This is a genomic window from Hymenobacter jejuensis (assembly GCF_006337165.1).
GTDB lineage: Bacteria > Bacteroidota > Bacteroidia > Cytophagales > Hymenobacteraceae > Hymenobacter > Hymenobacter jejuensis.
In genome coordinates, this window is sequence record NZ_CP040896.1 from 5,011,977 (window position 1) to 5,069,521 (window position 57,545).

General features: G+C 58.7%; 50 protein-coding genes (1 of these 50 only partly in view). 37 read left to right on the forward strand and 13 right to left on the reverse strand.

From position 1 onward, the window contains the following. A protein-coding gene (locus tag FHG12_RS20640; protein ID WP_139517583.1) for a tachylectin-related carbohydrate-binding protein crosses the window boundary here: on the reverse strand, positions 1-2,047 show its 5' portion. The gene continues 413 nt to the left of window position 1, outside the view; only the first 2,047 of its 2,460 coding nucleotides appear in the window; its start codon is at positions 2,045-2,047; its stop codon lies off the left edge, out of view. A gap of 586 nt (positions 2,048-2,633) precedes the next feature. Between FHG12_RS20640 and FHG12_RS20645 the strand changes: the two genes are divergently transcribed. Both FHG12_RS20645 and FHG12_RS20650 read left to right on the forward strand, forming a co-directional pair. Further along, positions 2,634-3,713 (forward strand): NAD(P)-dependent alcohol dehydrogenase, encoded by a 1,080-nt coding sequence (locus tag FHG12_RS20645; RefSeq protein ID WP_139517584.1) that lies wholly within the window; start codon positions 2,634-2,636, stop codon positions 3,711-3,713. A 60-nt stretch (positions 3,714-3,773) separates the two neighbouring features. Continuing rightward, positions 3,774-4,781 (forward strand): SDR family oxidoreductase, encoded by a 1,008-nt coding sequence (locus FHG12_RS20650; RefSeq protein WP_139517585.1) that lies wholly within the window; start codon positions 3,774-3,776, stop codon positions 4,779-4,781. 129 nt (positions 4,782-4,910) lie between these two features. Here the strand turns inward: FHG12_RS20650 and FHG12_RS20655 are convergent, their stop codons facing one another. The 5 genes from FHG12_RS20655 to FHG12_RS20675 all read right to left on the reverse strand — a co-directional run bounded on the left by FHG12_RS20655 (position 4,911) and on the right by FHG12_RS20675 (position 15,653). Beyond that, entirely contained in the window at positions 4,911-8,264 is a 3,354-nt protein-coding gene (locus FHG12_RS20655; RefSeq protein WP_139517586.1) for a glycosyl hydrolase, read from the reverse strand. Between the two features lie 89 nt (positions 8,265-8,353). After that, positions 8,354-9,361, reverse strand: coding sequence for a nucleoside hydrolase (locus FHG12_RS20660; RefSeq protein ID WP_139517587.1), 1,008 nt, complete (start codon positions 9,359-9,361; stop codon positions 8,354-8,356). A 42-nt stretch (positions 9,362-9,403) separates the two neighbouring features. Further along, positions 9,404-10,969, reverse strand: a complete 1,566-nt coding sequence (locus tag FHG12_RS20665; RefSeq protein WP_139517588.1) for a GDSL-type esterase/lipase family protein — start codon at positions 10,967-10,969, stop codon at positions 9,404-9,406. Between the two features lie 64 nt (positions 10,970-11,033). Beyond that, positions 11,034-12,650, reverse strand: coding sequence for a glycoside hydrolase family 43 protein (locus FHG12_RS20670; protein WP_139517589.1), 1,617 nt, complete (start codon positions 12,648-12,650; stop codon positions 11,034-11,036). A gap of 147 nt (positions 12,651-12,797) precedes the next feature. After that, positions 12,798-15,653: a TonB-dependent receptor gene (locus FHG12_RS20675; RefSeq protein ID WP_165699479.1), complete on the reverse strand. Its 2,856-nt coding sequence runs from the start codon at positions 15,651-15,653 to the stop codon at positions 12,798-12,800. Between the two features lie 536 nt (positions 15,654-16,189). Here FHG12_RS20675 and FHG12_RS20680 point away from each other — a divergent pair. From FHG12_RS20680 to FHG12_RS20785, 22 genes are all read left to right on the forward strand, one after another. Then, the gene (locus tag FHG12_RS20680) at positions 16,190-17,092 is read left to right on the forward strand and encodes a helix-turn-helix domain-containing protein (protein WP_139517591.1); all 903 of its coding nucleotides are present in this window, start codon (positions 16,190-16,192) and stop codon (positions 17,090-17,092) included. Between the two features lie 261 nt (positions 17,093-17,353). Further along, positions 17,354-17,821: a hypothetical protein gene (locus FHG12_RS20685; RefSeq protein WP_139517592.1), complete on the forward strand. Its 468-nt coding sequence runs from the start codon at positions 17,354-17,356 to the stop codon at positions 17,819-17,821. 3 nt (positions 17,822-17,824) lie between these two features. Further along, the gene (locus tag FHG12_RS20690) at positions 17,825-19,312 is read left to right on the forward strand and encodes a glycoside hydrolase family 1 protein (RefSeq protein ID WP_230471222.1); all 1,488 of its coding nucleotides are present in this window, start codon (positions 17,825-17,827) and stop codon (positions 19,310-19,312) included. Between the two features lie 43 nt (positions 19,313-19,355). Further along, positions 19,356-20,309 carry a VOC family protein gene (locus FHG12_RS20695; RefSeq protein WP_230471223.1) on the forward strand — a complete coding sequence of 318 codons (954 nt, stop codon included), beginning with the start codon at positions 19,356-19,358 and terminating at the stop codon, positions 20,307-20,309. Between the two features lie 41 nt (positions 20,310-20,350). Continuing rightward, positions 20,351-21,454: an alpha/beta hydrolase family protein gene (locus tag FHG12_RS20700; RefSeq protein ID WP_139517594.1), complete on the forward strand. Its 1,104-nt coding sequence runs from the start codon at positions 20,351-20,353 to the stop codon at positions 21,452-21,454. A gap of 51 nt (positions 21,455-21,505) precedes the next feature. Next, the gene (hisD, locus tag FHG12_RS20705; protein ID WP_139517595.1) at positions 21,506-22,798 is read left to right on the forward strand and encodes a histidinol dehydrogenase; all 1,293 of its coding nucleotides are present in this window, start codon (positions 21,506-21,508) and stop codon (positions 22,796-22,798) included. Further along, positions 22,782-23,540 carry an SDR family NAD(P)-dependent oxidoreductase gene (locus FHG12_RS20710; RefSeq protein ID WP_174805806.1) on the forward strand — a complete coding sequence of 253 codons (759 nt, stop codon included), beginning with the start codon at positions 22,782-22,784 and terminating at the stop codon, positions 23,538-23,540. Before hisD ends, FHG12_RS20710 begins: the two co-directional genes overlap by 17 nt. Positions 23,541-23,584: 44 nt before the next feature. Beyond that, the gene (locus FHG12_RS20715; RefSeq protein WP_139517596.1) at positions 23,585-24,499 is read left to right on the forward strand and encodes a fumarylacetoacetate hydrolase family protein; all 915 of its coding nucleotides are present in this window, start codon (positions 23,585-23,587) and stop codon (positions 24,497-24,499) included. A gap of 94 nt (positions 24,500-24,593) precedes the next feature. Next, positions 24,594-24,890: an antibiotic biosynthesis monooxygenase family protein gene (locus FHG12_RS20720; RefSeq protein WP_139517597.1), complete on the forward strand. Its 297-nt coding sequence runs from the start codon at positions 24,594-24,596 to the stop codon at positions 24,888-24,890. 52 nt (positions 24,891-24,942) lie between these two features. After that, positions 24,943-25,704: a cyclase family protein gene (locus FHG12_RS20725; protein WP_139517598.1), complete on the forward strand. Its 762-nt coding sequence runs from the start codon at positions 24,943-24,945 to the stop codon at positions 25,702-25,704. Positions 25,705-25,760: 56 nt separating this feature from the next. Further along, the gene (locus FHG12_RS20730) at positions 25,761-26,894 is read left to right on the forward strand and encodes an FAD-dependent monooxygenase (protein ID WP_139517599.1); all 1,134 of its coding nucleotides are present in this window, start codon (positions 25,761-25,763) and stop codon (positions 26,892-26,894) included. A gap of 13 nt (positions 26,895-26,907) precedes the next feature. After that, positions 26,908-27,633 (forward strand): protocatechuate 3,4-dioxygenase subunit beta, encoded by a 726-nt coding sequence (pcaH, locus tag FHG12_RS20735; protein ID WP_139517600.1) that lies wholly within the window; start codon positions 26,908-26,910, stop codon positions 27,631-27,633. 2 nt (positions 27,634-27,635) lie between these two features. Beyond that, on the forward strand, positions 27,636-28,202 hold the full coding sequence (gene pcaG / locus FHG12_RS20740) for a protocatechuate 3,4-dioxygenase subunit alpha (protein WP_139517601.1): 567 nt from the start codon (positions 27,636-27,638) through the stop codon (positions 28,200-28,202). 13 nt (positions 28,203-28,215) lie between these two features. After that, the gene (gene pcaB, locus FHG12_RS20745) at positions 28,216-29,574 is read left to right on the forward strand and encodes a 3-carboxy-cis,cis-muconate cycloisomerase (RefSeq protein WP_139517602.1); all 1,359 of its coding nucleotides are present in this window, start codon (positions 28,216-28,218) and stop codon (positions 29,572-29,574) included. Positions 29,575-29,580: 6 nt separating this feature from the next. Continuing rightward, positions 29,581-30,360 (forward strand): 3-oxoadipate enol-lactonase, encoded by a 780-nt coding sequence (gene pcaD / locus FHG12_RS20750; protein WP_139517603.1) that lies wholly within the window; start codon positions 29,581-29,583, stop codon positions 30,358-30,360. A gap of 9 nt (positions 30,361-30,369) precedes the next feature. Then, a complete protein-coding gene (pcaC, locus tag FHG12_RS20755) occupies positions 30,370-30,756 on the forward strand; it encodes a 4-carboxymuconolactone decarboxylase (RefSeq protein WP_139517604.1) in 387 nt (128 codons plus the stop codon). Positions 30,757-30,760: 4 nt separating this feature from the next. Then, on the forward strand, positions 30,761-32,002 hold the full coding sequence (locus FHG12_RS20760) for a 4-hydroxybenzoate 3-monooxygenase (RefSeq protein ID WP_139517605.1): 1,242 nt from the start codon (positions 30,761-30,763) through the stop codon (positions 32,000-32,002). 24 nt (positions 32,003-32,026) lie between these two features. Beyond that, entirely contained in the window at positions 32,027-33,385 is a 1,359-nt protein-coding gene (locus FHG12_RS20765; protein WP_139517606.1) for a 3-oxoacid CoA-transferase, read from the forward strand. A 6-nt stretch (positions 33,386-33,391) separates the two neighbouring features. Further along, the gene (gene pcaF, locus FHG12_RS20770) at positions 33,392-34,597 is read left to right on the forward strand and encodes a 3-oxoadipyl-CoA thiolase (RefSeq protein WP_139517607.1); all 1,206 of its coding nucleotides are present in this window, start codon (positions 33,392-33,394) and stop codon (positions 34,595-34,597) included. Positions 34,598-34,637: 40 nt separating this feature from the next. Further along, positions 34,638-34,967 carry a DUF3861 domain-containing protein gene (locus tag FHG12_RS20775; RefSeq protein WP_139517608.1) on the forward strand — a complete coding sequence of 110 codons (330 nt, stop codon included), beginning with the start codon at positions 34,638-34,640 and terminating at the stop codon, positions 34,965-34,967. 54 nt (positions 34,968-35,021) lie between these two features. Continuing rightward, on the forward strand, positions 35,022-37,292 hold the full coding sequence (locus FHG12_RS20780) for an NADP-dependent malic enzyme (RefSeq protein WP_139517609.1): 2,271 nt from the start codon (positions 35,022-35,024) through the stop codon (positions 37,290-37,292). A 178-nt stretch (positions 37,293-37,470) separates the two neighbouring features. Further along, entirely contained in the window at positions 37,471-38,001 is a 531-nt protein-coding gene (locus FHG12_RS20785; protein WP_139517610.1) for a TetR/AcrR family transcriptional regulator, read from the forward strand. Between the two features lie 112 nt (positions 38,002-38,113). Here FHG12_RS20785 and FHG12_RS20790 read toward each other — a convergent pair whose 3' ends face one another. Beyond that, entirely contained in the window at positions 38,114-38,701 is a 588-nt protein-coding gene (locus FHG12_RS20790) for a cupin domain-containing protein (RefSeq protein ID WP_139517611.1), read from the reverse strand. A 272-nt stretch (positions 38,702-38,973) separates the two neighbouring features. On the opposite strand from FHG12_RS20790, the gene FHG12_RS20795 reads away from it, so the two are divergent. The 4 genes from FHG12_RS20795 to FHG12_RS20810 all read left to right on the forward strand — a co-directional run bounded on the left by FHG12_RS20795 (position 38,974) and on the right by FHG12_RS20810 (position 42,506). Continuing rightward, positions 38,974-39,699 carry a M48 family metallopeptidase gene (locus tag FHG12_RS20795; protein WP_139517612.1) on the forward strand — a complete coding sequence of 242 codons (726 nt, stop codon included), beginning with the start codon at positions 38,974-38,976 and terminating at the stop codon, positions 39,697-39,699. A 74-nt stretch (positions 39,700-39,773) separates the two neighbouring features. Further along, the gene (locus tag FHG12_RS20800; RefSeq protein ID WP_139517613.1) at positions 39,774-40,691 is read left to right on the forward strand and encodes a DUF5996 family protein; all 918 of its coding nucleotides are present in this window, start codon (positions 39,774-39,776) and stop codon (positions 40,689-40,691) included. 386 nt (positions 40,692-41,077) lie between these two features. Continuing rightward, on the forward strand, positions 41,078-41,413 hold the full coding sequence (locus FHG12_RS20805) for a YbaB/EbfC family nucleoid-associated protein (protein WP_139517614.1): 336 nt from the start codon (positions 41,078-41,080) through the stop codon (positions 41,411-41,413). Then, complete coding sequence (locus tag FHG12_RS20810; RefSeq protein ID WP_230471224.1) at positions 41,394-42,506, forward strand: glycosyltransferase family 2 protein; 1,113 nt, start codon at positions 41,394-41,396, stop codon at positions 42,504-42,506. Before FHG12_RS20805 ends, FHG12_RS20810 begins: the two co-directional genes overlap by 20 nt. Here FHG12_RS20810 and FHG12_RS20815 read toward each other — a convergent pair. After that, the gene (locus FHG12_RS20815; protein ID WP_139517616.1) at positions 42,441-42,659 is read right to left on the reverse strand and encodes a PspC domain-containing protein; all 219 of its coding nucleotides are present in this window, start codon (positions 42,657-42,659) and stop codon (positions 42,441-42,443) included. The genes FHG12_RS20810 and FHG12_RS20815 overlap by 66 nt on opposite strands. Before the next feature lie 243 nt (positions 42,660-42,902). Between FHG12_RS20815 and FHG12_RS20820 the strand changes: the two genes are divergently transcribed. The 4 genes from FHG12_RS20820 to FHG12_RS20835 all read left to right on the forward strand — a co-directional run bounded on the left by FHG12_RS20820 (position 42,903) and on the right by FHG12_RS20835 (position 46,889). Then, positions 42,903-44,630, forward strand: a complete 1,728-nt coding sequence (locus tag FHG12_RS20820) for a tetratricopeptide repeat protein (protein ID WP_165699480.1) — start codon at positions 42,903-42,905, stop codon at positions 44,628-44,630. A 5-nt stretch (positions 44,631-44,635) separates the two neighbouring features. Then, on the forward strand, positions 44,636-45,064 hold the full coding sequence (locus FHG12_RS20825) for a hypothetical protein (RefSeq protein WP_139517618.1): 429 nt from the start codon (positions 44,636-44,638) through the stop codon (positions 45,062-45,064). Positions 45,065-45,158: 94 nt separating this feature from the next. Beyond that, positions 45,159-46,142, forward strand: coding sequence for a pyruvate dehydrogenase complex E1 component subunit beta (locus FHG12_RS20830; RefSeq protein WP_139517619.1), 984 nt, complete (start codon positions 45,159-45,161; stop codon positions 46,140-46,142). Positions 46,143-46,346: 204 nt separating this feature from the next. Further along, the gene (locus FHG12_RS20835; RefSeq protein WP_139517620.1) at positions 46,347-46,889 is read left to right on the forward strand and encodes a DinB family protein; all 543 of its coding nucleotides are present in this window, start codon (positions 46,347-46,349) and stop codon (positions 46,887-46,889) included. Between the two features lie 109 nt (positions 46,890-46,998). On the opposite strand, the gene FHG12_RS20840 is transcribed toward FHG12_RS20835, so the two are convergent. Further along, a complete protein-coding gene (locus FHG12_RS20840; protein ID WP_230471225.1) occupies positions 46,999-47,448 on the reverse strand; it encodes an acyl-CoA thioesterase in 450 nt (149 codons plus the stop codon). 339 nt (positions 47,449-47,787) lie between these two features. Between FHG12_RS20840 and FHG12_RS20845 the strand changes: the two genes are divergently transcribed. After that, positions 47,788-48,996 (forward strand): anhydro-N-acetylmuramic acid kinase, encoded by a 1,209-nt coding sequence (locus FHG12_RS20845; protein ID WP_139517621.1) that lies wholly within the window; start codon positions 47,788-47,790, stop codon positions 48,994-48,996. A gap of 493 nt (positions 48,997-49,489) precedes the next feature. Further along, a complete protein-coding gene (locus tag FHG12_RS20850; protein ID WP_139517622.1) occupies positions 49,490-51,775 on the forward strand; it encodes an ATP-binding protein in 2,286 nt (761 codons plus the stop codon). A 235-nt stretch (positions 51,776-52,010) separates the two neighbouring features. Here the strand turns inward: FHG12_RS20850 and FHG12_RS20855 are convergent, their stop codons facing one another. Together FHG12_RS20855 and FHG12_RS20860 are read right to left on the reverse strand one after the other, a co-directional pair. Further along, on the reverse strand, positions 52,011-52,295 hold the full coding sequence (locus FHG12_RS20855; RefSeq protein WP_139517623.1) for an Imm27 family immunity protein: 285 nt from the start codon (positions 52,293-52,295) through the stop codon (positions 52,011-52,013). Between the two features lie 274 nt (positions 52,296-52,569). Next, the gene (locus tag FHG12_RS20860) at positions 52,570-53,250 is read right to left on the reverse strand and encodes a TetR/AcrR family transcriptional regulator (protein ID WP_139517624.1); all 681 of its coding nucleotides are present in this window, start codon (positions 53,248-53,250) and stop codon (positions 52,570-52,572) included. A gap of 142 nt (positions 53,251-53,392) precedes the next feature. Between FHG12_RS20860 and FHG12_RS20865 the strand changes: the two genes are divergently transcribed. Further along, complete coding sequence (locus FHG12_RS20865; protein ID WP_139517625.1) at positions 53,393-54,274, forward strand: NmrA family NAD(P)-binding protein; 882 nt, start codon at positions 53,393-53,395, stop codon at positions 54,272-54,274. Positions 54,275-54,369: 95 nt separating this feature from the next. Here the strand turns inward: FHG12_RS20865 and FHG12_RS20870 are convergent, their stop codons facing one another. Next, complete coding sequence (locus tag FHG12_RS20870; RefSeq protein WP_139517626.1) at positions 54,370-55,098, reverse strand: class I SAM-dependent methyltransferase; 729 nt, start codon at positions 55,096-55,098, stop codon at positions 54,370-54,372. Between the two features lie 102 nt (positions 55,099-55,200). Here FHG12_RS20870 and FHG12_RS20875 point away from each other — a divergent pair, with 102 nt between their 5' ends. Together FHG12_RS20875 and FHG12_RS20880 are read left to right on the forward strand one after the other, a co-directional pair. After that, on the forward strand, positions 55,201-55,368 hold the full coding sequence (locus tag FHG12_RS20875; RefSeq protein ID WP_139517627.1) for a DUF2256 domain-containing protein: 168 nt from the start codon (positions 55,201-55,203) through the stop codon (positions 55,366-55,368). Positions 55,369-55,433: 65 nt separating this feature from the next. Next, entirely contained in the window at positions 55,434-55,832 is a 399-nt protein-coding gene (locus FHG12_RS20880) for a hypothetical protein (RefSeq protein ID WP_139517628.1), read from the forward strand. 111 nt (positions 55,833-55,943) lie between these two features. Here FHG12_RS20880 and FHG12_RS20885 read toward each other — a convergent pair whose 3' ends face one another. Beyond that, positions 55,944-57,482 (reverse strand): aldehyde dehydrogenase family protein, encoded by a 1,539-nt coding sequence (locus tag FHG12_RS20885; RefSeq protein WP_139517629.1) that lies wholly within the window; start codon positions 57,480-57,482, stop codon positions 55,944-55,946. Between the last annotated feature and the right edge of the window lie 63 nt (positions 57,483-57,545).

Genomic DNA, 57,545 nt, shown 5'->3' on the forward strand with positions numbered 1-57,545 from the left:
TATCGTTGATGGCGTAAAGAATGCCATCGCCGCCCGAAAACACGTGTTTCATGTTCCAGCCCACGCCTACTTTTCGAGGTTTGTTGTCGGTCCACTTCAGGCTGGCAACCCCACGGCCTTCATGACGATGCCACATCAGGTCGCCGGTGTCGGTTACGCCGTACAGGACGCCGTTGCCGCCGGAAAAGATCCGCTTGTAGTTCCAGCCCGTGCTGACCTTTTTACCGTCTTCGAATGCCCAGCGGAAACTGCCGTCAGATCGCCCTTCGTGCCGATACCACAGCAAGTCGCCCGTGGTGGTCAGGGCATACATTACATGCGAAAAGCCCCAGCCCGCTCCTACTTTGCGGGCCTTATCAGCTGCCCACCTGAAACTACCATCGGCGCGGCCTTCGTGCTTAAACCACAGTAAATCAGCGTCTTGGTTAAACCCATAAATCACGCCGTCGCCGCCCGACAAAACATGTTCGAGGTTCCAGCCGGTCCCAACTTTACGGGCCTTATCATCCGCCCAGCGGAAGCTGCCGTCGTTGCGTCCGTCGTGCCGAAACCACAGCAGATCGTCGGCATCGTTGATGGCATAGATGACGCCTTCACTGCCCGCAAAGACCTGCTTCATGTTCCAGCCGGTGCCCACTTTCCGCGGGTTATTGTCGGTCCAGCGGAAGCTGCCGTCCCCGCGTCCGTCGTGGCGGAACCAGAGGAGGTCGTTGTTATCGTTGATGGCGTAAAGAATGCCGTCGCCGCCCGAAAACACGTGTTTCATGTTCCACCCCACGCCCACCTTGCGGCCCGCGTTGTCGGCCCATCGGAAACTGCCATCGCCCCTGCCTTCGTGCCGATACCACAACAAGTCGTTGTTGGGAGTAATCGCGTAGATGACGCCATCACCACCTGAAAAGACGTGTTTCACGTTCCAACCAGTGCCCACTTTCCGCGGATTATTGTCCGTCCAGCGGAAGCTGCCGTCGGTGCGCCCGTCGTGCCGAAACCACATCAGGTCTCCGTTGTCCATCACGGCATAGATGACGCCGTCGCCGCCCGAAAACACGTGGGCCAGCTGCGGGTTGAGCCGTGAAAAAGCGAGCGTAACGGCATTGTTGCCTGCATCATACGCCGCTACCTTCACGGTCACGGCCGCCTGCGGCAAATACATCTGGGCGCCGGCCTGCGCCATCATCGCTCCAATGAGCAGGGTGCTGGCACCCGGTTTGGCGCCGTTGGTAAGGTGCGCGAGCACCCGTCCGGGGGCGCCGTTCGGAAAGCCCTGATCCCAACCTTGGCGCGCCCGATACTCCACAAGCAAGCGTTGGCTGCCGGCAAGACTATCTGCCAAGGCCACCACCGGCGACCCGGCGTAGGCTGTCGGAGGAGCGCCCTGCAAGGGCGTAAGCGCGACGGTTGCCTGGTGAGGAGGCAAGGAAAGCGCGCCCCTCAAATCGTGCGTTACGTGGGGTTGGGCCAAGTCCAGCCACCCGCAGCCGATCAGGGTTGAGGCAGTCATACCCGGCCCGCCAACGGCATGCAAGGGCTCCTCCTCGAAAGTAAACTTGTTGCCCTCATGCCCCATGATGCAATATTGGTCGCCGTACTCTTGAAAGGGCAGGGCGGCAGTGGGCGTATCCAGGTTGGCATGGGTGGCCCCGTACATGTGGCCCAACTCATGGCCCAAAATGGCTGGGTTTAGGCTTTGCGCCGCCATGTGGTTGTACTTCAGTGGGCCAGGCGTGTTCCAGGCTGCGCTGTGGGCATCGGCTTTGTCGATCACCAGCACAAAATGGCCATAGGGCGAAAGATCCACTCCCAGCCCCTGCTCCACGAGGGGCACCACAGTGGCGCCCGCATTGAATTGCAGGGCGTTCCAATCGTCGCTGGTTTGGGGCAGCTCAAACCAGTCGAACACGCGAAATTCGAGTGCCTCCCGCCCACCCGACTGATCTTGTAAATAGCCGGCCACGTTGGTGGTTAGCTGATGAACGCGATCGCGGGTCAAGGTAGTTACCCGCGGTTCGTTTTTGCACTTTAGCAACAAGACGGCTAAGTTCATGATCTATAGATTAAAGCGATTCCTCTACTCGATTCTCTCCAGTGCTTTCATTGGGCGCTCAGCCCAGTCGCAAAGCAACAAAGTACAATTTATTATTAGTAAATTAAAATATATAATTTTTATAATTCATGTTGAACGGTAGCCCGAACGGGCACGCGGGGCATGGATTCACGGGCAAGTCGCGAGAAGTGCAAGCGCTTGGCGTACCGCAGCAATGCGGCAAGCCTTTTCTTATATAACTATCTATATATCAATTGCTTATAAACAAGACCGCATACTACCTCATAGAATTTAAGGCCACTGCAGGCTGATAGTTGTCTGGAAGCGTTGATGCGAAGAACCGTCGAGCGCTTTCGCTTGGGCGATTACTGAATTTTGCCGCTACGTATTTATACAAATGCTTCGCTGTTTGCTTACGGCGGCGGCCAAATTTTCGGCTCAGGCTATATCCCAGCGCCAGCTTAGCGGAGCCCGTTTGGCGACTTCAGCCTGAACCGTAACGTTAGGCCGCAAGGCCGCGTTGAACCGATCACCCCGCCGGCTTCCTCGGTGCCCCTCCCCCAACCAAACCGCCTGCTTTCTTTCTATGCAAACTTTCCCCACGAAAGCCTACGGAGCCACGGGCTCTGTATTCAACAAACTTGCGCCCATGGACATCGAGCGCGCGGCTCCGAAAGCCGACGAAGTGCACATCGACATCCTGTATTGCGGCGTTTGCCACTCCGACCTGCACCAAGTAAAAAACGACTGGCACAATACCATTTACCCCTGCGTGCCCGGCCACGAAATCATCGGTCGGGTGGTCGAGGCGGGCAGCAGCGTGACCAAGTTTCGGGTCGGCGACCTGGTAGGCGTCGGCTGCATGATCGACTCGTGCGGCGTGTGCCCGGCCTGCCAGGAAAAAGAAGAAAACTACTGCGAAGGCCCCGTGAGCTGGACGGCAACCTACAACGGCTACATGAAGCCGCAGAACAAGGACTTCAACACGTTTGGCGGCTACTCGACCAACATTGTGGTGAAAGAAGACTTTGTGTTGCGCATCCCTGAGGGCCTGGATCCGCAGGCGGCGGCGCCCATCCTGTGTGCCGGCATCACTACCTATTCGCCGCTGAAATACTGGAAGGTGGGCCCCGGCCAGAGCGTGGCCGTGGTGGGCATTGGCGGGTTGGGCCACATGGCCGTGCAGCTCGCGCGGGCCCTGGGCGCCTCCGTCACGGCCGTTACGCGCGACAAGGAAAAGCAAGCCGACGCCGAGAAACTAGGCGCCCACGAGGTCCTTATTTCGTCGGACGCGGCCGCCATGAAGGCCCACGAGCTGAAGTTCGATTTCATACTTATCACCATTCCCGACGCCTTCGAGGTGAACGACTACGTCAAGCTGGCCAAGCGCAACGGCGTGATCACGACCGTAGGCTTGCTGGGCCCTTACAAAGCGCCGCTCGACAACCAGGAAGTAGCTATGCACCGGCGGTCTGTGGCCGGTTCCATCATCGGGGGCATTGCCGAAACGCAGGAAGTGCTGGAGTTCTGCGCCGAGCATAACATTTTGCCGGAAGTGGAAATGATCAAGATGCAGGACATCAACGACGCCTTCGACAAGATGCAGGACGAAGAAGTACGCTTCCGCTACGTCATCGATATGCAATCCCTGAAAGGCTCCGAATAGCCATTCGGCAGCCCAAATCAATTCTACCAAACCAACCAGAGCCAACCATCACCTGACACCATGAACGAAGAAAATAAATTCAGCCGACGCCAAGTTATCAACGGACTGGGCGCCGGCTTGGCCGTGGCGGCCGTGGCGCCGATTCTGCCGGCCGAAGGCGCGCCCTTGCCCGCCGAATCGGCGGCCGCTCCCCTCACCGATCCTACCACCAAATACCCCAAGCCGCCCTTCAAAGGCCAGTCGCAGCCCTGGCCGGGGCTAGCGGGCCAGATGGACCCGCGGCCCGACCACGGCGAAACCAGCTACAAAGGCTCCGGCCGTCTGGCCGGGCGTAAGGCCCTGATCACGGGCGGCGACTCGGGCATGGGCCGTGCCGCGGCCATCGCGTATGCGCGCGAAGGAGCCGACGTGGCCATCAACTACCTGCCGGCCGAAGAAGCGGACGCCAAAGAAGTCATTGCCCTTATCAAGAAAGAGGGCCGCAAGGGCATTGCCATTCCGGGCGACTTGCGCGATGAGGCGTTTTGCAAAAAGCTAGTCGATGAGGCCGTACGCGGACTGGGCGGACTCGATATTGTGGTGAGCAACGCGGGCCGGCAACAGGCGCATGCCTCCATCCTCGACATCTCGACCGAGCAGTTTGACTGGACGATGAAGACCAACATTTACGCGCCTTTCTGGATCATCAAAGCGGCCTTGCCGCATTTGCAGCCCGGCTCGGCCATCATCGGCACCACTTCCGAGCAGGCCACCGACCCTTCCGCGGATTTATACGATTACGCCCAGACCAAGGCGGCGACTACCAATTTTGTGCGCTCCCTGGCCAAGCAGCTGGCGCCGAAAGGCATCCGCGTCAACGGCGTGGCGCCGGGCCCCATCTGGACGCCCCTGCAAGTCAGCGGGGGAGCTACGCAGGAAAAGCTGAAAAACTTCGGGGGCGACACGCCCATGGCCCGGCCCGGCCAACCCGCGGAGCTGGCGTCTATTTACGTGCAGCTGGCCGCCAGCGACGCCAGCTATGCCACCGGCCAAGTCTACGGATCGGCAGGCGGCAAGGGCATGCCATAACTATCTGATTATCATATAGTTATTAAAATAAATGCTACAGCACATGCTGTAGCATTTATTTATCGCCGAAGCACAAAACCGGGCGAGCCTAGGCTCGCCCGGTTTTGTGCTTTTGGGCGCATAGTCCGCTTATTGGATGCGTCTTTCCTGTTTCAGAATCACGACCGGCCCCAGCAGCCCCGAGGGCAAAGGCGGCGGCACAGGCAAGACGTTTCCGAAAATGGCGTTGGTAGCGAAGGTAGCACGTTGGCCCACGGGCAGGCGGGCGTCGCCGGCATGCCGATTGGTCCAGAGGTTGGTAACTTTTACTTCCAGCTTGTTGGTGCCCGCTTTCACGGCCGGGCTGATGTCGACTACGAACGGAGCTTTCCAGAGAATGCCCAGCGGCTGACCGTTCAGGCTGACTTCCGCGATTTCCTTCACCTCCCCCAGATCCAGCAGCAGCTTGCCGCCGAGCGCTTTCTTAGCCACCTTAAATTCGTGCTGGTACGTGGCAGTACCAGAGAAATAGCGCAGCGTACTGTCGCCCGAGGCCGTCCACGACTGTAGCGCAGCGGGCCGCCATAACGTGGTGTTATTAAACAATTTAGGAAAGCTCACCTGCCAATTTCCGGCCAGCGTCTGCACGGGCGTCGGCACGGCGTAAGGCACAGCCGCCGAAGATGCCGTGGCGGCCTGCCGAAACACCACGAACACCGACCCGTAGGGCTCCAGCCGCAAGGGCACCGTTGTGAACCCGTCGGCGATTTGGTAGCTCACCGGCTCCCGCAAGCCCGTATCGGGGTGCCAGAGCTCCGGCACGAGGCCCGTCACGCGGAAGCGCACGTCCAGGTTTTCCGGCTGATACTGCTGGTTGGCCACAAAATAGACGTGCTGCCCCTGGTCCTGGCGGTGAATCCAGCTCAAGGTCGTGTTGAGATGGGGCTTGCTGTAGGCCAAGTCTTCGGGTGTTTGCAGCGCCATCAGGACGTCGGCCAGCGGTTTGCCCCAGTACACACGACCTAAGCCGTAGGTATTCAGCAGGTTAGCCTGACCGTCGGTGCCTCCCCAAAGCTCGGTAGCCAAGGTGCGCACCTGCGTATCCACGGCGGGGTAACCGGCCAAACCCGGCGAGGCCACCGGCTTCGGACCCGACACGACCAGGCCCGCGGCCACCAGCTCCTGCAGTTTTTGCAGCAGCGGCAGCGTCGTCTTGGTGAGGCGATCGGGCAGCACCAGCACGCGGTAACTCATGCCGCTGCCCAGCACCAGGCGGCCATTTTCGACTTTGGCTGTGGCCAGCACTTCGGCATTGACGTAGTCGAACTTGTAACCCTCGGGCACGGCTGGGCGCTGGGCCTGCCAGAACGGGGCCGCGGTGGGCGCGTCCTCGCCGATAAAGTAGGCCACGTCGCCCACAAACTGCCCTTGCTGCAACAGGTACGAACAGCGGGCCAGGTAGGCATTCCAGGCCACGGCCTGCTCGGCCCAAGTGTTCTGGCGGGTATAGTTCTGGCCGAAAATAGCCAGCGTAATGCCCGGTTTAAGGCTGTCGAGCGGCTGGTGCACAGAGGTATGGATCACGAAGCGGTTCACCCCCAGGCCCAGATAGTGGTCGGCCATGTACTTAAGGTAGGCGGGCGGGCCGTAGGGCCGCGAGACGTCGGTAAAGGACTCAGTGGCAATGATGGGCTTGCCGTAGATGTGGGCGGCCGAAGCGGCTTCCAACACGTCGGCCTGATGCTCGGCGCGGAACCCACCGGGGTTTTCCGTCCAAAATTCGGCCATCGGAATGTCCACCCGGCCCTTGCTTTTGAGGCCGTCGCCGAGCGTGCCCAGGGCCGCCCCAGGCGCTTCGGCGTAGAGCTTGATGCCTTTTTTATGGGCCAGCTCGGCAATGGTGGTGTAGTGGTTGTCGGCCAAAAGGTCGGAAATCGTGCGGCGCCAGTCCCACAAAAAACGGTCGCTGACCTCGGCGCTGCCCACCACCCGACCGGCCAGCACCGGCAGGAAGGGCGTGGCCGAGTAGCCGTTGCGGGCGTTAAACTCGCGTAGCATCTGGTCGGTCCAGTTTTGCACGCCGGCTTCCCAGCTATCAAGCAGCAGGTATTGCGGGCCAGGCTGGTCACCTACGGCTTTGAGGTAGGGTGCCAAGTAGTTTTCTAAGTAACTGGTAACGTGCGCTTTACTAAACTTATCAACCTCCAGCCCAGTTAGCTCGGGCGGGGCCGGGTGGTTGGTGATGCCAGTGAGTGAGTAGCCCATGCGCAGGATGGCCCAACGGCCGGCCGGCACCTGCCAATCGAGCGAGCCGTCGGGCCGCATCCGGCTGGTTAGGTCTATTACCTGGCCCAACGGTACTGCGCTGGTTGTGAGGGCAGTAGGCACCGACTGGTACTCGTACATTAGGCCAAAAGCTGCTTGGTCTTCCCAGCGGTTTACGCGCGCGCCGGCCAGCACTTCTATTTCGCTTATGGCATACTCTGTCGGAGGCTTGGTGTTGCCCAGCACCGCATTCAGGCCCGCCGAAATGTCGTAGATATCCTTGGCCACCGGCCGCAGCTCAACCCGAAAGAACCGCGCCGTAGTAGCCGGGAAGGAATACGTCAGCTGCGGCGCGGGCCGGTGCACGGCGCCTGGCAGCGTAGTCAGGGGCCAGAAATTCTTCCCGTCGTTGCTGGCCATTACCTGCCCGCTGGCGGGTACGGGATTGAACCCGCCCAGCAGGTGGGCGCCCACCGTCACGGCTTCCGCCCGAAAAGGCTGGGCAAACTCAAGCTGGACCCACGCGGTATTGGTGCCGGGCGCCACCTTTACGATCGTACTCGTACTCAGCCGGCCATCGGTGAGTGAGGTCAGGTTGGCCTTGCCGTCGCTGGCCGTAAGCGTGGGCTTGCGCTCGCGCATGGGCACGTCGGTGGCCGGCAGCCGGTAGGCGACCACCGAAAAATCTTTATAGAACGACGGCGGCTTGGGGGCATCGGGGCCCGCCTGCGGGTCGACTAAGGCGGCGTCCTGCATTGGGCCAGCCACGGCGGGCGGGGCAGATAGCTTGCCCCGGAAAAGCTGGCCGCCCGTTACGCGGGTTTCGCTCCACACCACTTTTTTCATGGCTTCGGCAGGCGACACCATTGGTCCGCCGGTTTCGCTCCAGCCGCCAGCCGCCGAGAGCGTCCACTCCAAGCCCAAGCGCTTGGCCTCGGCGGCGGTGTGGTGAAGGGCGTCTTTCCACACCTCGGACCCGTAGACCACGGGGGTTTTCACTAAGCGCGGCGTGCCCAGGTTGGCTTCAAACTGCTGCATGCCGCCAATGCCCACGCGCTGCATCCACTCCAAGTCTTTGGTGATGCCTTCCTTGGTTACGTTGCCGTTCATCCAATGCCACCACACCCGGGGCTTGGCCGACTGAGGCGGAGCCTGAAAAGCCGCTTGCCACTCCGCGGGCGTTTGCGCCTGAATGGCAGTCGAGAGCAACAGGCAAAGGGCTGTGTATGAATACTTCATGGGTGGAGGCAAGTTGAGTAAATGCCGCAGGGAGTGAACGTTATCGACGTTTTTCCGAATTGTAGAGCAGTAGCTGCGCGCGAGGCGAGCTAGTTTCTCTGCATCTCCAGCTTGGCAAAAAAGTCGTTAAACAGCAGGTTGCTATCGAGGTAAGTATACACCCGAATCAGGCGGCCGCTGGGGTTTGCGTCGTAGGTACCGTGCGCGTTGAGCGTGGGGGCCTGCCTGCGCACGTAGCGGCTCGACGACGGGTCGGCATCCATAGAGGATTGCAGCGCCGTGAGCAGCACCAGCGGGCTGTCGCCCAGAATGTAGGTTTCACCTGTGTTCTCGTGCAGTTGGCTTCCCAGCATCGCAGTGAAGGCTTCGAGCGTATTGTACAGGTAGGTTCCCATGCGCCCTCTGCTCTTCACCCTAGTCACCAACTGCGAATGGGGCAGCAGCAGTTGGCGGTAGGCATCGCGGGGCACTTGCCACAGCGGCAGCCGCGTACGGTTGAACACCGCTCGCGCCGCGCCGAGGTCGGTGGCCGTGTTGAATTCGATCTTTACCGGGCCGGGAGGCGGCAGCGCGAGGTCAGGATATTCTGGGCCACCAATCCAAACGAGCGTAAGCTTGTCCGCAATGCTCGGGGCAAGGAGCGCCGCCGACGCAATTTGGGTGAGGCTCCCGCCACACAGCACGTAAAGTGGTAGTTGGGTGTCGGTGCGCAGCGCCTCTTGCCGAATAAACTCGGCGCCAGCGCTTGAAACGGGCGTACTGTCGTTGGGCATGGGGAGGTTGGCCCCGGCCAAAACAGGAACTTTGCCGGCCATCTTCAGCAGTTTTAGCACTTCCGTTGCTTTCTTCACCGCGTCATCGGCCTGCGTCGTTGAGGGGTCAAAATCCCCCAACCGCGAACCGATTACGGCCCGGACTTCGACCGACGGAGAGAGCAGCAGGTGCACCAATTGAAATAACCCATCGGGGTCGCCATTGAAGTCGTTGTCCACGATGACGCGCATACGAGGCATTACCGCGCGGGAAGCGGTGCCCTGCTCCTTGCTTAAGAGCGGAATCAGACCCAGAAAGAGCAATAGAAATACGTGCTTTTTCATTAAAGCAGGAACAGGGATTTTTAGTAAATGCTTGTATAACAATTACTTAGCAAGAGCAGCCTTAACAGCATTCTCCAGCAGGGGCTCCATTACGCGGTAGCCAGTCAGATTGGGGTGCACGCCATCGGCGGAATAGGCGGCTTTCATGCCCTGGCGCTCGTCGGCCAGCGCCGTGTGGTAATCTACATATACCAACTTATGCTGAGCGGCATACGCTTTTAGCTGCTGGTTGAGAGCGATGATTTTGGGCGCGGGTGCCAAGCCGGGGCGCCACGGAAAGTCGTAGGCAGGCGGCACCGACCCCAGCACCACCCGAATGCCGTGGGCCTGGGCCAGCTCGACCATCGACTGGATGTTGCCCAGCGTGGTGGCCGGGTGATAGGGCCCGGTGTTTTCGGCCACGTCGTTGGTGCCCAACAGAATGGCTACTGCCGCCGGGTGCAAGTCAATTACATCCTGCCGGAACCTGGCCAGCGTTTGCGGAGTGGTTTGGCCACTGATGCCCCGGCCGATGTAGTTGTGCGCCTTGAAAAACGCGGAATCGTCGCGCGCCCAGTTTTCCGTGATGGAATTGCCAATGATTACCACCCGGCGCTCCCCTGCTTTGGGGGCGGGCAGCTTTTGGTTGGCGGCCGCATAGCGTTGCAGGTTGGCCCAATCGGTGCGCAGCAATAGCTCCTGGCGCTTGCGGGCGCCGTCGATGGTCGCCATCGTTACACCCGGCGGCAGGTGCTGGATGGTGAGCAAGCCCTGTAGTTTCAGCCATTCGCCGAAACGATCAATCCAGGTGTCGGTGGGCAGGTTTTGCTGGCGCATACCGAAACCGTGGCCTCCCTTGGCGTAGACGTGCAACTCGGCCGGCTTGCCCACCGCCAGCCAATCGCTATACAGCTGCACGCTTTGCGGCGCCAAGCCGAGTTGGTCGTCGCTGGCGGCAGCGGCAAAAAGCGGCGGCGCATCAGTGGGTACCGGCTGCTTGGGCAGCGCGCCGAGGTAGGCGTATATGGGGGCCAGAAAATCGGGACGGTTGGCAGCCGTGTAGCTGTAGCCCACACCCGCGGCCACGGTACCGCCGGCCGAAAAGCCCATCAGCCCAATCTGATTGGGCAGTATTCCTAATTCTTGCGCGTGGCTGCGCACGTACTCCATTGCCTTTTTGCCGTCGGCAATCGCCAGCGGCACCACCGGCGCGTTGATGGCGTCGAGCTTTTTGCGGTCGCTGAACAGGGCGAAGCTTTCCTTTACCGGGTCGTCGGTGAGGCTGTGCACCAGGCGATACTTCAGCACGAAAGCGGCTACTCCTTTAGCTTGCAGCCACTTGGCCACATCGTTTCCCTCACTGTCGATGGATAGGGTATGAAATCCGCCACCGGGGCAGATGATGACGGCCGTGCCCGTGGCTTGGCTTGGGCTGGGCAAATAGGCCGTGAGCGTAGGCGAGGTCACGTTGTACACCACGCGGGTATTGAACATGTTCTGCGTGTTTTCTTTCTCGGTCCAAGTCCAGGTTTCCGAGCCTGGCGCCTTGCCCGTATACAGCGGAATCACCTGTTGCGCCCGAGCAGTAAAGGCGCAGAAAAGCAGCATGCCCAGCGAAAACTTCTTCATGTGGTGAAAAGGGTTTCTGTTTATTAAAAGCAATGGCGAACAGTCCGAAGGCCGGACTGCCGGCCTACTTCGGCGCGTAATCAAACCAGTCAAACAGGGCGTCAGAGGGAGACTTTTTGCCCGCAGCCGAGGCGTACAGTCCCAGATAAACGCCCGTAAATCCTCCGGCCGTTTCAGAGCTTATCAAATAAGTATCGATCGTTGCGATCTGCTTAAAGCCTTGATTTCCTTGAGCATACGAAAAAGTATAAGCTGGCCGGGTTCCGGTTACGCGCAGTTGTACGGGCCCTGGTGCCAGCGTTACCTCCTTCTCCACATGGCGAATGCGGCCCAGCGTATAAGCCAGCACCAAGTGGCGCTGGCCGCCGGCTTGCCGAACGAAGAGGTCGTAGTGGTGGCGGTTGTTCATCAGCACCGTGAGTCCGGCTTCTTGCCCCGGCACTTGGGGCGTAAAGTCTAGGGCGGTGGTAGCCGTGAAATCGTAGTGCTGCTGGCGGCGCCCCACGAAAGTTGGCGAGCCCAAGGTGCTGTCTAGCGTGGTCGCGTTGCCCCGCAGGCGCAGGAAGCCTTTTTTATCGGTGAGAGAATAGGCTGTCGGGTCGGGATTGCGCAGGAAGTTCCAGGCCCAGCCGAGCTTGCCGGCGTTGAAGTCGTCGCGCACCGGGGCCGCCGGAAACGCATGTTGCGGCAAAGTCGGCACCTTCATGTCCTCGGCTAGCGTACCGTTGCCGTTGACCACCGGCCACTCGCCGGCCGGCCAGCTGACCGGAACTAAGTACGTTTCGCGGCCCAGAATATGGTGATTGCTACGGGGCCCGATCACGCGGAATCCCAACGCGACCATCCACCAAGAGTTGTCCGGCGCTTGCACCAGATCGGGGTGGCCGACGCCCTGAATGGGGTTGTCTTGGGCGCTGACCTGGGCATGAGTCAGAATGGGATTGGCGGGGTTGCTGAGGTAAGGCCCCGCAACGGCCTTGCTGCGCGCAATGGTCACTTTGTGGCCGTATTCGGTCCCTCCTTCGGCAATCAGCAGGTAGTACCAGCCGTCTTTCTTGTACAGGTGCGGCCCTTCGGGGTAGCGACCGCCGGTACCGGGCCAGATGCCGGTTTGCTGGGTCAGGAGCTTGCCGGTAGTCACGTCAATTTCAGCCAGTTGAATACTGGGCACGCCGGCTTGACGACCCGTTGTTGTCAGATATACTTTGCCATTGTCGTCAAAAAACAGGGACGGATCGATGATAAAAGGACCGCCTTCGGCATTGGTTTGAATCCAGATGGGGTCGGACCACGGACCGGCCGGGTTTTTGGCCGTCACAAGGAAGTTCCACCCGCCCATGACGTTGGTCGTGATCACGTAGAAAGTCCCGTTGTGATACCGGATGGTCGGCGCAAAGATGCCCAGCGAAGCTTCAGCTTTTGCCAGCGGCAACTGCGCCGGGCGGCTGAGCACGCACCCGATTTGCTCCCAATTCACCAGATCGGTGCTATGAAAAATGGGCACCCCCGGAAAGTACTCGAAGCTGCTGTTTACCAGGTAGAAATCGGCCCCCACCCGGCACACACTAGGGTCCGGGTAAAAGCCGGGCAACACCGGATTGTGGTACCCCGTGCCAGGCTGCGCCAACGCACCTCCGGCCACCCCCAGGCAAAACAGAAGCGCAACGAGGTGCTTTCTCATGCAAAGCGAATGTCTTTATTGTACATAAGTCTTTTACTATCAAGTACTTATGTAAATATCTAATCAACAGGCCCATTAACGGCAATGCTCCTCTCTTTCCGCCATGCCATGGAAGCACGCGCAAGAGAGGAGCAGTACCGCAGGCTCTTAAAACTTGTAAACGGCCGACAGGAAGTAAGCGCGGGGCATTGAGCCTTGGGTGGCGTATACTGCGTTGGGGTTGGCCTGCACGTACTGGGGCGTAAAGGCTTGGCGGTCGAGCGCGGCCGGGAAGCCGCCGGGGCCTACCCAGCCCAGCACGCCGTAGGTGTTGAAAATGTTGTTGACGTTGCCCTGAAGGCGAAAATGAGCGTTCACATCGTAGGCTACTGTGGCATCAAACTGGCTGAAGCCGGGCAGCTTGAAGGCGTTGCTCACGTTGGCTTGGCGGTCGCCGAGGTAAAACCAGTTCACCTGAGCCAGGAATTTGCCCAGCGTGTAGGTGGGGGCAGCGCTCAGCATGAGCTTGGCATTGTTGTCGGTTTCGTTGCCCGAGTAGCTTACCAGCACATCGTCCTGGGGGCCGGGGCCGTTCGATATCCAGCTGCTGATTTTGGTGGCTTCCGAGGTCTGCACGGTGGCCGTGGCCCGCACCGACAGGTTGGTGGTCAGGGCGTAGTTGGCCTCCGCTTCCACACCGTAGGTCTTGTAGCGGGCAAACTGTACGGGAGGCGTGTAAGTGGTGTTGTCGGCGTTGGTGAAGGTTTGCACCGTCGCTACGTTGCTCAACTGGCTGTAGAAGGGCGTGAGGGCGCCGCTCAGCTTGGCGGTGTTTACCTTGAAGCCGAACTCTAACTGCTCGGTTTTTTGCGAGAAGGCGTTCGGGTTATCCCGCAAAAACGGCGTATTCAATGCAAAGAAATACGTCAGGTCCGGCGACTTACGGCCGTTGGAGTAGCGACCATACAAGGCGTAGTGTTCGCTGAAAGCATAGTTGAGGGCCGCCGTATACGAGAACGTTTTGAAGGTCTGGTCGAAGTTCAACGGGCTGCCGTCGGTGCCGCCGCCGTTGTCGTACAGCGTCAGGGGGTTGCCGTCGCGGCCGCCGTAGGTGGGGTCATTCCGGAGCGGGTTGGCCACGGGCTGCACGTTGTAGCCGGTGTGGTGGGTGTGCTCGTAACGCAGGCCGTAGTCGAAGTTCAGCTTGGGCGTCAGCTTCCAGCTGTGGCCAAAGAAGAGGGCAATCTGCTCTTGGCGGCCGTGGTTGTGGTTGATGCCATCACGGCCCACGTCCACGATGCCGTTGGGGTCGGTCACCTGGTAAGTTTTGCCGTCGAAGCCCGTCAGCGTGATGTTGGTGAGGTGGGGCTGGTTCTGAATGGTGCCAAACCCGATGCCGGCGTCGGTGGCCCCGCCCACACGATCAACCAAGGTATTGGCGTAGAAGCCTCCCAGAGTAAAGCTCATGTTGTCGAGCTTCTTAGTGAGGTCAAAACGATTGAGCACGTTCTGAATGTGCGTGTCCTGATAGAACATGGGCAGGAAAAACAGCGAGTTAGGCTGCACGTTGGCCCCGGGGAAGTTGTTGTTGGCCCCCGGCGTGAAGTTGAAGCCCGCAAACTGTCCGTTGATGATGTTAGGCGACTGTGTAACCGTGCCCAGCACCTGCCCGTTGGTCTGGTCGGTGAAGGTGTAGGTACCAAACCGCCCCAGCAGGTGCGGAATAGCGTAAAACAGCAAGCCCGTGGTTGAAATCGGGGTTACCACCGACGGCGTGTTCACCGTGGTTGCCTGGTTAGAATACCGGAAGTTGTTGGTCAGTGTCAGGTCGTGGCCCAAGTCCTGAGTCCAGAGCAGCCCGATGCTGCGGTCCCGGTTGTAGATTTTATCGGTGGTGTTGAACGTGCGTGTTTCCCCGCTATTGATGGGAAAAGGCACTGAGATATTGGGTAGGTAATACGAGTCGGTGGCCGAAAGGCCCGACAGGATTTTGGGGTCCGAGAAGCTCTGCGACGGAATAAACTCCGCCACCGCGTTGTGGTCGAGCAGCAGCTTGCCGTACAGCTTCAAAGAGCCGGTGGCGTAGTTCTTCACAATGTTGCCCCTCGCCTGGCCGCCGTTGTTCATCTGGTAGCCGGGGTAACGGGCGCCCTGCGAGGTGCGGTAAAAACCGCCGATGCTGTAAGTCAGGTCTTTGGCCGCATTTAGCGAGCCGCTCAGATTGGCGTCGGCGCGGTAATAAGGGTTTTTGCCGTTTCCTTCCAAGCCAAATTTGGTGCGTATTTCCGCCTCCGTTTTCTGACCGCCGGTTTTCGAAACGTAGTTGAAGATTCCTCCCGGCGAGTTAGTGCCCAGAATAGAAGCGGTGCCGCCCCGCACCGCCTCCAGGCGGGCCACGGTCACGTCGGCGCGCAGGTAATTGTCTACGCCCAAGTTCACGTTGGTTACCGGCAGCCCGTCTTCTTGCAACGACACGTAGTAGTACCCGTTGGCATTGTCAATCGAGCCCGCCGAAATGCCGCGCGTGTATACGGTGTTGTTGATCTCGCCGCGCGCTTGGTTCACGTACACGCCCGGCACGGTTTTGAGCAAATCGGCGGCGCTGGTAGGTGCCAGCAGCTGCATTTGCTTAGCGTTGAGGGTCGAAATGGCGACCGACGATTCCATCTTGGTGCGTTGGTCGAACACGCCCGTCACCACCACTTCATCCAGCGACTTGCTGTCGTCGGTCATGCTGATGGTCAGGTTGTCACCCTGTTTATCCAAAGGCACCAGCACCTCTTTCGTCGCATAACCCACGAAAGAAACCGTGAGGCTAACGTTTCCGGGCGCGATGCCTTTGAGGGTAAAAGCACCAGTCGCATCCGTGGAAGTACCGTTACTGGTGCCCTTCACCACTACGGTCGCTCCAGGTAGCCCGGTGCCTTTGCTGTCCGTCACCCGCCCCGTAAGATCGCCAGTGCTCTGCGCCAGAGCTTGCCCGGCCATTAATGCCAGCAGAAAAAACAGCAGCAATCGGGTCATAAGCCGAGGTTGTGGCCGAGTAAAACCTGTGTTCATGATTGAAAAGATGAAGGTGTGAAACGCGAATGCGGCAGAAAGAAGCTCCCGTCACTTGGCCAGTTGGCAGGCAACCGCTACATGACGGAGAAGCCCGGAAGAACTTGACGGCAAGGGCCTACCAAAAAATAGAAAAGCACTTGGTTAGTGAGTAATAACTCACCGTATTGAATTGAACAAATGTATGCTCATACCTACCGGATCATTATGTATATTCCGGCATTTGTTGTGCATATTCAATCCAATTGGCAAATTCAATCCGAAATGCGCCCCATTTTCCCCTCCCTTTGCACTTAGTTCCCTTATTTTTTGACTCATCTCAGATAGAAATGAAGCTAGACCAATGACTACCCGCGTCAGCACCTGATCTTGGTCTTCAATGCTTGCACCACTTTCACAGCATTGACTCAGACTGCTAAGACGCATTTATACTGGTGGCTGAACAAAGTCAATATATACAAGCACTTGATTATCAAATATTTATATAAACACCTTGCTTTATGCAATCGAAATCGATTCCGCTGTTTAATCCTGCCGACCTGGGCCGGCACCACTTTGAAACCTGGGACGAGTGGCAGTTCACGGCCCTCAACGACGTATTTCATATCAATCGGCTCGAAACGCACCTGGAGCACATTCCTTTTCCCCTCGCCCCTCACCGCAAAACGGTTCACGATTTCATTTTTCTTACGCAGGGCCGGACGCGGCGCAGCAAGGGCCTGAATGAGTATGATTTGGGCAAAAACACCTTTTTCTTTCTGCCAGCCACTCAAATCACCACCCACGAGTTTATGAGCCCGGACAGCACGGGCTTTTTCTGCCACTTCGATTTGGACCTACTCACCAAGTCGTTTGTGCAGCCCGAAGTGATTGCGGAAATTCCTTTTCTGCGCTTCACCGGCAACCCCCTCGTGCATGTGCCAGAGGCCGTAATGCCTAGAGCCCTGCACCTTATGCAGCAGATGGAAGAAGAACTCAATGCCGGCCGGCCCGACGTACTCGACTTGGCCCGCGTATACTTGCTGACGCTATTTTTTGAGTTGAAGCGCTATGCGGACCCCAGTGAGAAAACCGGCCCCAACGCCGCGGCCCGCATCACCCAGCAATACAAGAATGCTCTGATGCAGCACATCTATGAAAAGCACAATGTATCTGCCTACGCGGAGCTGCTGGCTGTATCGCCCAACCACCTCAACAAGTGCGTGAAGGCCACTACGGGCCGCTCTGCGCAGGATACTCTCGACGACATGGTTCTGCTGGAAGCCAAGGCGCTACTGAAACAATCAGAACTGAGCATCAGCGAGATAGCCTTCAAGTTGGGCAAAGAAGACCACAGCAATTTTAGCCGCTTTTTCAAGGCCAAAACCCAAACGACCCCCAAAGAATATAAGCTCTCGAAGTAAGATACACTTACCCATGAGCCTCTTGTAGCTCACTGAGCCACCGGCTTCGGTCGTGTTCTGCTCACCCCGACGGCTGGAAAACCTAGCATATACGGTCGGGATTGAATTTACATAGTAAAAGCCGGAATCTGCATAGCCCTTCGGAGAATAAGGACATACTTTTGTTTTGTCGGCATATGTGAGTTAACACTCACTTACCAACTACAAAGTGTTCCTGCACTGGCACGCACGAGCAGTGCGACGGCCTAAATTCTTCCGCCAATGCAAGCTTTCCGAAAGCGCAATGCGCGTACCGCAACGCTGGCCAATCTGGTCATCAATGCCGTGATTCCTTTTTTCATTTTGTTGCCGGTGTCGGCCATCAATGTAAAAGGGGGCGCGCCCAACTTGCTGACGCTTTTGTTGCCGGCCGTGTTCATTTCGGCGCTCGCTACTACCATTGCCACATTTGCCACGTTGCCGGGCCGACCAAGTGGCTTGGGCTGGTTGCCGGCTGCCGTGCTAAACGGCGTGGGCATCGGGCTACTGTTTGCGGTGCCGGTACTAGTGGCCTTGCTAGTGATGCAATTTCTAATAAGCGATAACCACCTGATTAGCAAACCTATAGCCTTGCTAATGTCGGCCATTACGGGAGCCGGCGTTGGGTATCTGGCCTCATTCGTGGCCTTGCGGCGGGCGCTAAAGCTTCATAATTCCTCACTGAACGATGCGGCTTCGGCCAGCCTGTAGCTTATGAAATATAAAAAAATCTGGGGCTGCCTCTTAGGTTGTCTGGTCTGGAGCACGAGCATGGCGCAAGCGCCAGTTGCTGGTTCGCAAGTACCGGCAGCCAGCTCTATTCGCTTTCCGAAGGGGTTTTTGCTGGGCACCAGTACGGCGGCCTACCAAGTGGAAGGCGCTTATCAGGCCGATGGCAAGGGAGAATCTAAATGGGACTTTTTGGCGAATAAAGTTGGAGCCACCCAGTTCGTCATCGGCAAAAAGGAGACGGGCAACGTGGCCGACAACATGTACGATCGTACTCAGTACCTCAAGGACATTGCCTTGATGAAGGAGATGGGCGTGAACGCTTACCGCTTCTCCATTGCTTGGTCGCGCATTATTCCGCAGGGCACAGGGGCGGTGAACGCCAAGGGCCTGGCCCACTACGACCAGCTAATTACTGACCTTAAAGCTGCTGGCATTGAGCCAGTTGTCACGCTGTATCACTTTGATATGCCGCAGCCGCTGATGGAAAAAGGCGGCTGGAACAACCCCGAATCGGTGCAGTGGTACGCAGCCTACGCGGAGGTGATTTTCAAGCACTATGGCCAGAAGGTCAAGAAGTTCATCACGTTCAACGAGCCTTACATCGAGCACTTTCTGGCCGACTACATGATGAACGTCGAGCAGAGCAAAGCGCCGGCCAACGTGCGCTACGCCGCCGCCATGCCCAAGGCGCATAACATGCTGCTCGCCAACGCCAAGGCGACTGCCGTCTACCACCGCTTGAAGCTGCCCGGCATGGTGGGCATCACCCTCAACCTGTCGCCCTGCATGCCTTTCGATGCCAACAACCCGGCCGATGTGCGTGCGACGCCCCTGCAGGATGAGTTGCTGAACACGCTCTTTCTGGACGCCATTTATAAAGGACGCTACCCCAAGCGGGCCCTCGATTCGCTGCAGAAATACAACCCGGCCTTCCGCCCTGCCCCGGCCGACATGGCACTACTAGCCGCACAAAAGCCTGATTTTCTGGGTATTAACTTCTACGCGCCGGCCCAAGTGAAGGCCGACCCGACGGCCCCGATGGGTTGCACCTGGATCGGCAACAATACCGATCCGGCTCCGGCCTCGGGCAACGGCCCCAACCGGCCCGATCAGCTCTACGCCTTGCTGATGCGCCTAAAAACGGAGTACGGCAACCCGACTACGATGATCACCGAGAATGGCGCGGCCTACGGCGACGTGGACGAGGCCGTGGTGAACGGCAAAATCAACGACACGCACCGCTGCCAGTACTTGCTGGGTCACCTCGGAGCCTTGCAGCAGGCCCTGGCCGACGGAGCCAAAACCATCGGCTACATGCATTGGAGCCTGCTCGACAACTTCGAATGGGTGTTCGGCTACTCGGTCAAGTTCGGGCTCATTGGCGTGGACCGCACCACGCTGGCTCGCACGCCCAAGCAGAGCTACTATTTGTACCAGTCTATTCTCAAACAACAACCGAAATTGCCCTAGTGGCCCCCTTCTCATGGCTCGTAACCCACATTACCTTTCGCAAATGGCTCACATTGAGGTGTATACCACCGATTTGGAGGCTTCGGTAAAGTTCTTTACCGACGTAGCGGGGCTCGACGAAACTGGCCGCGACGACACTTCCGTGTACCTGCGCTGCTGGGGCGACTACTTTCACCACACCCTCAAGCTCACGCAGCGCGACACGCCCGGCCTGGGCCACCTGAGCTGGCGCGCCGACAGCCCCGAGGCGCTGGAAGATGTGGTCGCGTACCTGGAGAGCACCGGCGCGGGCCGGGGCTGGGTAGACGGCGACCTGGGCCACGGACGCGCCTACCGCTTCGAGTCACCGGATGGGCATGTACACGAGGTGTTCTGGGACGTGGTGTGGTTAAAGGAAATCGGCGAGCGCGGCAGTGTCTTCACCGACCGCTACGCCAGCAACCGCCGCCGCGGCCTTTCGCCCCGCCGCTTCGACCACGTAACGCTAAACACCACCAGCTACCCGGCCGAAAAAGCTTTCTGGAAGGGCCTGGGCCTAAAAAACCCCGATGAGGTGCGCATCACCGACCAGATTCCGCCGGTAGGCGGGCTCTTTAGCATCGGCAACCTGTCGCACGACATTGCCATCTTCACCGACCCGCACATTCAGCCGGGCATGGGCGCGCTCAACCACGTGGCCTTCGCCTTCGACAGCCGTGAAGAAGTGCTGCTGGCTTGCGACTACGTGATTGAGCGCGGCTACACGTTGGCCATGGGGGCCCCTACCCGCCACAAAGCCGACGAGGGTTTCTTCATCTACATCGACGAGCCGGGCGGCAACCGCTTCGAGTTTTACGCCGGCGCCCGCCTGATTTTCGCCCCCGACCACGGCCCGGATGTGCACTACCTCAAAGACAACCCCAACGACGCCTGGGGCAACACCAACCCCTGGAAGGCCGATGGCGGCTTCAAGGCCGAGCACGGCTCGATAAAGACCAAAGAAGGAGAAGTGGCGTAGCCGAGCCCGGCCCAATCCATTCATAACCAAGCTATTTTGCCATGTGGCATTACTTTCCCGAGCATTACATGTTTTCGTACCAGCTGGTACGCATCCTGGCGCAGGCGCACTTCGGCGGCGGCGAATTCAACGAATGCCTGGAGGCCGCCAGCCGTATTACGCCCGGCGACTTCGAGAGCTTCTACCAGAGCTGGAACCAGACCGGCGATACCGTGCTGGCCGAGGCCGAAGCCGCGATGCAGGAACACCGTAGCATTACGGCGCACGCCACCTACCTGCGGGCGGCCAACTACTTCCGCATGGCCGAGTTCTTTTTGCAGCCCGACGACCACCGCAAAAACGAAACCTACGGCAAGGGAGTAGCCGCCTTCCGCAAGGCCATGGAGCTGACCGAACACCCCCCGCGTCGGGTAGAAATTCCCTTCGAAGGCCAAATCATGTCGGGCTATTTCTTTGAAGTGCCGGGGCAGAAAAAAGGGCCGCTGGTGATTATGTTCGGGGGCTTGGACTCTACGGCCGAGGAGCTGTTTTTTGGCCCGTACGAAATGCTCAATGACCGGGGCATCTCGCTGCTGATTCTCGACGGACCGGGCCAGGGCGAGTCGTTGCGCCTGCGCGACATGCTCACCCGCTACGACTACAACGTGCCGGCTACGGCCGCTTTTGACTGGGCCATTGCCAACCTCGACGTAGACCCCGCGCGCATTGGCATCATGGCCGTGAGCATGGGCGGCTACATGGCTGCTCGCTCGGCCGCGTTTGAGCACCGCTTCCGGGCTTGCGGCATCTGGAGCGCCGTGTACAGCTACTACGATGTGTGGGCCAACCGCCCCGACAGCCACCCGCTCTCGCGCGTGCTCTGCCACATCGTGGGCGTGAAAGACATGGCCGAAGCCCGCGGCAAACTGGAGCACTTCAAGATGGCGGGCATCGCGGGCCAGATTCAGTGCCCCACCTACATTTCCCATGGCGGCGACGACCGGCAAGTGCCCGTGTCGCAGGCCCAGTCCATGTTTGACGAGCTGACCTGCGAGAAGTACCTGCACATCGTGCCCAAGGAAAGCACCGGCTCGGCCCACTGCCACGTCGACAACATGACGAAGGTGCTGCCCTTGTTTGACTGGATGCAGGAGCAATTATCATAAATATCTGATAATCAGGCATTTATTAATTAACTAATAATAACCCTTATCATCATGGTTAAGGTTATCAAAAAAGGCATCACTTACGCCGAGTCTGGCGAGGCCGACGCCAAGGTGCGGGCAACGGTCGAAGGCATGCTCAGCGACATCCGCACCGGCGGCGACGCAGCCGTGCGGGCCCTGTCGGAGCGCCTGGACAAGTGGGCGCCCGAGAGCTTTCGGCTCTCACCAGCGCAGATTCAGGACATCTTGGCGGGCATTGCGCCGAGCGTGCTCGATGATATTCGATTTGCCCAGGCGCAGGTGCGGAATTTTGCCGAAAAGCAGCGGGCCACCATCCTAGATTTGGAGGTGGAAACCCTACCCGGTGTGTTCCTGGGCCACCGCAACATTCCCGTAGGCAGCGTGGGCTGTTACGTGCCGGGCGGACGCTACCCCATGGTGGCCTCGGCTCACATGAGCGTGCTCACGGCGAAAGTGGCGGGCGTCAAGCGCGTGATTGCGTGCACGCCGCCCATCAACGGGCAGATTCCGGCCGAAACCGTTGCGGCCATGTACCTGGCCGGGGCCGACGAAATCTACCTGCTCGGCGGGGTGCAAGCCGTGGCCATGATGGCTTTGGGCACCGAAACCGTAGCATCCGTCGACATGCTTGTGGGGCCCGGCAACGCATACGTGGCCGAAGCCAAGCGCCAACTCTACGGGCAGGTCGGCATCGACTTGTTCGCCGGTCCGACGGAAATCCTGGTCATTGCCGACCACACCGCCGACGCCGAAATGTGCGCCACCGACCTACTCGGCCAAGCTGAGCACGGCCCCACTTCCCCCGCTATTCTACTGACTACCAGCGAAGAGCTAGCCCATGCTACCATCGCCGAAGTAGACCGCCAGCTCCAGACCCTAGCTACGGCCGACATTGCCGGTGTGGCCTGGCGCGACTACGGCCAAGTACTACTCGTGGACTCCGTGGAGGAACTCGTAACCGAAGCCGACCGCCTCTGCAACGAGCACGTGGAAGTGCTGACCGAAAACCCGCGCTACTTCCTCGAGCACATGACCAACTACGGCGCCCTGTTCCTGGGTCCGCGCACCAACGTGGCCTACGGCGACAAGGTCATCGGCACCAACCACACGCTGCCGACCAAGGGTGCGGCCCGCTACACCGGCGGCTTGTGGGTAGGTAAGTTCCTGAAAACCTGTTCCTACCAAGAAGTACGTACCGCGGAAGCGAGCGCCTTAGTGGGCGAGTATTGCTCGCGGCTGTGCGCCATCGAAAACTTCTGGGGCCACAAGGCCCAGGCCGACTTGCGGGTAGAACGCTACGGGCAGCATGAGCCTGTCGCTTAGCCCTTTGAGCGGCCGCGTGGCCGTGGTGACGGGCGGTGCCGGAGGCATTGGTTCGGCCATTTGCCAGACGCTGGCCGCGGCCGGCGCATCTGTGGTCATCACTTACAACACCAACGCCGACAAAGCCGAGACTCTCTTGGCGCAGCTGCCCGGCACCGGTCACGCAGTCTTCCAGGCGCCAGTTGATAACAGTCAGACGCTCAAACAATTAGCCAGTTTTGTAACTGAGCGTTACGGGCGGCTTGATGTGTTGATCAACAACGCGGGCATTACGACGCCCGTGCCCCACGACAATCTCGGGGGGTTATCAGACGAATGGATTGACCGCATTTTCACGACGAATTGGCGCGGGGCCTTTGCCATGATCCGGGCCTGTCAGGATCTGCTCACCGCCAGTGGCAACGGCTTGGTTGTCAATATCTCTTCGGTCGCCGGCCAAACGGGCATCGGCAGCAACGTAGCGTACTGCGCCTCCAAAGCCGCCCTGGACAGCATGACGCGCTCGCTGGCGCGGGCCTTGGCTCCGGCCATCCGGGTGGTGTCGGTGTCGCCGGGCTGGGTGCTGGGCGAGTACGCCAGCCGCGCGGACCCCGCCTATTTGCAAGCGCAAGTGGAGGCCACCCCGCTCGGCCGACTGGCGACCCCCGGCGATGTCGCCAACGCCGTGCTGGCCCTGGCTACCACGCTCACCTTTACCACCGGCGCCATCCTCCCCGTTGACGGTGGCCGGCCGCTCCGCTAGCCTTTGTCACCCCTTTTTCTCCCACCCTTTCTACTACTTATTCTATGAAGCTGGTCACTTTTAAAACGCAGGAAGGCGCGGCCCGGGCGGGCTGGTTGCAGGACGGCGGCGTCGTGGACATGCAGCAGGTAAGCAGCGGCGCGCTGCCCGCCGATATGCTCTCCTTTATTGACAAGCACGAGGAGTATTTCCAGCTCATTGAAGAGAATAACTGGCAGGCCGCCGCGCCCACCCACGCGCTGGCAGACGTGCAGCTGCTGGCTCCCCTGCCCAACCCGCGCAGCTTCCGCGACTACATCAGCTTCGAGCAACATCTCAAAAATGCCTCTTCTAAGTTTGGCCACCAGATTGCCGCGGAATGGTACGAGATGCCTATTTTTTACTTCACCAACCACCAAGCGATTTATGGTCCCGGTCAGGATGTGCCGCGCCCCCAGGGCGAAACCCGCCTGGACTATGAGTTGGAAATGGGCTGCGTTATCGGCAAGCGCGGACAAAACATCAAAGCCGACGAAGCCGACGCCCACATTTTCGGCTACACGATTTTCAACGACTTCACGGCCCGCGCGATTCAGGCCCGCGAAATGCGCTGCAACCTGGGCCCGGCCAAAGGCAAGGACTTCGCCAACAGCATCGGGCCTTACCTCGTGACCAAGGACGAAATGCAGCCGCTCCTGAACGGCGACGGCCGCTTCAACGCGCGCATGACCTCGCGCATCAACGGCCAGACCATCTGCGACGGCAACTTCAACACGATCCATTACACCTTCGGGCAAATGATTGAGCGGGCCTCGGAAAACCACGTCACGCTGTACCCCGGCGACATAATCGGCTCTGGGACAGTGGGTTGGGGCAGCCTGATTGAAACCAACTTCGAAGCCCACAGTGCCCTGGTACCCGGCGACGTAATCGAGCTGGAAATTGACGGGCTGGGCGTGCTGCGCAACCAGATTATCTAAGCAAAATTTCTAAGTGCGTGTCTTTCCAAATAGGTTGCAGAAGGGCGGCCCTGCCGGCTGCCTGTTTGGATACATCCTTTAGCCACTAGGACCGATGATTTTAGAAGTTGCCATTTTCGACATTGTGCCCGGCCAGGAGGCTGGGTTTGAAGCGCAGTTTGCGCAAGCCGAATTGATTATTAGCCAAGCCAAAGGCTACATGCGGCACGAGTTGCAGCGGGGCATCGAAACCGACCACAAATACGTGCTGCTGGTGCGCTGGGAAACGCTGGAAGACCACACGGAGGGCTTCCGCCAATCGCCGCTTTTTGGCCAGTGGCGCGCGCTGATTGGGTCATTTTTCGCGACTCCGCCCGCCGTGGAGCACTTCCGGCTGATTTCGGAACGGTAAGCTACCGCGCTCTGCAAACTTAGATTTACACCCATCCTCACCATTTCCCGCCATGAAAATCATTGACCTTTCGGTGACCATTTCCACCGATATCAAGGAGCCGCTGCCTACTAGCATTGAGTACGAAAACCACCAGGAAGGCGCCCGCAAAATGGGCTCCAAGCTCTTTGGTGGCGCCTCCGCCGATGTGTTCTTGGAGGGCAACGGCCCCGCCGGCGAAGTCATCACCCTGACGGGCCACGCCGGCACGCACATCGACGCCCCTTGGCACTACTTCCCCACCAGCGAAGGCAAACCCTCGCGCACCATTGAGCAGATGCCGCTGGATTGGTTTTTCCACGACGGCGTGGTGCTCGACTTCACCGACAAGCCTGATGGCTACTGCTTCAGCACAGAGGATGTCAAGGAGAAGCTTGCGGCTATCAACTACACGCTCAAGCCTTTCGACATTGTGCTCATCCGCTGCGATGCCGACAAGCGCCTGCACGACGATGATTTTGTCAAGATCCACGTCGGTGCTTCGGCTGAAGCCACGCATTGGCTTATTGATCAGGGCATTAAGGTGATGGGCACCGACGGTTGGGGTTGGGATCCGCCCTTGCACCTGCAAGCCGCCGACTACCACGCCAACCCTCGCCCCGGCGTGATTTGGGCCGCGCATTACGTAGGCCGCGAAAAAGAATATTGCCAAATTGAAAAGCTGGCCAACCTCGACCAGCTCCCGCCCTTTGGCTTTAAGGTGGCCTGCTTTCCCGCCAAAATCAAAGGCGGGAGCGCCGGCTGGACGCGCGCGGTGGCCATTTTTGAAGACTAACAGCTAGCTTACCCTTCCCTCGTTTCCTATTCCCACCCATCCAATTCAGAGTAGTCATGGCATCGGTTAACAAAGTTCTCGTCGTGGGCGGCGGCATTGGCGGCTTATCGGCCGGCGTGGCGCTGCGTCAGGCCGGCATAGAAGTGGACATTGCGGAACTGCATCCCGCCTTCGACGTGTACGGAGTCGGTATCATTCAGCCTTCCAATGCCTTGCGGGCCTTAGATTCGCTGGGTTTGGCCGATGCGTGCCTCGAACAGGGCTCCCCCTACGGGCCCATTGACTTGCACGCGCCCAACGGCCACAAGTTTGCCTCGGTGGGGCCGCCGCCGCTGGGCCGCTTTCAACCGCACAACGGCATCTCGCGCCGCATCCTGCACACCATTCTGCACGATGGCGCGCAGGCGCACGGCGTGAAATGCCGCATGAACCTGAGCGTGAGCAGCTTCGACAACCGCGAAGATGGTGTGGATGTGACGTTCACGGATGGCAGCACCGCCCCGTACGACTTGGTTGTGGGCGCCGATGGGGTAAACTCGAAGGTGCGCAGCTTGCTGTTTGGGCCGCAAAAGGCGCGCTACGTTGGGCAGTCGGTGTGGCGCTACGCCTTCGACCGGCCTGCCGAGCTCACCACCGGCCACATGTACATGGGGCGCAACACGCGCGTGGGCCTGATTCCGATGACGAAAGACCGGATGTACATGTTTCTGCTGTCGAGCGAGGGCGAAAACCCGGTTATCCCAACCGAGCAACTGCTGCCCCGCATGAAGGCGCTGCTGGTCGATTATTCGGCCCCGCTGGTGCGCCAGGCCGCCGAGCAAATTACTGATCCAGAGGGCATTATATACCGCCCCCTGGAAACCCTGCTCATGCCGGCGCCGTGGTATAAAAACCGCGTAGTGATCATCGGTGATGCGGCCCACGCGACCATTCCGCAACTGGGCCAAGGCGCTAGCCTCGCCATCGAAGACGCGGTCGTGCTGGCCGAGCTGCTGCGGACAGGCGAGCCGGTAGCTGCCGTGCTCGAGCAGTTTATGGCTCGGCGCTTCGAGCGCTGCAAGATGGTGGTAGAAAACTCCAATACTGTCAGCGAGTGGGAGCAGCTCGAGTGGCAGGGCCGCTTGCCGGAAGGAGCCAACGTCGCCGCGCTCATCGGGCAGGCCTCGGGCCGCATGGGCGCGCCCATCTAAACGCGATATTTCCATGGAAAATCTACTTTCGGCGGCGCCCACCGCGTTCCAACCGCGCGATTGGGAAGTGCAACCGCCCTACCTGGTTCCCGCTTACAAGTCCAGCGTGTTGCGGGCGCCGTCGCAGCCGCTGGTGCCGCTCAAGCATACCCTCTCGGAGCTAACCGGGCCGGTGTACGGGCCCGAATGCCTGGGACCCCTCGACCACGACCTGACCCGAAACGGACGGGTGAATGGCGAGCCGCTGGGCGAGCGCATCATTGTGGCCGGGCGGGTGCTCGACCAGTTTGGCCGCCCCGTGCCCGATACGCTCGTGGAGATCTGGCAGGCCAATGCCGCCGGCCGCTACGTGCACAAAGGCGACCAGCACGACGCGCCCCTCGACCCCAATTTCTTCGGCGGCGGCCGGGTACGCACCGACGCGGAGGGCCGCTACCAATTCATGACCATCAAGCCCGGCTCCTACCCGTGGGGCAACCACCCCAACGCCTGGCGCCCGCATCACATCCACTTTTCGTTGTTTGGGCCCAACATCGCCACCCGCCTCGTGACGCAGATGTACTTCCCCGGCGACCCGCTTCAGGCCATCGACCCGATTTTCCTGGGCACGCCGCCCAAAGGCCGCGAATTGCTCATCTGCCGCTTCGACATCGACAGCAGCATTTCCGACTACGCCCTGGCTTATGAATTTAACTTGGTGCTGCGCGGTCCCCTAGAAACGCCTTTTGAAACCCGTTGATTATGAGCCTATTGACCCAAACTCCTTCGCAAACCGCCGGGCCCTATTTCGCCTATGGCCTTGCGGCCCGGCAATACGGCTTTCCCCACACCAGCATCGCCGGTGCGACGCTAGCCGAAGCGCACACCCCCGGCGAGTTGATTGCGTTGGAAGGCCGCGTACTGGATGGCGTTGGTCAGCCGATCAATGATGCGCTGGTGGAAATCTGGCAAGCCGACGCTACAGGTCGCTATCATGCCCCTGATTTCGGCGGGTTCGGGCGCTTTGGAACGGGCACGGAGCGCGACCAAGCCTTTCGTTTTCAAACCATTAAGCCTGGGTCGGTGGAAGGACAGGCACCGCACATCAACGTGCTGGTGTTCATGCGCGGCCTGATGAGCCACCTCTACACCCGCCTCTACTTTGCGGATGAGGCCGGGGCCAATGCCCTCGATCCGGTATTGAATTCGGTGCCTTCCGACCGGCGCGCCACCTTGCTCGCCCCCCGCGTTGCCGGGCCGGGCCTGCCCTGCTACCGCTTCGATATTCGGGTACAGGGCGAAGGCGAAACGGTGTTTTTTGATCTGTAGCTTTTCAAATTAGATGGCCGGGCTTTACCATAACATATTCACTGACAAGCAGATAGAAAACTTGTTCTCGGCCGAGACGCAGGTATCCTATATGCTTGCCTTTGAACGTGCCCTGGCCAATGCGGAAGGCACTTTGGGTGTTATTCCAGCCGACGCGGCCGAGGTCATTGCGGCCGTGTGCCGGGAAAGCAAGTGGAACACGGAAGCCTTAGCCGAGCAGACGTTGTTGGCCGGTAATCCTGCGATTCCGCTGGTTAAAATGCTAACCCAGCGCGTGGCGCAACGCGATACGGAAGCGGCCAAGTACGTGCATTTCGGGGCTACCAGCCAGGACGTACTGGACACGGCCCTGATGCTGCAACTGCAAGCGGCAACTACTTATATCACGCACAAAAACAATGAGTTACAGAACCAGCTAGCCAAGCTAGCCAGTGCTCACCGCGATACGGTGATGATCGGGCGCACCTTGCTGCAACAGGCGCGCCCGATCACGTTTGGCTACAAAGTGGCGGGCTGGCTTGAGGCCTTACTACGCGCCGGGCAGGGGCTGGAATTTGCGCAGCAAAACACCTTTGCCCTGCAACTGGGCGGAGCTGTGGGTACGCTGGCCACCTTGGGCGAACACGGCCCGGCCGTCGTGACGCACGTGGTGGAGGCGCTGGGACTTGCCGCGCCCTTGCTGCCTTGGCACAGCCAACGCGACCGACTGGTTGACTTCGCCGCTAAGCTGGGCATTCTGTGCGGCAACCTGGGCAAAATGGCGCAGGACCTCACTCTGCTGATGCAGACGGAAGTGGGCGAAGTGGCCGAAGCGGCGGCTCCCGGCAAGGGCGGCTCCTCAGCGATGCCGCACAAGCGCAATCCGGTTTCGGCCACCTTTATCGTTGCCATTGCGCGGCGCACCCCGGCGCTAGTGGGCACGCTGCTAGCTGGCCTCGCCCACCACGAGCAGGAACGCGCCGCCGGGGCCTGGCACGCCGAATGGGAAGTGCTGCCGGAACTGGTGCGCCTGACCGCCGCCGCCCTCGGCCACGCCAACGATCTGATAAGCGGCCTGGAAGTCAACGCCGAACGCATGCTCCGCAACCTGGAGCTTACGCAAGGGCTGATTTATGCCGAAGACGTAACGGCCCTGCTCACGCCCAAGCTGGGCAAAGCCGAAGCCCACCAACTCGTGGAGGAGGCCAGCCACCGGGCACAACGTGAAGGCCTGCACCTTCGGGAGTGCTTGGCGCAACACTTCGATATTTATAAATACCTTAACAACAATACGTTAGAGCATGTCTTCGATGCACACCGGGCGACGGGGCTAAGTCAGTTTTTCACTGACCAAGTACTGGCCCGTTTCCATACCTCCACTTCTACAACCTGATCGGCCATGCCCCTGCTTTCTACTGCGACAGGTCCTGTATTTTACACCCTGACCGGCCCCGTGACCGCGCCGGTTTTGGTTTTTTCCAACTCCTTGGGCACCGACCACACAATGTGGGATGCGCAGCTTCCGGCCCTAACCGCCCATTTTCAAGTGTTGCGCTACGACACTCGAGGCCACGGCCAAAGCGCGGTTACGCCCGGCCCTTATTCGGCGGAGTTGCTCGGGCGCGATGTGTTGGCCTTGCTGGACGCTCTGCAACTAGAGCGGGCGCATTTCTGCGGTATTTCCCTGGGAGGAATAATTGGTCAGTGGCTCGGCATTTATGCCCCGGAAAGGCTTAATAAGCTGATTCTAAGCAACACAGCCGCCAAAATAGGCACTGCAGAAGGCTGGAACGCCCGCATTCAGCAGGTGGAGCAAGAGGGCTTAGACGCCTTGGCGGAAGCGACAATCGGGCGGTGGTTTACGCCTGAGTTTCAGCAGGCCCAACCCGCTGAGGTACAGCGCATTCTGCAGTCTTTTCAGCGCACCTCTCCCATCGGGTATGTTGCTTGCTGTGCGGCCGTACGCGACGCCGACTTCTGGCAGGATGTGCGCCGCATTTCGGCCCCCACCTACGTGTTGGCCGGTACCGAGGACCCTGTGACTACGGTGAAGGACGGCGAATACCTAGCCCAGCACATCCCCAACGCCCACTTGCTGCCGTTGCGAGCGGCTCACTTGGCGAACATCGAAGCTGCCCCGGCCTTCAACGCGGCGGTGCGGCGCTTTCTTCACTTCTAACCCCACCCCATGAACCAGGAAGAAATTTACGACGCGGGGATGCAGGTCCGGCGCGAGGTGCTGGGCAGCGAACACGTTGACAAAGCCACAAGCAACGTCAACGCCTTCAACGGTGATTTTCAGAATTTTATCACCCGCTACGCCTGGGGCGAAGTCTGGACGCGGCCCGAACTGGCGCGGCGCGAACGCAGCCTGATTACGTTGGCCATGCTCATCGCCCTGAATCGGGAAGACGAGTTCAAGATGCACGTACGCGCGGCCCTAAATAACGGCGTAACCATAGCCGAGATCAAGGAAGTGCTCTTGCAATCAGGCATTTACTGCGGTCTGCCCGCCGCCAATGCTGCCTACCACGCGGCCGAAAAGGTGTTTGCCGCCCTCAATCTTGAATTTTAAGCCCATGGAAACCGCTTTCCCGGCTACCCGCCGCACCCAAGTGGGCATTATCGGTGCTGGCCCTGCCGGCCTGCTGCTTTCACAACTTCTTCACTTGCAAGGCATTACCTCGGTAGTGCTGGAAAATCGCAGCCGCCAACGGGTAGAGAGCCGGCAACGGGCCGGGCTGCTGGAACAAAACACCGTGAATCTACTGCGTGAGGCCGAAGCTGCCGACCGCCTCGACCGCGAAGGCTTGGTGCACGAAGGCGTGATTTTGAGCTACAACGGCCGCCGCCACCGCATAGCGCTCTCCGAGCTGACCGACGGCGAATGCGTGACGATTTATGCGCAAACCGAAGTCGTGAAAGACCTCATTACCAAACGCCTAGAAGCTGGCGGCGAGTTATTATTTGAAGCCGAAGCCACCCGAATTGAAGGGCTCGAAACCGATTCGCCGCGCATCCATTTCACCTACCAAGGCCACGCCCACATTCTAGAATGCGACTTTGTGGCCGGCTGCGATGGCTTTCACGGCATTTCGCGCGCTGCCATTCCGGCCGAGTTGCAGAAAGTCTACGACAAAACGTATCCATACTCGTGGCTGGGCATTATCGCGCAGGTGCCTCCGAGCACCGACGAGCTGATTTACGCCTTCCACGAACGCGGTTTTGCCCTGCACAGCATGCGCTCCGCGGAGCGCAGCCGCCTCTACGTGCAGTGCGGCGTCGACGACACCTTGGAGGATTGGCCGGACGAGCGGATCTGGGCCGAGCTGCATGCGCGCTTGGGCACCAGCGGCTGGACCTTGCAGGAAGGCCCCATTCTGGAAAAGTCGATTACGCCCATGCGCAGCTTCGTTTCGGAGCCCATGCAGTACCACCGCCTGTTTTTGGCCGGCGACGCGGCGCACATCGTGCCGCCCACCGGCGGCAAAGGCCTGAATATGGCCGTTGCCGACACCAAGAGCCTGTTTGACGCGCTACGGGCCTGGTATCAGGCCGGCGATGCCTCCTTGTTGCAGGGCTACTCGGCAGCCTGCATGCGCCGGGTGTGGCGGGTCCAGGAATTCTCCAACTACATGACCGAGATGCTGCACCTGCTGCCCGGCAAGGCCGCCTTCGACCAACATTTGCAGCAATCGCGGTTTGATCTGCTCACCACCTGCCCGGCCGCTTCCAAAGTCATTGCCGAAAACTACGTGGGCATTGCCGCCCGGCGGGCCAGCGAAGCCGTGGCGGAACAGGTACCCGGCGAAATCTTGTAACCATCACGTATTGAACCTATTAGCATGAAAGCGGTACCCCAAGTGAGCGTAGCCCAAGCGGCGGCGATGGTGAAGGATGGCGATACGCTGTTGCAAGGGGGTTTTGGCATGACCGGCAACCCCGTGCACCTGATGCACGCCTTGGCCGAAACGGCCACCAAGAACCTGACCTTTATCGGCAACAACGTAGGCGAACCTGGATTGGGCGGCGGGCGCTTGCTGCGCAACGGCCAGATTAGCAAGATGATCGGCTCGTTTTTCACCAGCAACCCCGACGCCGTCAAAGCGGCTCAGTCGGGCACAGTCGCGTATGAATTGCTGCCCCAGGGCACGCTGGCCGAAGCCATCCGCGCTGGTGGGGCGGGCATTGGCGGCTTCTACACCCCCACGGCGGCGGGCACGCTGATCACGCAGGGCCTCGAAACCAAGGTGCTCGACGGCGTGGAGCAGGTATTTGTGAAAAGCATTCGAGGTAATGTGGCCTTTATCCGGGCCTGGAAAGCCGACACAGCAGGCAATCTCGTCTACCGCATGACGGAGCAAAACTTCAACCGGGCCATGGCCACGGCCGCCGATCTGGTGATTGCTGAAGTCGAAGAAATTGTGCCCGTGGGTTCTCTCGAACCCAGTAGCATTCACACGCCCGGCTGCTTTGTCGATTACTTGGTGCAAGCCACGCTCACGCCCGAAGATTTGGGTAGCTCCGTGTCGGTTAGCGCGGCGAAACGGGTGGATGAGCCGCGCCTGAACATGGCCCGCCGCGCCCTGGCCGAGCTGCGCCCCGGCGACGTGGTGAACCTGGGCATTGGCATTCCGACGCTCGTAGCCGACTTAATCGAGCCAGAGCACGGCATCATTCTGCACACCGAAAACGGCATGCTCGGCGTCGGCCCCGCTCCCTCCGACGGCGGGGGCGCCATGGACTATCCCGTCAACGCTGGCAAGATTCCGGTGACGGCGCTGCCGGGCAGCAGTTATTTCGACAGCACCGATTCCTTCGGGATGATCCGGGGGCGGCATGTGGACGTGGCCATCATGGGCGGCCTCGAAGTAGACGAAGCAGCGAACTTGGCCAACTGGGCCGTGCCGGGCAAACCACTGCTGGGCGTGGGCGGCGCCATGGATCTGGCCCGCGGCGCCAAACGCCTCATCATCACCATGACGCATACCAACCCGGATGGCACTTCCAAGCTTGTGCCGGCTTGTACGCTACCACTGACCGCGTCCGGTGTGGTTGATTTGGTCATTACTGACTTGGCCGTGTTTGGCTTTGAGGAAGGCCAGCTTACTCTATTGGAATTGATGCCAGGTGCTACCTTGGCGGAAGTTCGGGCCAAAACCAGCGCCCAGTTCCAGGAACGGGTGACCGAGCTTCATTTATAACTACTTATGAATCAAGCATTTATAGTTGACGGAATTCGTACTCCCATTGGCAACTTCGGAGGCACGTTGGCAGCGGTCCGCCCCGACGACCTGGCCGCACTCGTCATCCAGGAGCTGCTGCGCCGCAATCCGTCGGTGGACCCGGCCGGCATTGCCGACGTGATTTTGGGCTGCGCCAACCAAGCGGGCGAAGATAACCGCAACGTGGCCCGCATGGCGCTGTTGCTGGCGGGCTTGCCAACCTCGGTACCCGGCGAAACGGTCAATCGGCTTTGTGCCTCGGGACTGTCGGCTTCCATTGCCGCCGCCCGCGCCATTCAGGCCGGCGACGGCGACTTGTTTGTGGCGGGTGGCGTGGAGAACATGACGCGCGGCCCGCTGGTCATTTCCAAAGCCAGCACGGCTTTCGGGCGCGACTCGTTAATGCAGGATTCCAGCTTCGGCTGGCGCTTCGTCAACCCCAAGATGGAGGAGCTCTATGGCACCGATGCCATGGGCGAAACCGCCGAAAACCTGGCCGAGCGCGACCACATCAGCCGCGAAGACCAGGATAAATTTGCCTACGAATCGCACCAACGGGCCGGAAAGGCGCGCGACAGCGGCCGCTTTGCCGAAGAAATCGTGCCCGTGCCCATTCCCCAGCGCAAAGGAGAACCGGTACTCTTTGAGCACGACGAGTTCATCAAATCGAACACAACCCTGGACGGCTTGGCCAAGCTGCGGCCGGCGTTCCGGAAGAACGGTACCGTAACCGCCGGCAACTCCTCGGGCCTGAACGACGGGGCCGCCGCCTTGCTCTTGGCGTCGGAAGCGGGCCTCAAGCAGCACAACCTCACCCCGCGTGCCCGCATCGTAGCCATGGGCGTGGCCGGTGTGGAACCCCGCTACATGGGCATCGGCCCGGTACCAGCCTCCCAGATGGCGCTCAAAAAAGCCGGCCTGACCCTGAACGACATCGACCTTGTGGAGTTCAACGAAGCCTTCGCCGCGCAGACCTTGGCGTGCAGCCGGGCCCTGGGCCTGGAGGATAACGACCCGCGCATCAACCCCAACGGTGGAGCCATCGCCTTGGGCCACCCGCTGGGCATGAGCGGCGCACGCATTCTCAACACTGCGGCCCTGGAGTTGCACAAACAAAACAAGCAGCGGGCGCTGGTCACGATGTGCGTGGGCGTCGGGCAGGGCTATGCCGTTATTATTGAACGGGCCTAACGCTTCTGCTGCCTTTTTCACGAGAATCAACTCAACCAACATGGAAAAACGAGCGCATCGTTATCGCCTTCAATTAGAGCACTTATCTGGCCCACAAGCCGATACGCCGCTGCACGAACCTCTGACTCTGGAGTTTACCAACCACGACAATATCTTCTCGATCATCGAGCGACAGCAGGGCAAGGGCCTCTTTAATGACAAAAACCAAGAAGCCGAGTTCGCGATTGGCTTGAAGATGTTCAGTGAAGTGATGCTCAAAAACCGCAAGCATCCGCTCTTCGAAGAGTTTGGCGAAGCGTTCGGCGCGTTTATGAAAAAGCTGAAAGCCACTCCGCAAGTCGGCACCTCTGGTCCGGAAAACATACTTTAGAAGCTGCGTCGGCTTGCTGGCGCCCGCTACTCCGTTACCCGTAACTAGCCCCTCATGAACGAGAAAATCCGGCCCGAAGATGCCCTCCTCTACCACGCGCAAGGCCGCCCCGGCAAGCTCGAAGTCATCCCGACGAAAGCCTATAGCACCCAACGCGATTTGTCGCTGGCGTACTCGCCTGGCGTAGCGGAGCCGTGCCTGGCCATTGCCGACAACCCCGAAGACGTGTATAAATACACGGCCAAGGGCAACCTGGTCGCCGTTATCAGCAACGGCACGGCCGTGCTGGGGCTGGGCGACATTGGGCCGGCAGCCAGCAAGCCCGTCATGGAAGGCAAAGGCCTCTTGTTCAAGATTTACGCCGATATCGATGTATTTGATTTAGAGCTCAATACCAAAGACGTTGACGAATTCGTGCGCACGGTAAAGCTCTTGGAGCCCACCTTCGGCGGCATTAACCTGGAAGACATCAAGGCGCCGGAATGTTTCGAGATCGAGGAACGGCTCAAACAAGAGCTGAACATCCCCATCATGCACGACGATCAGCACGGCACGGCCATTATTTCGGCCGCGGCGCTGCTCAATGCGCTGGAGCTGGTGGGCAAAAACATCGCCGAGGTTCGCATTCTCATCAACGGGGCGGGCGCGTCGGCCATTTCCTGCACCAAGCTTTACCTAGCCCTGGGCGCGCGGGCCGAGAACGTGGTGATGTGCGACAGCCAAGGCGTAATCCGGTCCGACCGGCCGGATCTCGACGTGCGCAAGCGGCAGTTCGCTACCGCGCGTGACCTGCAAACGCTGGAAGAAGCGTTTGAGGGGGCCGATGTGTTCGTGGGCTTGTCGAAAGGTAACGTAGTGACACAGAGCATGGTACGCGCCATGGCCGACAACCCGATTGTTTTTGCCATGGCCAACCCGACGCCGGAGATCAGCTACGAGGAAGCCGTGGCAGCCCGCCCCGACCTCATCATGGCTACCGGCCGCTCCGACTATCCCAACCAAGTCAACAACGTGCTGGGCTTTCCCTACATCTTCCGCGGAGCCCTGGACGTGCGCGCCACCGAGATCAACGAAGCCATGAAACTGGCGGCCGTGCGCGCCTTGGCGGATCTGGCCAAGAAATCGGTGCCCGACGCAGTAAACATGGCCTATGGAACTGATAATCTGTTGTTTGGCCGCGACTACATCATACCGAAGCCGGTTGACCCGCGTTTGCTGGGCACCGTAGCTCCGGCCGTTGCGAAGGCGGCTATGGAATCGGGCGTAGCTCAGGCTCCCATCACCGATTGGGATGCGTACCAAGGCCAACTGGCCCGTCGCCTGGGGCAGGACACGCGCATTTCCCGTGTCATTCTGGGCAAAGCCAAAGCCAACCCCAAGCGCGTCGTCTTTGCGGATGCCGAAAATCTGAAGGTGCTCAAAGCGGCCCAACAGGTCAAGGACGCTGGCATTGCCCTGCCCATTTTACTAGGCAACCCAGACGTGATCCAGCGCCTGATGGCGCAAAATCACTTGGAGCTGGGCAACACACCCGTGCTGGACCCGCGCGCGCCGGAGCAGGCGGCACTCGTGCAGCGGTTCGCCGACTTGTTTTATCAGCAACGGCACGGCAAAGGCGTCAGTGCGCCGGAAGCGCGGGAGCTGATGCAGGCGCGCACCTATTTCGGCGCCATGATGGTGGAAACCGGCGAGGCCGACGCCCTGATTTCGGGCCTCACGCGCAAGTACCCCGACACAATCCGGCCGGCTCTGCAAGTCATCGGCCGCGAGCCTGGGGTGAAGAAGGTGTCGGGCATGTACATCCTGCTCACCAAGCGCGGACCGCTGTTTTTTTCGGATACCACGGTGAATTTCGATCCGACGGCCGAGGAGTTGGTGGAAATCACGGAAATGACGGCCCGCGCCGTGCAGCGCTTCAACATCAAGCCGCGGATTGCGCTGGTCACCTACTCCAACTTCGGCAGCGCCAAAGGAGCCGATGCCGAAAAGATGCAACAGGCCGTGCAGCTACTGCAACAGAAGCACCCTGATCTGCTCGTAGACGGCGAAATCCAGGCGCATTTGGCCTTCGACACCGAGTTACTGCGGCAGAATCACCCGCTGAGCAAGCTCGTGGAAGAAGGCGCCAATACGCTCATTTTTCCTAATCTATCGGCCGCTAACATCGCCTACAACCTCATGCGGTCTGCGGCCGGCTTTGAGGCCATCGGGCCCATTTTGCTGGGTTTGCGCAAGCCGGTGCACGTGCTTCAATTGGGCTCGTCGGAACGCGAAATCGTCAACATGGTCGCCATTGCCGTGGTCGAAGCGCAGGATCAGGCCTGAGGTCGGTTATTCAGACCAAGCTGGCTCAGGAATGCCTAAATCAATCGTTGCCGTGGTAGATTTACGGGCGGCAGGGCGCGGTATGTACCGGTATTGTAGCTTTTCTGCCTTTGCAGGACGGCTTATCTTGCGCCCCCAGAAACAGGCCTAGCAGGTCGTAGCGAAGAATTCAGGACCTATGAGCCGTAAACAACTGATTGCCCAAACTGCTTTGCGGCTGTTCGCTGACCGTGGCTACGAGCAAGTATCCACACAACTTTTGGCCAAGGAAGCAGGCGTATCGGAAGCCCTGATATTCAAGCACTTCGGCACCAAGGAGCAGCTACTGCTGTCCATCATCACCACGGGCTACCAACGGGTGGTGGAGCAAGTTCGGGGCCGCCTGACGGAAGAAGATGCCTTGGCGTTCGTGCACAACATGATCGATTTGCCCTACGAGTTGGTGCAGAAGGAGCCCGCATTCTGGAAGCTACAGGCCCGCCTGACGGAAGTTGAATTTGCGCGCAAGCAGCACGCCCGGTTTTTGCAGCCCTTGCCCGCGTTACTCCAAAAAGCGTTCGAGCAACTAGGGTATGCGCAGCCCGAGCAGGAATCCCACTTGCTACTGCTGCTCGTGGAAACCCTGTGGAAAGTACAGGCAGCCAACCCACAGGAGCAGATGCAGGACATGCTGGAGTTTATCAAAACCAAGTATGGCCGCCAAAAGTAGATTTATATAAGCAACTGTATATCAGTTACTTGTATAACTAAAAGGTTTACTACGTGATCTTATCCTGGCAGTTTTGCGTATTCTGATGCTTAGCTGAAAGCATCCGGCCAACTCATCTGTCAACCATGCGCTTGGGTTGCCGGAGCGGAGGGCCGACGCGCTTAAAGCCGTGCGCCTCGCGAAAGGCATCCTGCTCGGCTTCGGACATGTTGCGCGTGACGCCCTGGCTGATTTTGCGGAAGCACTCCTCCATCTTGCCGGCGGGCTGAAAAATCATCAGCAACCGGCCTTCGCTGGCGCCTACTTTGGCGAAACTATGCGGCACCATGCGCGGCCCAAACACGCTGTCGCCGGCTTTGGCTTCGTAAATCGTATCGCCCACTTTGATGAGGAACTCGCCGGCTAGTACGTACCACCATTCGTCTTGGGTGAAATGGTAATGGTGCGCTGGCCCGCCCTCTTTCACGCGGCGCGACTCAAATACGTAGAGGTCGCCGTCTGTATCGGCGGTGGCTATTTTGGTCAGGAAAGTGTCGCCTTCGAACAGAGACATGGGCTGGTTGAACCGGTCTTCGGTGGCCTTCACAGCAAAACCTTTGCTTACCCGAGGGCGACGCATTGCCCGCGCCGCCAGCGTCATAGGGAATGCCAGCAGTGCCCCGGTAGCCAAGCAGGCCTGCAAAAAATGGTTTCGATTCATAGCAGTAGCGGGTTAGCGATGAGCCGGATTTAGGCATCGGATAGTGATAATTCTGGCTGGAACAGCGAACGCAGAGCAGGGTAGCAGAACATAGTAAATATACTATCCTGCAAATTCAAATTCATTATCGACCTCTTATAATCAACTTACAGTCAAAGTGTTACCCCTACAATCTTATTATAGATGCTGGGCCACTTACAAGGGCGGCGCTCGGCTTGCTGGTAGGCGGCGTGTTACCTTCGCGGGCCTAATCATCGTATTTTGCCGTTTTCATGCCCCTTGTCCAGCTCGCCGAAGTAGAAGTCGATCTCATCCGCAAGCCCGTCCGACGCCTGCGCCTCACCGTGTATGCTCCTGACGGACGCGTGCGCGTCACGGCCCCCTTGCGCATGCCGGTAGCGCTTATCGCCGAATTTGTGACCGCCCGGCAAACTTGGATTCGGAAGCATCAGGCCCGGTTTGCCGCCCTCGAACGGCCGGCGCCCCTCGCCTACGCATCGGGCGAAACGCATTTCTACCAAGGCCGCGGTTACCAGCTACAGGTCCACGAAGGTGCCGGACGGCCGCGGGTCGCTTTGCGCGAGGCAGAGGGGTTCCTGGACCTGTACGTGGCTACCGGCAGCACCCCTACCCAACGGGCGCAGGTGCTCACAGCTTGGTACCGGGCGCAGTTGAAAGCGCAGTTGCCCGCCCTAGTGGCCCAGTGGGAGCCTGTGGTAGGCGTGCAGGCCCAGGCGTGGGCCGTGAAGCAGATGAAAACGCGTTGGGGCACGTGCAACATTCAGGCAAAGCGCATTTGGCTGAACCTGGAGCTGATCAAACGGCCGCTGGCCTGCCTGGAGTACGTGGTCGTGCACGAGCTGGTGCACCTGCACGAGCGGCTCCACAACGCCCGCTTCTGGGGCCTGATGGATCAGTTTATGCCCACCTGGCGGCAGCACAAGACCGAGCTGAACCGGGTGCTGCTGGGCTCGGCGGCGGGCGCCGATGCCGACTGACGAGCGATTAGATTACCCGGCTCAGGGACAGGCATAGTTTCCGGTTGTCCTTTTTTCCCGGTATCTTCTCTGCCATGAGTGTTTCCTCCGCTACTTCCCCTTGGCCAGCGCTGCCGGCAGATGCCTGGACGGCCACACGCGAGACGCTGCACCGGTGGACCCAAATCGTGGGCAAAACCCGCCTGGCCCTGAGCCCCATGCTCAACCACTGGTGGCAGGTACCGCTCTACGTGACGCCCCGCGGCCTGTCCACTGGTCCCATGCCCTACGCAGCGGGCTCCTGCGAGGTAGTGTTCGACTTCCGTCAGCACACGTTGCGGGTGCACACCTGCGCCGGGCGCAGCCTAGAAATGGAGCTTTACCCCCGCTCGGTAGCCGATTTCTACCGCCACTACCGCGCCCTGCTACGCGAGGCTGGCATTGCCGTCAGGCTCTGGCCCGTGCCCGTGGAGGTCGAAGACGTAACGCCCTTCGCCGAAGACCAGCATCATAATGCTTATGACGCGGCTGCTGTGGGCCGCTTCTGGGACGTGATGCTCTCCGTAGATCGGCGGCTGCACGAGTTTCGGGCGCGCTTCACGGGGAAGTGCAGCCCGGTACACTTTTTCTGGGGCAGCTTCGATATGGCCGTGACCCGCTTTTCGGGTCGGCCGGCGCCCCCGCACCCCGGCGGTCTGCCTCACCTAGCCGATTGGGTCACGCGCGAGTCGTACTCCGCCGAACAAATTGCGGCCGGCTGGTGGCCGGGCGGCAACGGGCAAGAGGCCGCCTTCTACAGCTATGCCTACCCCGCCCTTCCCGAACTGGCCACCGCTAAGGTTGAGCCCGCCGAGGCGTTTTATAGCTCGGAAATGGGCGAGTTCTTTCTGCCCTACGAAGCAGCCCGCATGACAACCAACCCGCAGCAGGCCGTGCTCGACTTCCTACAAAGCACTTACGCGGCCGCCGCTGACCTTGCCCACTGGGACCGGGCCGCATTGGAACGCCCCTGAGTCGCCTGCATTGGCTCCGCATCCGATTGGGGCACCTCAGCATGTCTGGGGCTGTGCAGAGGGCGCAGTGCTCTGCACAGCTTTGTCAAAAAGCTTGTCCAACCAAAAGCAACCGGTCTGAGTGTCAGGGCGGCTTGTACTTTCTCCCAATGACAATTGAAGGGATCGGCACGGACAGCCATCGTGCGGGCGCTTTCCGTAAATTGCCCCGCAATCCTTTTGGTTGATAAACATTCCTGAAAGCTGCCTTTGGACGTAACTGGGTTTGTCCAGGCTCCGCTTTTCAGGATTGAAGAAAGACAAATGCCTTCTCGAAGTCTATCAACTCAGCATCAATTCACTTTTCAAAACCGCTTCCAGACGCTGGAAACACAGATTTTACGCTTATGTTTGATATGATGGGCATGATGGGCAAGGTCAAAGAGCTTCAGGACAAAATGAAGCAGGCCCAGAATGAGTTGCAGTTTCTGACTGCCACCGCTGAGTCGGGCGGCGGGCTGGTAAAGGCCACGGCCAACGGCCAACGCCACCTGCTGAAACTGGAAATCGACGAATCGCTCCTCACCCCCCAAGACCGCGACATGCTCGCCGACCTCGTGGTAGCGGCCGTGAACAAGGCCCTGGATGACGTGTCGGAAAAAGCGAAGGAAGAACTCAAAAACAAGACCTCCGGGCTGCTGCCCAATATTCCGGGTCTCGATCTTGGCAACTTTGGGCTCTAGTGCGGAGACGGCGGTGGCTTCGTGCGCCGATGTGGCCGTGGTGATTCTGAATTGGAATGGGCAGGAACTGCTGCGGCAGTTCCTGCCTTCTGTTTTGGCCAATTCCGACGGCGCCCGCATTGTAGTGGCCGACAACGCCTCCACTGACGCTTCCGTAGCCGTGCTACAAAAAGAATTTCCGTCTGTTCATATCATTCAGAATAGCAGCAACTTAGGGTTTTGCGAAGGCTACAACCAGGCTTTGCAGCAGGTAGCCGAGCCGTATTACGTGCTGCTCAACTCCGATGTAGCCGTCACGCCGGGGTGGCTGCGACCGTTGCGCTCGTTGCTGGAAGAGCGGCCGGAAGTGGCCGCTTGCCAGCCCAAAATCCGAGCGTTTCACGACCCCGAGCGCTTCGAATACGCCGGTGCCGGCGGCGGTTACCTCGACCGCCTGGGTTATCCGTTTTGCCGCGGCCGTCTCTTTGATACACTGGAAATCGACCGTGGCCAGTACGACGATGCGCGGCCGGTGGCATGGGCCACGGGTGCGTGCATGATGGTACGGGCTTCGGCCTGGCACGCCCAAGGCGGCCTCGAAAAGGCATTTTTTGCCCACATGGAAGAAATCGACCTGTGCTGGCGACTGCAAAATGCCGGCCTGGAAGTGTGGTATCATGGCGGCAGCACGGTGTACCACGTTGGGGGTGGCACACTGCACAAGTCCAACCCGCGCAAAACCTACCTGAACTACCGCAACGGCTTGGCGCTGGTGTATAAGAATACGGCTGAAGCTGAGCTACTTGGCACCATGATCAGCCGAGTGATATTGGATTGGGTGGCCGCGTTGCGCTCTTTGCTGCAAGGCGCAGCCGCGGAGGCAGGCGCTATTCTGCGTGCGCACCGCGACTTTTATAACCAATTGACTTACTGGAAGTTACAGCGCAAAGCTTCCCTTCACAAACTACGCACGGCTGAGCGGCAGGGCGTATTCAATGGCAGCTTGGTGTGGGCGTATTTTGCCCAGGGCAAACGGACGTTCGGCGAGTTACAGATCCCAGACCGTACTGCGCTGACGGCGCATGGCGCGGCGCACGTTCATCCAGAACGCTAGGGCAAAGTACAGGACGATGGGCGACCCAAAAGTGAAAAACGAGGCGTACACAAAAGACAGCCGTATGCTGCTAGACGAGAAGCCAAGACGGTCCCCCAAGGCGCTGCAGACTCCGAAGCTCTGCTTCTCAATGAAGTTCGTGATTTTTTTCATAGCTCCTTCGCAATACAGCCGGACGTGCCGACTATTACACTTCAAAATAACAATAAACCGAGCGGTCGTCAAGCACCTACTTGCGAAAGCAACACAATTTCTAACCCCAAAAGGTAGTTTTTGCGTTTGTTGACCAGCCTTTCTGACCCGCGTTCCTACCGTATGAGAATTTTCCTTCGCCTGTTGTCCTCTGCCTTGGTGCTTGTTGCTACGTCCGCGTTACCGAGTTGTACGATATCCAAGATGTTGAAGGTTGCACAGACCGGTCAGGAAGTTACGGTAAATCCTTCGGTACTAGAGAGTAATGGCGAGAATGTATTGTTCAGCGTCACGGCTCGCTCTCCTGCTAAGCATTTGCGCAAGGGAAAAGTTTACGAGTTCAACCTAAGTTACCGCTACAACAACGGCCTAAACCAAGATACGGTGGGCCGCCTGCCTTTTCTGCTGGGCGAATACACCTACGACGAGCAGAAAAAAGACCAACTTGTTATTACGAAGCAGTTTTCGTTTCCGTACACGCCCGCCAAAAGTCCGGGTGAACTGGTGGCGGTGCCCGTGGTGCGCGAGGTACAACCAGGTGGCAAACGCCTGAAAGGCAAAGAGATGCGGCTGGCCCGCGGCATCGTCACGACGGGCCGCTTGGTAGTACGGCAGGACACTACCATTGAGCTGCTGCCCGAAACCGCCGACAACAACATGAGCGGCACCCGCGTGCTGCCGTTTTACTTCGACGCCGGCCAATCCAACATTCGCAACTACTTGGGCACCAACGTGACTGCCCTGGAAGATTTTATTGAAGCCAACCAGCACACAGAGAAGGTCATGATCGTGGCCGGACACTCGCCCGACTCCCTCGATCGCCACGACCCGCGCTTGGCCGACAAGCGCGTGCAGGCCCTTACCAAATACTACAAGCACCGCGTAGATACCGATTCGTACCTGAATTCGGTGCGCAACATTCAGTTTGAAAGCCAAGCCTATCACCGCCGTTGGGATCTGTTTCTCAACAAAGTGCAGACCTCGGCCTTGAAACCCGAGCAGATCGATTCAGTAGTGCTGCTGATCAACGACACGCCGGGCAGCTACGAGCAAAAGGAAAAGAGCCTGCACCGGCTTTCGTTTTTCGACTACCTGGAGGAATACATCTACCCGGTAATGCGTTTTGGCACCGTCGCGGTAAAATACACTGCACCAAAGCGTTACGATTCGGAGATTTACCTGCTTTCCAAAAAGATCGTGGAAAAGCAAACTGAAGGCGACGCACTTACGCCGGAGGAACTGCGGTATTCGGCCACGCTTACGCCGCTGCTGGCCGAAAAGCAGCGCATCTACGAAACCTCCGTGGCCATGACCGGCAGTTGGCAGGCGTACCACAACTTGGGTGTGGTGCTGCTTCAGCGCTCGGAAAAGGAAGTGAGCGACAAGGTGCGACGCGCTTACCTGCGCCGCGCGGCCACCAACTTCACGCTGGCCGCCCACCGCAACCCGACCGCCGAGATGTTTTACCACGTAGCGGCGGCTTATCACCGGGCCAACGACCGCCTGGAAGCGCTTCAGAACTACGATTACGCCATCAAGCTGGGCGGCACGCATCCCATTCTGGACAAGGTATTTGCCGACAAAGCCGCCCTTGAAATTGAAATCGGCCAGCTCGACGATGCGTTGGGCAGCATGAGCTACAGCAGCAAAACCTACCAGAACACGATGAATCGCGGCCTGATCTATTTGCTGAAGGATAACTACCCCGGCGCAGCCAAATTTTACCAGGAAGCCTTGGTACTGAAACCCAACGATCCGATGGCTTATTACTGCCTGGCCGTAATTGCCGCCCGCACCAAAAACGAAGCCGAAATGGGCCAGCAGCTGCGGCGCGCTGTGCAAGCCGACCGGGCCTTCGCCCAGCGCGCCGTGGAAGATCTGGAATTTCGGGATTTCGCAAGTACCAAGACGTTTCTGGAGGCGGTAAGGTAACGAGGATGAAGTTTTTGAATTTTTCAATAGATAGCCAACATACTGGGCTTACTTGGGCCGATGGGGGCTATGCTGACCTGCACAACGACTTCGATTTCCTTAAGCTTCAGTATCTGCAAGCTACTGCTGTGATTAAGCTTACTTGGCGAAAATCGGCCGAAAAATGGGCGCAGGATGTACCTTGGCAGTCGTTACACCTAATTTTTGAAGGCGTAAGTTACTTCCGAGTGAAAGAGCGAAACCCTGAGGTTCCGATTAGTGAAGGTGCCACACTGCAACATATCTGTTTCGCTCCGATTGAAGTCCGGGAAGAGTTCGAAAATATTTATTTTACCCATAGTGCTGAGTCTAACTACGATCTGCTTTTGTATTTCCAAAATGAATGGGGAATTAAAGTGGACGCGGCGACGGTGCGGCTGCAACTTGAATCTTAATCGTGCTTGCCCGTCCCGGCTTGTCGTTGTAGCTTTACGGGCCGGAAAATTTCCGGCTTTTTCTTTCTGACTTTTCGACTTTCTGCTATCAACTATGCGGACCATCCAATTCCGGGAAGCCCTGCGTGAAGCTATGACCGAAGAAATGCGCCGCGATCCGCGCGTGTTTCTGATGGGCGAAGAAGTGGCTGAATACAACGGCGCTTACAAAGTGAGCCAAGGCATGCTCGACGAGTTCGGCGCTGAGCGAGTGATTGATACCCCGATCGCCGAGCTGGGTTTTGCCGGCATCGGCGTAGGCGCAGCCGTCAACGGGCTGATTCCGATCATCGAATTCATGACCTTCAACTTCTCGCTCGTGGCCATCGACCAGGTGATCAACGCGGCGGCGAAGTTTTATTCGATGTCGGGCGGTCAGTATTCGTGTCCCATCGTGTTCCGCGGACCAACTGGCAACGCCGGCATGCTCTCGTCGCAGCACTCTCAGAACTTCGAGAACTGGTTTGCCAACACGCCCGGTCTGAAAGTAGTCGTTCCTTCCAATCCCTACGACGCGAAAGGCTTGCTCAAGAGCGCCATCCGCGACCCCGATCCAGTGATTTTTATGGAATCGGAGCTGATGTACGGCGACAAGGGCGAGGTGCCGGAAGAAGAATACCTGCTGCCCATTGGCAAAGCCAACGTGGTGCGTCAGGGCAAGAGCGTAACACTGGTGAGCTTCGGCAAAATGATGAAAATCGTGCTGACTGCCGCCGACGAGCTCGCCAAGGAAGGCATTGAAGCTGAAGTCATTGACCTGCGCTCGGTGCGCCCCATCGATTACGATACGCTTATCGAGTCGGTGAAGAAAACCAACCGCATGGTGATCGTGGAAGAAGCTTGGCCACTGGCCAGCATCAGCTCCGAGCTGACCTACATGGTACAGCGTCGTGCCTTCGATTACCTCGATGCCCCTGTCGTGCGCATTACCTGCGGCGACGTGCCGCTGCCCTATGCTCCTACCCTCATCGAGGCGTCGCTACCGAACGTGGCCCGCACGGTGAAGGCAGTGAAAGAGGTAATGTATCAAAAAGCATAGCTCTATAAGTATTTGACAATCAAATACTTATAACAATAACAAAAAGCCCCGTTGCAAGCGACGGGGCTTTTTTATTGAGTTCAGCCGCCAAACCCAAGGCCTTGGCGAAAGCCGCCAAACCCTGCTGGGCACTTTTATACGTCCTTTGGATTATTCGTATCTTTTGGGAAGCCGCTCTTCCACCCCACCCAGCCTTCCCACCCCATGAATCACCGTTTGCACATCCGTTTTGAACAACTCGAACACGCCACAGATCGGCTCTTGCAAGCGGCGGCGGCGTTGGGCGACAAATCACACTTGAGCCCCGCGCCGGGGCATTGGTCAGCCGATCAGGTTATTCAGCATCTGGTAGTGGCCGAAACAGGAATTGCCCAGTACATCGATAAAAAGCTGCTGCAAGCCGAGAGTTTGCAGAAATCGGGGTTTGGGTCGTTTTGGCGCTCCGCGCTGCTGCGTGTGCTGCTCAGGGTTCCCTTTGCTAAGTTCAAAACACCCGCCAAGCTTGCCGCGCTCACTCCCGCGGAGGTGCCGTCTCTGCCGCAGCTGCAGTCGCAGTGGCAAAGCGTGCGGCGGCGGCTTGAACAGATGCTCAACGAGTTTCCCTCGAAGCTACTCGACCGCGCCATTTTCCGGCATCCGCGTTCGGGCATGCTCAACATCTACCAAACACTGGATTTTATGCTTGACCATGTGCTGCACCACCAACGCCAGATGGAGCGCATCACGCAGCAGATAAATACCAAGTAATTATCTGATTACCAAGTTTTTGCACCGGAAATCACACCTGTCATGCTGGGCACAGCCGGAGGGCTGAAGGGTAGTTCTTGGCGTAAGCAATTGATGGCGACCAGCGCTGCTACTCGCTTGGCTTCCTCACAATATCGGCGTAGCTCTCGTGGCGGGGCGCTGCACGCATCAGTTCAGCCAAGTCGGCGGGAGGCACGGTTAGTTTGCGTCGCTTTAGGTCCAGCCACGCCCCATCGACGGTTACAGAAGCGGCCACCTGTCCGTTGCTTTTGCGGATGATGTGCACAATGCGCCAGCGCGAAGCATCTTCGTTGAGGCCCGCCAGCTCGGACGTTACATGAATCGTTTCGCTCAGGTGAATTTCCTTCATAAAGCGCGTATCCTCCCGAAACAGAATCGGGCCGATGGCTAGCTCCGCGAATTTCTGCATCGAAAACCCATTCTGGGCCAAAAAGTCGAGCCGCGTTTGGGCCGCATAATCGTTGTAGGCGCTGTGCCGCATGTGCACGTTCGGGTCCATATCGGCCCAGATCACGGTAAAGGTCCTTTCGAAAGACATTTGGGAATACGTCGAAGCTTGACAAATAGAGGAAGCGCTACAATGGGCAGCTTTTGCCTTGTACGGCTAGCCCACAAAAAAGCCCTTTCACGACCGGCAAAAGGGCAATCATTTTCAAGACTCCACTGCAAACCATTGATTCACAGAACTATAGGATTGTTAGTGTGTAACTCATTTTTAAACTAACTAGGACCAATTTATTACTACAGTCAAACTCCTACATACTGCCTTAACACCTGTATCGGCACTGAGTTGCTGCATATGCGCTTCGGCTGGTTAATTACAAAAAATCCGGGAGTGTCGCCATATTTACCGCACTTCTCGTGTAAGCCGCTTCCCATGAATCCTAATTTACAGCACCTTTTTGCCGTCGCTCAGAAACCTGAACGGCGCATCATCGGCCTTATGTCGGGCACCTCACTCGATGGGCTGGACGTGGCGCTGTGCCGGTTTTCGGGGCATGGCATGGCCACAAAAGTGCAGGTAGAGCGCTTTGCTACAGTCCCTTACGCGGCGGAGGTGAAAGAGCAAGTGCGAGAAGTATTTGCCAAATCCCACATCGACTTTGAGTTGCTTTGCGTGCTTAACCCGTGGGTGGCGCTGTTGCAGGCCGATATGGTGCTGGCTTGCCTGCGCGAGTGGAACATCGCGCCCACTGAAGTGGATTGCATCGCCAGCCACGGCCAGACCGTGTTTCACGCCCCGCGCAGTCAGCAGGTACGGGCGGGTTTCCCCAATGCGACCCTGCAAATTGGCGACGGTGACCACATGGCCGTACGTACCGGCATCCTGACACTCAGCGATTTTCGGCAAAAACACGTCGCAGCCGGCGGCGAGGGCGCGCCGCTGGCCGTGTACGGCGATTATCTACTGTTTTCCAAAGCCGGCCAGGATCGCATCCTGCTCAACATGGGCGGCATTGCCAACTTCACTTTCCTGCCGGGCTCGCTGGCGCTGGACGCTATTTTTTCCACGGACGTAGGCCCCGGTAATACGCTGCTTGATGCCTTTACCCAGCGTCACTTTCCGAGCAAAAGCTACGACGAAAACGGCGCCCTTGCGTCGCAAGGCCAAGCAAGTGAGCCGCTGCTCCAGGCATTGCTGGCGCACCCGTTCTTCGCCGCTGAGTTCCCCAAAACCACTGGTCCCGAGCTTTTTAGCCCGGCATACGTGGAACAGGCGCAGCAACGCAGCAACACCACCGCCTTGCCTCCCACCGATTTGCTGGCGACGCTTACGCAGTTCACGGCCGCCGGAATTGTGCAGGCCGTTCATCGCTGCTTCGCTGCCGGTACAGCGCCTGCTGTGGCTATTTATGCCAGCGGCGGCGGTATGCACAATGCGTTGCTAATGAGCATTTTGCAAAAACAGCTACCGATGTGCACCTTTCATACCACCGCAGACCTCGGCATCCACCCCGACGCAAAGGAAGCCGTGCTGTTTGCTACGCTCGCCAATGAAAGTATTGCTGGCGATCCCGCTGCCTTCGGCCAGGGGCGGGCGGGCATTCCGGCCGTGTCGATGGGGAAAATTTCTTTCGCGCATTGAGACTAACCCGCGTTACAGAATCTTTCTAGGGGGTAATTGTACTGTCGCCTTTGGAACTGCAATGAAAATTGATGCCGTTTCGTGTTCGAGCAGCCTTTGATAAACATAATCGGACTTGCCGGACACTTAGGGGGTTGGCAAACCACCAGGTTAACCCCGCCGAGCCCGGACAGCTGGAAGGGCGTTGCAGAGGCCCCAATGCGGCGTGCAAGCAGCGAAGGCGGCTAGTTTTACGCGCACCGGAAGACACCGAAGCAGGGAAGCCACAACGAACAGCAAGGGCCTCGTTTTGCCCCGCGCCGGGTAATATCTTGATATCCAGCGCACTAATCGAAAAAAGCAGGCAGTTCTGCGGCCGGGTTGGCGGGGTTGCCTTGGTGGTCTGCCCCCCGTTAAAGGCAAGCGCCTGTCGGAGAAAACGCCAGCCCACTCACGAGACTAACCAGGCTCATTTTCAGTACATTAGCGTTTGCTCTCCTCCTGATGCCCCTCCATGCCTCGCCTCCTGTCGATTTGCTTGCTGTGTTGGCTCACCCTTAACCCAGGTGTGGCCCAACCCAAAGCCGCGGACGATCCCCCCCCCGTTGTTCGGCTTGTCCGCTTGCCCGCGGAAGGCGTAGTACTCGACCAAGGCTGGAAATGGCACGCGGGCGATGACCCGGCGTGGGCTCATCCGGGGTTCGATGACCGCGGCTGGGAAAACATTGATCCCACCCGTGACGTGCCCTTGCTACCCCAGGTGAGGAAAGCCGGGATTGGCTGGTTTCGACTGCGGCTGCGGATAGACCGTTCAATGCACCGCGAGCCGTTGGTGCTGGTGGTGGAACAGCTGGGTGCTTCCGAGGTTTTCCTGAACGGTCGGCTGCTGTATCGGTTTGGCCGGGTCAGTGCCGACCCGAAGCGCTTGCAGACGTACAACCCCCTGGGTCAACCCTTGGCATTCCGGCTCTCGGATGAACCGGAGCAGGTACTGGCCGTCCGGTTTGCCTTCAACAATCGGCTTCCCTATCTAAAATTTGCCAGCCGTCCTAACCCTGTCTTACGGCTGCGCCTCAACAAAACCAATCAGCAAACCGCTGAGGTCAAACTAACCCCGGTCCGTATCCACGATTACGGAAACATCGGCTTTTTTCTTTCCCTCAGCATCCTCCACTTGGCGTTGTATTGGTTCAATCCCAAACAGAAAGCAAACCTGTACTTGCTGATTTTTTCCGTGGCCAATTTGGGGCTGGCAGTGGTTTACATTTATTCCTATGAGACGCACAGCGTGGAGAAAAGAGTGTACTTACAGGCCATTATTCCGGTTCTGTTTGCCGTCTCGTTTATTTTCGTCCTGACGACCATTTATTCCCTGTTCCAACAGCCGAGGGGAATGGTGTACTGGTCTTTGGTTGGCTTCTACCTGCTCTACATTCCGTTTTTTTCCCAGCTATACGAGGTGGGTCCCGTGCTGGGCATGTTCTACCTGCCCTTGATTTACTATGCCGAGTGCTGCCGCATTGCGTTGCGCGCCGTGCGCCAGCACCAGCGTGGCGCGTGGCTGATCGCTTGGGGAGGGATTATTTATTTGCTTTCCAATGGCTGGCTAATCCTGACCTTAGCCGGTCTCCTGCCCAATGGCCCTGGCTTGGTTTTTCAAATTGTCTCTTACGAAATTGCGCTGCTTGCCTTTCCCGTTTCCCTCTCCTTGTATTTGGCGCTTGAGTTTGCCTTTACCAGTCAGTCGTTGGCCGCCAAGCTGGTGCAAGTGCAATTGTTAATGGAGCAAACGACGGCCCAAGAGCAGGAGAAACGAGAGATCTTGGCTTCGCAAAATGAACGGCTGGAAAGGCAGGTAACCGATCGAACGGCGGAGGTGGTGGCCCAGAAAAACGAGCTGCAAGCGACCCTTACCGAACTTCGCCGTACCCAAACGCAACTGATCCAACGCGAGAAAATGGCCAGCTTGGGCGAGCTGACGGCCGGCATTGCGCACGAAATTCAGAACCCTTTGAACTTTGTCAACAACTTCGCCGAGGTCTCGGCCGAAGTGGTTGACGAACTCGAAGCGGAGCAGCAACAGCCCAACCCGGACACCGAACTGGAAGCCGAATTGCTCCGCGGCCTCAAACAAAACCTGCACAAGATCGCCCACCACGGCGGCCGGGCTTCGGCCATTGTCCAGGGCATGCTCGAACACGCCCGCAGCGGCACGGGCGAAAAGCAACGCACCGATCTCAATACCCTCGCGGCAGAATGCCTCCAGATTGCTTATCAGCGCTTGCGCGCCAAACACCAGGACTTCACCTGCGAACTCGTGACCGGCTTTGAGGCTGACCTGGGCAATGAAGTGGGCAAAATAGACGTAGTGCCGCAGGAGATGGGGCGGGTGCTGCTAACCCTCTACAGCAACGCTTTTTATGCCGTCCAGCAAAAGCAAAAGTCGGCTCCGGTCGAGTACCGGCCCACGGTGAGGGTCTGCACGCGGCTTATTCCCCGCCATGTCCCGGAAGGGGACGCGGCGACAGCCGAGTCCAATAGGCGAAGGCCGGGGGAAGAGGCTGTAGAAATACGGGTCAGCGATAACGGCACGGGCATTCCCGAAGCGGTGAAAGCCAAAATCTTCCAGCCGTTTTTCACCACCAAGCCGCCGGGTGAAGGCACGGGCCTGGGCCTGTCGCTGGCCTACGACATCGTCACCCAGGGCCACGGCGGCATGCTCTCCGTCGAGAGCCAGCTGGGCGAGGGTACTGAGTTTACCGTTTGCTTGCCGGCGACCGGCGGGACTGCTGTTACCTGATCCATTCTTCTCGGGCCCTCCCGCCGGCCCCGGGGCGATTGCTCGCGGAAGTGGGCGGCACTCCAAAAGAGCGGCGTCGGATCGCAAGGGGGCAGAGGGAGCTGTCCCGGCGGCGGTTCGTACGGCCGTCTTATTGTGCTCCTTCCCCAGACTCTTTGAGGCCTCTACTTGACATAATCCGACGTATCGGACAGCTTACTCGCGACTACTGCCCTCTAGATAACGGAAGCCGTACTTAACAAACAAGTCCGTACCGCCGAATAGCTTCTTCTCGCTCTAAGCGCGTGAGCGCGGGCGGACCGCCGCCTTGAAGATGCCCTTGTGGAAACGAGAGTTCCCAATAGCGGCCATCCGCCGGGTCCTGGTAGAGCCGTAGCCAGCCGCTCTCGTCTCGGGCCACGTAACGCAGCTGGTGATCTAGTAGCCACTCAATGCGCTGCGCGTTCGCATCCGCCTGCAGCTTGGCATTGGTGTAGAGCCAAGCGCCAATGAGTTGCGTTTCCTCCGGGGTTAATTGCATAGACAAGGCGTAGCGGATAAAGGCTCACTAGTTAGACAAAAGCCAGAAAAACGGCGTTCTGGTAACTGGTCCAGATCCACAGAATGTTTTCTTTACATAAGGCTAGTTATAAGCGCACTCTAGCAAATTCACAATTCAAGCGCCTAGCCGAGCTACATATCTATTTTGCCACAGAGTGTGACGAAAGCGAGAAACGCTCGGGTCAAAGTAAAGAGCTTACCAGCGACTAGTCCCCTCCGCAGAGAGCAATTATCCGCCAGCACGTAGCCAAACGTCAGGCAGTGAGTGGCACGAGGCTCCCGACCACCTGCCGGATCGCGTTGAGGTCCACGGCGGGGCTCGCGCCTAGTTCTTCGGACCACGTCGCCGCTGGTTCATCCGCACCGAAGAGGGCCCGGGTAAAGCGCGGGTACAGCAATTGCGCTAACAGACCCTGCGCTAACGTTTGGCTCTCTGCGTCCGCTACACCCAACCGTTCGTGGAGGAAGTGTGCCACCCGCGCTTGCACGTTCTCAAACATGGCTTCGTGCAGGCGCACGGCTCCCTGTGGAAACCGCTCGGCTTCGGTGATGGCCAGCCGGAAGAGGCGTATTGGCTTGCTCGACAGCACAGTTTCGAGAAAGCGGGCACAAAACAGCACCAAGGCCTGCCCGGGGTCGTGGGCGTAGTCGGCCGGTCCTTTCAAGTGGTCGAGCTGCAAGTCCAGCACCAGGTCGAAAACGGCCAGAAATAGGTCTTCCTTGCGGACGAAGTGAGCATAGAGCGTGCGTTTGGTTGTGCCGGCATGTGCGGCAATGCGGTCCATCGACGCCCGCTCGAAGCCGGTTTCCAAAAACACCGCCTTGGCGGCGTGTAGCATATGCGTCCGCAGCTCGGACCCGCGTTTGGCCATTTCTTTTATATCTACGAAGGCTCGGCGATACGCCAACCCCATTGCAAAAATCGAATTTCCCATCCGGATACGCACTATCTCTTCTCTGCACGCTATTTTCTAGCTGGGCTCTTATTCTATGTCGTATGTTTTTATCAGTGCCACATTAAATATACTATACCGTATAGTATATTTGTCAACCATTATCATCTTCTATCTTTTCGCCATGAAAATCATCGTAACAGGTTCGCTAGGGCACATCAGCGAGCCGCTCACCAAGGACTTAGTTGCCAAAGGCCACGCCGTGACGGTCATTAGCAGCAAAGCCGAAAGAAAAGCCGCCATCGAAGCTCTGGGTGCGACTGCCGCCATCGGCTCCCTAGAAGACGCTTCGTTTCTGGCTGCCACCTTTGCCGGCGCCGAAGCTGTGTATGCAATGGTGCCGCCCAATATGGCCGCTCCCGATGTATTGGCCTATTATCGGAACGTGGGCCACAGCTACGCTCAGGCCCTTGAACAGGCGGGTGTGCAACGGGTGGTGCACCTGAGCAGCTGGGGCGCCGATTTGGACCGAGGCACAGGCTTCATTCTCGGTTCGCATGAAGTTGAGGGCATGTTGGATAAGCTGCCCAATGTTGCGCTGACGCACCTGCGCGCTGGTTCCTTTTATTACAACCTGTTCGGCTTTGTGGGCATGATAAAAGGAATGGGCCTGATTGGCTCCAACTACGGCGGCGACGATAAAATTGTATGGGCCCACCCCCAAGACATTGCGGCGGCTGCGGCCGAAGAACTAACCAGAGCCGCGACAACCGGCACAACGGTTCGTTACGTAGCCAGCGACGAGCGCACGGCCACCGAAACCGCGCAGGCCCTGGGCGCTGCCATTGGCAAGCCGGATCTGCAATGGCTGACTTTCTCCGACGAACAAACCCAACAGGGCCTAGAACAAGCGGGCATTCCGGCCCACATTGCCGCCAACTACGTGGAATTGGGAGCCAGCATTCACAACGGCACGCTACGGCAGGACTACGACCGGCACCAGCCCCACGTGATGGGCACCGTAAAAGTGGAGGACTTCGCGCGGGAATTTGCAGCTGCGTTTTAGCCCCGGCCCGTTGTAGAATGGTCTTCCGTCAGGTTTGCGACACCGGACGTCCAAAATTCAAATACTTAATAATCAATCACTTATAAACAAAGTCATTACGCCCGCAAGGTCATCCGGACCAGGTATTGACCTTGCTCGTCTTCGTCCAGGAAATCGACTTCGTAACCGGCGGCTTCGGCGTAATCCTGTAGGATGGTGGCGTCGGCAAACAGCCATTGGAAGGTAGGTCCGGCCTCGTCGCCGTAGCTCATGGTGTATTCCACTTCGCCGTAATACGGACCGTTGAGATTCAGGACCAGCGCGCCTTCTTCGTCTTCGTAGAGGTAGGAAATGTCGGAGGAAGTGGCCAGAATCTGGCCGCCGGGTGCCAGCAGCTTGTGGGCATGAGCCAGAAATTTCTCCAAGCCTTCCAGCGTCCCGACCAGGCCAATACCGTTCATCAGCATCAGAATGGTATCGTAGTTTTCGTCGGTAGTGGGCAGGTGAAACAGATCGTGACAGGCTACTTGCCGCACGCCGCGCTCTTCCATCACTTGGGCTGCACCCGGCGACACGTCCACGGCTTTTACCACAAACCCGCGGCTTTGCAGCTCCAGGGCGTGGCAGCCGGCCCCAGCACCCAAATCCAGCACGCGCCCGCGACACTCTTCCAGCGCCGTACGCTCGAGCTGGGGCATTTCCCACAGCGACCGAAAAAAATAGCTGGCCGGCAAGGGCTCGTCTTCGGCCACGTTGGAATGTACGGTGAGCGCGGCCTTTTTTTGACCGTTGAGATACGCTTGCAGGGCATGGCCCAGCACGTCGGGAGCAGTAGAATTTGGCATGGCACGAAGATACGGCGGGTTGAGAAAGCACCCGCCGAGCGGTATACGCAACCCCGCGGCACCGGGGAGAGTTATCGAGGTGTCACTGTGCTGTTACTTGTTATGTCTTCCTCCTTCGATCCTTCCAAACGCTACACCAAATCGACGCTGCCAACCAAAATCTGCGCGACGTGCGGGCGGCCGTTTGCCTATCGCAAAAAGTGGCGCGCGTGCTGGGACGAGGTAAAATATTGCGGCGAAAAGTGCCAGCGCAACCGCCCGAAGCCTTAGTCTATGTATCCTTCGCGTGGCGCTTTGCGTTGTTTGAGCAACCAACCACTCTCCTTCTTTCCGCCATGTCTAGCAACCTCGACTACCTTGATCCTGCTCTTGTTCCGCTCGAAGACAAAGTTCTTGCTTACCTCGAGGCCGAAGAAGATCTGCGCAAAACCACGATCGAGGCCCGCAACCTGCAAAGCCACGACCAAAGCGTAGAGCAATCGGCCCAGGAATTTGAGCAACGCCCCGCTACCGGCAACTTCGACCAGCACGCCGACGAAGTAGAGCAACGCCTGCAAAACATGCGCGACGACCTGGATATTCTGCGTCAGGAGATCATCGGGCTGCTTCCCGCGCGCAACGAGTTTGTAAAAGTAAACCTCGGCTACGGCCCCAGCCGCGTCGGGGCATTCAGCAAACCTGACCCTTCAAAGAAAGGCGGCGCTGAAGAGTATGAGCTACGGATTGTGCATTAAGCGATAGAGGCCAATCACCTATTGATAGCAATAAAAAGCCCCCGCTAACAACTTAGTGGGGGCTTTTTATATCCTATAACACAATGACAATCAATTTGTTATGTAGTAAGCCTAGGGATTTTCGGGCAGCAATAATGCGTCTTCGAAATTACCCAGAATTGGTTGGTCGCCGTTGGTAACGGCTTCGACGAGCAGCTTGCCGCCCACAAAAGCGCCTTTCCACGATTCGCCCATCCCGCCGAATACTTCCTCGCGGTCGCCGCGCGAACGCAGCTTGTTGATGCCCACTTTGAAGGCCCGAACTTCCTTGGCCGTGCGGCGGGCCAGCTTCTCGTCGTCGCTGGCAATGGCCGACACCAGGGCGCCGTTGGAGATGTTCATCTCCCCTACCAGCTCCTCTATGCGGTCCACGAGCACGATGCTGTCGATGGGCCCGAAGGGTTCTTTGAAGTACAGCTCGCTTTGGCGCGGCAGGTTTACCAGCGCCCGCGGGGCAAAATAGGCCGAGCGATCTTGGTCGGGCAAAAACAGGCTGTCGTCGAGCTGGCCTTCCAGCAACGGCGTAGCGCCAGTTTGCAACGCATTGACGTACAGGCGGTCCAGGTCTTTGGCTTGGTTGGCGTTGATAACCGGGCCAAAGGCCAGATCCGGCAACTTATCGTCAGCGTTGTCCACTAGCGTAGGGTTGCCCACGCGCAACGAGTGCATCACGTTCCAATACGTTTCCAGAAACTTAGGAAACTGCTGCCGCTGCACCACGAAGCGCACGTAAGCCGTGCAGCGCTGCTTGCCGTAGTCGTAGCCTTTCTTGAGCTGATCGGCCAGGGTTGCCCAATCAGAATAGTCCCAGATGCCGTAGGTGTTCACGCCTTCCATCTCCAGCATGTAGCGCTTGTGCACCGAACCGAGGGCGTCGGCGATGTTGCGACCATTGTAGCGCCCGCCCACAAACGACAGACAATCAACAGCTTGGTTTTTTACCAGCACGTCGCTCAGCTCGCCGCCGGGGCCACTTACGAGCGTAACGGGCAAGCCCGCCCGCCGGGCCAGCGCAAACGCCAGGCTCAGCGAAATAAAGCCGCCGTCGGTGGGCGTTTTGGCGATAACGGAATTACCGCACAGCACCTGCACCAGCACCGCATGCATGAGCACCGACATGGGGTAGTTCCAGGAAGCGATGTTCGACACCAACCCGATCGGGGTGCGCTTGCCGAGCATGTCCTCGATGCCATCGACGTACCATTGCACGCCGTCGATGCAGCGGTCGATGTCGGTGAAGCCCAGCTTGTAGGTTTTGCCGATCTCCCAGATGAGCAGCTTGCCGATCAGCTCGACGTGGTCACGCAACAAGTTCAGGCAGTCTTGCACTTTGGCGCGGCGCTCATCGAGGTCGGTTTTGCCCCACACGGCGGCTTCGCTTTTGGCAAATTCTACGGCACGTTGCGCCGTTGCGCCGTCGAGCATGGGCAGCGCGCCCAGCGTGCGGCCATCCACTGGCGAGACAAAATCGCGGGGCGTGCCGGGCTCCTGCCAACGGCCTTCCAGCAGGTTTAGAAAGTGACCGTTTTGGTCGAATATTTCGGGAGCGATTTGCTTGACCTGCGTCAGTAAGCCTTCGTATTCAACTTGGGGTGAAACGATTTTGGGCATGAGAAAGAAATGAGGTTTCGGGTATTGGCAGAGTTGGTTGCGGAAAAGAGAGCGCTATCAAAG

Bases quoted from the DNA above. Each gene is read 5' to 3' on its own strand.
- FHG12_RS20655 (WP_139517586.1), bottom strand. From the start codon at position 8,264: ATGAAGTATTCATACACAGCCCTTTGCCTGTTGCTCTCGACTGCCATT.
- FHG12_RS20660 (WP_139517587.1), bottom strand. From the start codon at position 9,361: ATGAAAAAGCACGTATTTCTATTGCTCTTTCTGGGTCTGATTCCGCTC.
- FHG12_RS20700 (WP_139517594.1), top strand. From the start codon at position 20,351: ATGTGGCATTACTTTCCCGAGCATTACATGTTTTCGTACCAGCTGGTA.
- FHG12_RS20850 (WP_139517622.1), top strand. From the start codon at position 49,490: ATGCCTCGCCTCCTGTCGATTTGCTTGCTGTGTTGGCTCACCCTTAAC.
- FHG12_RS20665 (WP_139517588.1), bottom strand. From the start codon at position 10,969: ATGAAGAAGTTTTCGCTGGGCATGCTGCTTTTCTGCGCCTTTACTGCT.
- FHG12_RS20795 (WP_139517612.1), top strand. From the start codon at position 38,974: ATGCCCCTTGTCCAGCTCGCCGAAGTAGAAGTCGATCTCATCCGCAAG.
- FHG12_RS20760 (WP_139517605.1), top strand. From the start codon at position 30,761: ATGGAAACCGCTTTCCCGGCTACCCGCCGCACCCAAGTGGGCATTATC.
- FHG12_RS20650 (WP_139517585.1), top strand. From the start codon at position 3,774: ATGAACGAAGAAAATAAATTCAGCCGACGCCAAGTTATCAACGGACTG.
- FHG12_RS20670 (WP_139517589.1), bottom strand. From the start codon at position 12,650: ATGAGAAAGCACCTCGTTGCGCTTCTGTTTTGCCTGGGGGTGGCCGGA.
- FHG12_RS20710 (WP_174805806.1), top strand. From the start codon at position 22,782: ATGAGCCTGTCGCTTAGCCCTTTGAGCGGCCGCGTGGCCGTGGTGACG.
- FHG12_RS20765 (WP_139517606.1), top strand. From the start codon at position 32,027: ATGAAAGCGGTACCCCAAGTGAGCGTAGCCCAAGCGGCGGCGATGGTG.
- hisD (WP_139517595.1), top strand. From the start codon at position 21,506: ATGGTTAAGGTTATCAAAAAAGGCATCACTTACGCCGAGTCTGGCGAG.
- FHG12_RS20865 (WP_139517625.1), top strand. From the start codon at position 53,393: ATGAAAATCATCGTAACAGGTTCGCTAGGGCACATCAGCGAGCCGCTC.
- FHG12_RS20695 (WP_230471223.1), top strand. From the start codon at position 19,356: ATGGCTCACATTGAGGTGTATACCACCGATTTGGAGGCTTCGGTAAAG.
- FHG12_RS20685 (WP_139517592.1), top strand. From the start codon at position 17,354: ATGCAAGCTTTCCGAAAGCGCAATGCGCGTACCGCAACGCTGGCCAAT.
- pcaG (WP_139517601.1), top strand. From the start codon at position 27,636: ATGAGCCTATTGACCCAAACTCCTTCGCAAACCGCCGGGCCCTATTTC.
- FHG12_RS20880 (WP_139517628.1), top strand. From the start codon at position 55,434: ATGTCTAGCAACCTCGACTACCTTGATCCTGCTCTTGTTCCGCTCGAA.
- pcaD (WP_139517603.1), top strand. From the start codon at position 29,581: ATGCCCCTGCTTTCTACTGCGACAGGTCCTGTATTTTACACCCTGACC.
- FHG12_RS20830 (WP_139517619.1), top strand. From the start codon at position 45,159: ATGCGGACCATCCAATTCCGGGAAGCCCTGCGTGAAGCTATGACCGAA.
- FHG12_RS20845 (WP_139517621.1), top strand. From the start codon at position 47,788: ATGAATCCTAATTTACAGCACCTTTTTGCCGTCGCTCAGAAACCTGAA.
- FHG12_RS20725 (WP_139517598.1), top strand. From the start codon at position 24,943: ATGAAAATCATTGACCTTTCGGTGACCATTTCCACCGATATCAAGGAG.
- FHG12_RS20835 (WP_139517620.1), top strand. From the start codon at position 46,347: ATGAATCACCGTTTGCACATCCGTTTTGAACAACTCGAACACGCCACA.
- pcaH (WP_139517600.1), top strand. From the start codon at position 26,908: ATGGAAAATCTACTTTCGGCGGCGCCCACCGCGTTCCAACCGCGCGAT.
- FHG12_RS20680 (WP_139517591.1), top strand. From the start codon at position 16,190: ATGCAATCGAAATCGATTCCGCTGTTTAATCCTGCCGACCTGGGCCGG.
- FHG12_RS20825 (WP_139517618.1), top strand. From the start codon at position 44,636: ATGAAGTTTTTGAATTTTTCAATAGATAGCCAACATACTGGGCTTACT.
- FHG12_RS20645 (WP_139517584.1), top strand. From the start codon at position 2,634: ATGCAAACTTTCCCCACGAAAGCCTACGGAGCCACGGGCTCTGTATTC.
- FHG12_RS20820 (WP_165699480.1), top strand. From the start codon at position 42,903: ATGTTGAAGGTTGCACAGACCGGTCAGGAAGTTACGGTAAATCCTTCG.
- FHG12_RS20815 (WP_139517616.1), bottom strand. From the start codon at position 42,659: ATGAAAAAAATCACGAACTTCATTGAGAAGCAGAGCTTCGGAGTCTGC.
- FHG12_RS20855 (WP_139517623.1), bottom strand. From the start codon at position 52,295: ATGCAATTAACCCCGGAGGAAACGCAACTCATTGGCGCTTGGCTCTAC.
- pcaF (WP_139517607.1), top strand. From the start codon at position 33,392: ATGAATCAAGCATTTATAGTTGACGGAATTCGTACTCCCATTGGCAAC.
- FHG12_RS20785 (WP_139517610.1), top strand. From the start codon at position 37,471: ATGAGCCGTAAACAACTGATTGCCCAAACTGCTTTGCGGCTGTTCGCT.
- pcaB (WP_139517602.1), top strand. From the start codon at position 28,216: ATGGCCGGGCTTTACCATAACATATTCACTGACAAGCAGATAGAAAAC.
- FHG12_RS20840 (WP_230471225.1), bottom strand. From the start codon at position 47,448: ATGTCTTTCGAAAGGACCTTTACCGTGATCTGGGCCGATATGGACCCG.
- FHG12_RS20675 (WP_165699479.1), bottom strand. From the start codon at position 15,653: ATGACCCGATTGCTGCTGTTTTTTCTGCTGGCATTAATGGCCGGGCAA.
- FHG12_RS20860 (WP_139517624.1), bottom strand. From the start codon at position 53,250: ATGGGAAATTCGATTTTTGCAATGGGGTTGGCGTATCGCCGAGCCTTC.
- FHG12_RS20715 (WP_139517596.1), top strand. From the start codon at position 23,585: ATGAAGCTGGTCACTTTTAAAACGCAGGAAGGCGCGGCCCGGGCGGGC.
- FHG12_RS20800 (WP_139517613.1), top strand. From the start codon at position 39,774: ATGAGTGTTTCCTCCGCTACTTCCCCTTGGCCAGCGCTGCCGGCAGAT.
- FHG12_RS20875 (WP_139517627.1), top strand. From the start codon at position 55,201: ATGTCTTCCTCCTTCGATCCTTCCAAACGCTACACCAAATCGACGCTG.
- FHG12_RS20690 (WP_230471222.1), top strand. From the start codon at position 17,825: ATGAAATATAAAAAAATCTGGGGCTGCCTCTTAGGTTGTCTGGTCTGG.
- FHG12_RS20780 (WP_139517609.1), top strand. From the start codon at position 35,022: ATGAACGAGAAAATCCGGCCCGAAGATGCCCTCCTCTACCACGCGCAA.
- FHG12_RS20790 (WP_139517611.1), bottom strand. From the start codon at position 38,701: ATGAATCGAAACCATTTTTTGCAGGCCTGCTTGGCTACCGGGGCACTG.
- pcaC (WP_139517604.1), top strand. From the start codon at position 30,370: ATGAACCAGGAAGAAATTTACGACGCGGGGATGCAGGTCCGGCGCGAG.
- FHG12_RS20720 (WP_139517597.1), top strand. From the start codon at position 24,594: ATGATTTTAGAAGTTGCCATTTTCGACATTGTGCCCGGCCAGGAGGCT.
- FHG12_RS20870 (WP_139517626.1), bottom strand. From the start codon at position 55,098: ATGCCAAATTCTACTGCTCCCGACGTGCTGGGCCATGCCCTGCAAGCG.
- FHG12_RS20775 (WP_139517608.1), top strand. From the start codon at position 34,638: ATGGAAAAACGAGCGCATCGTTATCGCCTTCAATTAGAGCACTTATCT.
- FHG12_RS20805 (WP_139517614.1), top strand. From the start codon at position 41,078: ATGTTTGATATGATGGGCATGATGGGCAAGGTCAAAGAGCTTCAGGAC.
- FHG12_RS20885 (WP_139517629.1), bottom strand. From the start codon at position 57,482: ATGCCCAAAATCGTTTCACCCCAAGTTGAATACGAAGGCTTACTGACG.
- FHG12_RS20730 (WP_139517599.1), top strand. From the start codon at position 25,761: ATGGCATCGGTTAACAAAGTTCTCGTCGTGGGCGGCGGCATTGGCGGC.